This is a genomic window from Paraburkholderia phytofirmans OLGA172 (assembly GCF_001634365.1).
Classification (GTDB): Bacteria; Pseudomonadota; Gammaproteobacteria; order Burkholderiales; family Burkholderiaceae; genus Paraburkholderia.
The window spans coordinates 4,487,137-4,544,807 of record NZ_CP014578.1 but is presented as its reverse complement, the minus strand read 5'-3'; the positions used below and the strand labels follow the sequence as shown (position 1 = coordinate 4,544,807).

29 protein-coding genes, 1 tRNA gene, 2 pseudogenes and 3 riboswitches (1 of these 35 running past the window's edge) are annotated in these 57,671 nt (G+C 58.6%); of the genes and pseudogenes, 14 read left to right on the top strand and 18 right to left on the bottom strand.

Annotated features, from left to right (window positions below; genetic code table 11):
- Together putA and AYM40_RS20010 are read left to right on the top strand one after the other, a co-directional pair.
- A protein-coding gene (putA, locus tag AYM40_RS20015) for a trifunctional transcriptional regulator/proline dehydrogenase/L-glutamate gamma-semialdehyde dehydrogenase (protein WP_063497700.1) crosses the window boundary here: on the top strand, positions 1–3,677 show its 3' portion. The gene continues 268 nt to the left of window position 1, outside the view; the window shows 3,677 of its 3,945 coding nt (coding positions 269–3,945); its start codon lies beyond the left edge, outside the window; the stop codon is at positions 3,675–3,677.
- 89 nt (positions 3,678–3,766) lie between these two features.
- Positions 3,767–4,915 carry a branched-chain amino acid ABC transporter substrate-binding protein gene (locus AYM40_RS20010; RefSeq protein WP_063497699.1) on the top strand — a complete coding sequence of 383 codons (1,149 nt, stop codon included), beginning with the start codon at positions 3,767–3,769 and terminating at the stop codon, positions 4,913–4,915.
- Between the two features lie 96 nt (positions 4,916–5,011).
- Here AYM40_RS20010 and AYM40_RS20005 read toward each other — a convergent pair whose 3' ends face one another.
- Positions 5,012–5,281, bottom strand: a complete 270-nt coding sequence (locus tag AYM40_RS20005) for a PepSY domain-containing protein (protein WP_063497698.1) — start codon at positions 5,279–5,281, stop codon at positions 5,012–5,014.
- A gap of 306 nt (positions 5,282–5,587) precedes the next feature.
- A complete protein-coding gene (locus AYM40_RS20000) occupies positions 5,588–12,157 on the bottom strand; it encodes a cytotoxic necrotizing factor Rho-activating domain-containing protein (RefSeq protein WP_063497697.1) in 6,570 nt (2,189 codons plus the stop codon).
- 600 nt (positions 12,158–12,757) lie between these two features.
- Between AYM40_RS20000 and AYM40_RS41435 the strand changes: the two genes are divergently transcribed.
- A complete protein-coding gene (locus AYM40_RS41435; RefSeq protein WP_063497696.1) occupies positions 12,758–12,937 on the top strand; it encodes a hypothetical protein in 180 nt (59 codons plus the stop codon).
- Between the two features lie 14 nt (positions 12,938–12,951).
- Here AYM40_RS41435 and AYM40_RS19990 read toward each other — a convergent pair whose 3' ends face one another.
- The gene (locus tag AYM40_RS19990; RefSeq protein WP_063497695.1) at positions 12,952–13,440 is read right to left on the bottom strand and encodes a cycle-inhibiting factor; all 489 of its coding nucleotides are present in this window, start codon (positions 13,438–13,440) and stop codon (positions 12,952–12,954) included.
- On the opposite strand from AYM40_RS19990, the gene AYM40_RS19985 reads away from it, so the two are divergent.
- Entirely contained in the window at positions 13,433–14,929 is a 1,497-nt protein-coding gene (locus AYM40_RS19985) for an IS5 family transposase (RefSeq protein WP_063494538.1), read from the top strand. The genes AYM40_RS19990 and AYM40_RS19985 overlap by 8 nt on opposite strands.
- Here AYM40_RS19985 and AYM40_RS19980 read toward each other — a convergent pair.
- Positions 14,874–25,346 carry a cycle-inhibiting factor gene (locus tag AYM40_RS19980; RefSeq protein WP_148662213.1) on the bottom strand — a complete coding sequence of 3,491 codons (10,473 nt, stop codon included), beginning with the start codon at positions 25,344–25,346 and terminating at the stop codon, positions 14,874–14,876. The genes AYM40_RS19985 and AYM40_RS19980 overlap by 56 nt on opposite strands.
- A 169-nt stretch (positions 25,347–25,515) precedes the next feature.
- Here AYM40_RS19980 and AYM40_RS19970 point away from each other — a divergent pair.
- A pseudogene (locus AYM40_RS19970) lies at positions 25,516–25,902 on the top strand (IS5/IS1182 family transposase); the annotation flags it as partial.
- A 24-nt stretch (positions 25,903–25,926) separates the two neighbouring features.
- Here the strand turns inward: AYM40_RS19970 and AYM40_RS19965 are convergent.
- The 8 genes from AYM40_RS19965 to AYM40_RS19930 all read right to left on the bottom strand — a co-directional run bounded on the left by AYM40_RS19965 (position 25,927) and on the right by AYM40_RS19930 (position 37,084).
- Positions 25,927–27,648, bottom strand: a complete 1,722-nt coding sequence (locus AYM40_RS19965; protein ID WP_063497692.1) for a thiamine pyrophosphate-binding protein — start codon at positions 27,646–27,648, stop codon at positions 25,927–25,929.
- Positions 27,649–27,710: 62 nt separating this feature from the next.
- Positions 27,711–29,099, bottom strand: a complete 1,389-nt coding sequence (locus tag AYM40_RS19960) for an L-serine ammonia-lyase (protein WP_063497691.1) — start codon at positions 29,097–29,099, stop codon at positions 27,711–27,713.
- Between the two features lie 28 nt (positions 29,100–29,127).
- The gene (locus AYM40_RS19955) at positions 29,128–30,261 is read right to left on the bottom strand and encodes an alginate lyase family protein (protein WP_063497690.1); all 1,134 of its coding nucleotides are present in this window, start codon (positions 30,259–30,261) and stop codon (positions 29,128–29,130) included.
- 117 nt (positions 30,262–30,378) lie between these two features.
- Complete coding sequence (gcvP, locus tag AYM40_RS19950) at positions 30,379–33,309, bottom strand: aminomethyl-transferring glycine dehydrogenase (RefSeq protein WP_063497689.1); 2,931 nt, start codon at positions 33,307–33,309, stop codon at positions 30,379–30,381.
- 94 nt (positions 33,310–33,403) lie between these two features.
- The gene (gene gcvH / locus AYM40_RS19945; protein ID WP_063497688.1) at positions 33,404–33,784 is read right to left on the bottom strand and encodes a glycine cleavage system protein GcvH; all 381 of its coding nucleotides are present in this window, start codon (positions 33,782–33,784) and stop codon (positions 33,404–33,406) included.
- A 62-nt stretch (positions 33,785–33,846) separates the two neighbouring features.
- On the bottom strand, positions 33,847–34,965 hold the full coding sequence (gene gcvT / locus AYM40_RS19940) for a glycine cleavage system aminomethyltransferase GcvT (protein ID WP_063497687.1): 1,119 nt from the start codon (positions 34,963–34,965) through the stop codon (positions 33,847–33,849).
- An 81-nt stretch (positions 34,966–35,046) separates the two neighbouring features.
- A riboswitch (glycine riboswitch) is annotated at positions 35,047–35,218 on the bottom strand.
- Positions 35,219–35,240: 22 nt separating this feature from the next.
- Positions 35,241–35,342, bottom strand: a riboswitch (glycine riboswitch).
- Positions 35,343–35,484: 142 nt separating this feature from the next.
- Positions 35,485–35,838, bottom strand: coding sequence for a hypothetical protein (locus AYM40_RS19935; RefSeq protein WP_063497686.1), 354 nt, complete (start codon positions 35,836–35,838; stop codon positions 35,485–35,487).
- Between the two features lie 196 nt (positions 35,839–36,034).
- On the bottom strand, positions 36,035–37,084 hold the full coding sequence (locus AYM40_RS19930; protein WP_063497685.1) for an oxidoreductase: 1,050 nt from the start codon (positions 37,082–37,084) through the stop codon (positions 36,035–36,037).
- 431 nt (positions 37,085–37,515) lie between these two features.
- On the opposite strand from AYM40_RS19930, the gene AYM40_RS19925 reads away from it, so the two are divergent.
- Positions 37,516–39,606: a UvrD-helicase domain-containing protein gene (locus AYM40_RS19925; protein WP_063497684.1), complete on the top strand. Its 2,091-nt coding sequence runs from the start codon at positions 37,516–37,518 to the stop codon at positions 39,604–39,606.
- Positions 39,607–39,728: 122 nt separating this feature from the next.
- Here the strand turns inward: AYM40_RS19925 and AYM40_RS19920 are convergent, their stop codons facing one another.
- Positions 39,729–40,607, bottom strand: a complete 879-nt coding sequence (locus tag AYM40_RS19920) for a c-type cytochrome (RefSeq protein ID WP_063497683.1) — start codon at positions 40,605–40,607, stop codon at positions 39,729–39,731.
- Positions 40,608–40,903: 296 nt separating this feature from the next.
- Between AYM40_RS19920 and AYM40_RS19915 the strand changes: the two genes are divergently transcribed.
- Positions 40,904–40,979, top strand: a tRNA-Arg gene (locus tag AYM40_RS19915).
- A gap of 450 nt (positions 40,980–41,429) precedes the next feature.
- Here the strand turns inward: AYM40_RS19915 and AYM40_RS19910 are convergent.
- The 3 genes from AYM40_RS19910 to AYM40_RS19900 all read right to left on the bottom strand — a co-directional run bounded on the left by AYM40_RS19910 (position 41,430) and on the right by AYM40_RS19900 (position 45,091).
- Positions 41,430–42,137: an HNH endonuclease gene (locus tag AYM40_RS19910; protein ID WP_063497682.1), complete on the bottom strand. Its 708-nt coding sequence runs from the start codon at positions 42,135–42,137 to the stop codon at positions 41,430–41,432.
- Positions 42,134–43,483 (bottom strand): AAA family ATPase, encoded by a 1,350-nt coding sequence (locus AYM40_RS19905; RefSeq protein WP_063497681.1) that lies wholly within the window; start codon positions 43,481–43,483, stop codon positions 42,134–42,136. The genes AYM40_RS19910 and AYM40_RS19905 overlap by 4 nt, the downstream gene beginning before the upstream one ends.
- Before the next feature lie 588 nt (positions 43,484–44,071).
- Entirely contained in the window at positions 44,072–45,091 is a 1,020-nt protein-coding gene (locus AYM40_RS19900; RefSeq protein WP_148662212.1) for an NADP-dependent oxidoreductase, read from the bottom strand.
- A gap of 167 nt (positions 45,092–45,258) precedes the next feature.
- A riboswitch (yybP-ykoY riboswitch) is annotated at positions 45,259–45,430 on the top strand.
- Positions 45,431–45,530: 100 nt separating this feature from the next.
- On the opposite strand from AYM40_RS19900, the gene AYM40_RS19895 reads away from it, so the two are divergent.
- Positions 45,531–46,541, top strand: a complete 1,011-nt coding sequence (locus AYM40_RS19895) for a sodium:calcium antiporter (protein ID WP_063497679.1) — start codon at positions 45,531–45,533, stop codon at positions 46,539–46,541.
- Positions 46,542–46,706: 165 nt separating this feature from the next.
- Here the strand turns inward: AYM40_RS19895 and AYM40_RS19890 are convergent, their stop codons facing one another.
- Complete coding sequence (locus tag AYM40_RS19890) at positions 46,707–47,765, bottom strand: HAD family hydrolase (RefSeq protein WP_063497678.1); 1,059 nt, start codon at positions 47,763–47,765, stop codon at positions 46,707–46,709.
- A gap of 624 nt (positions 47,766–48,389) precedes the next feature.
- Here AYM40_RS19890 and AYM40_RS19885 point away from each other — a divergent pair.
- The 6 genes from AYM40_RS19885 (at position 48,390) to AYM40_RS19860 (ending at position 56,934) form a co-directional block, all read left to right on the top strand.
- Complete coding sequence (locus AYM40_RS19885; protein WP_063497677.1) at positions 48,390–49,184, top strand: hypothetical protein; 795 nt, start codon at positions 48,390–48,392, stop codon at positions 49,182–49,184.
- A gap of 49 nt (positions 49,185–49,233) precedes the next feature.
- Positions 49,234–50,658, top strand: a complete 1,425-nt coding sequence (locus tag AYM40_RS19880) for a DUF1254 domain-containing protein (protein WP_236720871.1) — start codon at positions 49,234–49,236, stop codon at positions 50,656–50,658.
- 28 nt (positions 50,659–50,686) lie between these two features.
- Positions 50,687–52,174, top strand: coding sequence for a DUF1254 domain-containing protein (locus AYM40_RS19875; RefSeq protein ID WP_063497676.1), 1,488 nt, complete (start codon positions 50,687–50,689; stop codon positions 52,172–52,174).
- Between the two features lie 95 nt (positions 52,175–52,269).
- Positions 52,270–53,241: a SphA family protein gene (locus AYM40_RS19870; protein ID WP_148662211.1), complete on the top strand. Its 972-nt coding sequence runs from the start codon at positions 52,270–52,272 to the stop codon at positions 53,239–53,241.
- A 15-nt stretch (positions 53,242–53,256) separates the two neighbouring features.
- Entirely contained in the window at positions 53,257–54,435 is a 1,179-nt protein-coding gene (locus AYM40_RS19865) for a BamA/TamA family outer membrane protein (RefSeq protein WP_236720870.1), read from the top strand.
- 126 nt (positions 54,436–54,561) lie between these two features.
- Positions 54,562–56,934 (top strand): hypothetical protein, encoded by a 2,373-nt coding sequence (locus AYM40_RS19860; RefSeq protein WP_063497675.1) that lies wholly within the window; start codon positions 54,562–54,564, stop codon positions 56,932–56,934.
- Positions 56,935–57,192: 258 nt separating this feature from the next.
- Here the strand turns inward: AYM40_RS19860 and AYM40_RS19855 are convergent.
- Positions 57,193–57,375 (bottom strand): annotated as a pseudogene (locus AYM40_RS19855) (IS5/IS1182 family transposase); the annotation flags it as partial.
- Positions 57,376–57,671: the final 296 nt, after the last annotated feature.

The window sequence follows — 57,671 nt, the reverse complement described above, 5'->3', positions numbered from 1 at the left end:
CGGTGCTGCGCGCGGCGATCACCGCTGCGTATCGCCGTCCCGAGCCGGAATGCGTGCCGTTCCTGCTCGGCCAGGCGCGTCTGCCGGCCAATCTCGCGGGCGACGTGCAAGCGATGGCCGGCAAGCTGGTCGAAACGCTGCGCACGAAGAGCAAGGGTGGTGGCGTCGAAGGGCTGATCCACGAATTCTCGCTGTCGAGCCAGGAAGGCGTGGCGCTGATGTGCCTCGCCGAAGCGCTGCTGCGCATTCCCGACCGTGCCACGCGTGACGCGCTGATCCGCGACAAGATCAGCAAGGGCGACTGGAAATCGCACGTTGGCCAGGCGCCGTCGCTGTTCGTCAACGCCGCGACGTGGGGCTTGATGATCACCGGCAAGCTGGTGACGACCAATAGCGAAACGGGTCTCTCCTCGGCGCTCACGCGCCTGATCGGCAAGGGCGGCGAGCCGCTGATCAGGAAGGGCGTGGACATGGCGATGCGCCTGATGGGCGAGCAGTTCGTCACCGGCGAGAACATCTCCGAAGCGCTGGCCAACAGCCGCAAGTACGAAGCACGCGGTTTCCGCTACTCGTACGACATGCTCGGCGAAGCGGCCACCACCGAAGCCGACGCGCAGCGCTACTACGCGTCGTACGAGCAGGCGATCCACGCGATCGGCAAGGCGGCCGGCGGCCGTGGCATTTACGAGGGCCCGGGCATTTCGATCAAGCTGTCGGCGCTGCACGCACGCTATTCGCGTTCGCAGCAGGAACGCGCGATGAGCGAACTGCTGCCGCGCGTGCGCTCGCTGGCGGTCCTCGCGCGCCGCTACGACATTGGCCTGAATATCGACGCTGAAGAAGCCGACCGCCTCGAAATCTCGCTCGATCTGCTCGAAGCGCTATGCTTCGATCCGGAACTGGCCGGCTGGAATGGCATCGGTTTCGTGGTGCAGGCGTATCAGAAGCGCTGCCCGTTCGTGATCGATTACATCGTCGATCTGGCGCGCCGCAGCCGTCACCGCATCATGGTTCGCCTCGTGAAGGGCGCGTACTGGGATACCGAAATCAAGCGCGCGCAAGTGGACGGCCTCGAAGGCTATCCGGTCTACACGCGCAAGATCTACACGGACGTGTCGTACCTCGCCTGCGCCAAGAAGCTGCTCGGCGCGCCGGACGCGGTCTATCCGCAGTTCGCCACGCACAACGCGCATACGTTGTCGGCGATCTATCACCTCGCGGGCAACAACTACTACCCCGGCCAGTACGAGTTCCAGTGCCTGCACGGCATGGGCGAGCCGCTGTATGAGGAAGTCACCGGCCGCGACAAGCTGAACCGTCCGTGCCGCGTGTATGCGCCGGTCGGCACACATGAAACGCTGCTCGCGTACCTCGTGCGCCGTCTGCTGGAAAACGGCGCGAACACGTCGTTCGTGAACCGCATCGCCGACGAAAACGTCGCGATCAAGGACCTGATCGCCGATCCGGTCGACGAAGCCTCGAAGATCGTGCCGCTCGGTGCGCCGCACGCGAAAATTCCGCTGCCGCGCAATCTGTTCGGCGCCGAGCGGCTCAATTCGATGGGCCTCGATCTGTCGAACGAACATCGTCTGGCTTCGCTGTCGTCGGCATTGCTGGCGAGTGCGCATCACCCGTGGCGCGCCGCGCCGATGCTCGAAGACAACGAGATCGCCGTGGGTGCCGCACGTGACGTGCGCAACCCGGCCGATCATCGCGACCTCGTCGGTACGGTCGTCGAAGCGACGTCGGAACATGTGAGCGCCGCGTTGGCACACGCCGTCGCCGCCGCGCCGATCTGGCAAGCGACGCCGGTCGATGCCCGCGCCGATTGCCTCGCGCGTGCCGCCGATCTGCTTGAAGCGCAGATGCACACGCTGATGGGTCTCGTGGTGCGTGAAGCCGGCAAGTCGCTGGCGAACGCGGTCGCGGAAATCCGCGAAGCGATTGATTTCCTGCGCTACTACTCGACGCAGATCCGCAACGAATTCTCCAACGATACGCACCGCCCGCTGGGTCCGGTGGTCTGTATCAGCCCGTGGAACTTCCCGCTGGCGATTTTCATGGGCCAGGTGGCTGCGGCGTTGGCGGCGGGTAATACCGTGCTCGCGAAGCCGGCTGAACAAACGCCGCTGATCGCCGCACAAGCCGTGCGTATCCTGCGCGAAGCCGGCGTGCCGGCGGGCGCGGTGCAATTGTTGCCGGGCGACGGCGAAACGGTCGGCGCCGCTCTGGTGGCCGATCCGCGCACCCGTGCGGTGATGTTCACCGGTTCGACCGAAGTCGCGCGTTTGATCAACAAGACGCTCTCGAATCGCCTCGACCCGGAAGGCAAGCCGATTCCACTGATCGCCGAAACCGGCGGTCAGAACGCGATGATCGTCGATTCGTCGGCGCTTGCTGAACAGGTGGTCGCGGACGTGCTGCAGTCGTCGTTCGATTCCGCCGGTCAACGGTGTTCGGCGTTGCGCGTTCTTTGTCTACAAGAAGATGTGGCGGACCGCACGCTGGAAATGCTGACGGGCGCGATGCGCGAACTGTCAGTGGGCAATCCGGACCGCCTGTCGATCGATGTCGGCCCGGTGATCGACCTCGATGCGAAGCGCGGCATCGACGCGCACGTCGCGGCGATGCGCGAGAAAGGCCGCAAGGTCGAGCAACTGCCGATGCCGGAAGGCGGCGCACAAGGCACGTTTGTTCCGCCGACGCTGATCGAACTCGACAGCATCGACGAATTGAAGCGTGAAGTGTTCGGCCCGGTGCTGCATGTGGTGCGCTACCGCCGCAACCAGTTGGACAAGCTGCTCGAACAGATCCGTACGACCGGTTACGGCCTGACGCTCGGCATCCATACGCGGATCGACGAAACCATCGCCCACGTGATCAGCCGCGCGCATGTCGGCAACATTTATGTGAACCGCAACGTGATCGGCGCGGTGGTGGGGGTCCAGCCGTTCGGCGGCGAAGGTCTGTCGGGCACGGGTCCGAAAGCAGGCGGCGCGCTATATCTGCAACGTCTGCTGGCGACGCGTCCGGCGGGATTGCCGAAGTCGCTGGCCGATGCGTTGATCGTGGATGCGCCGCAAGCGGGCGCAAACGGGGATAATCGCGGCGGTGACAATCCGTCTGCTGCGTTGACCGCTTACCGCGACTGGCTGATCGGCGAACAGCAACCGGTGTTGGCTGCACGCGTCGACGGTTACCTTTCGCATGTGCTGGCGGGCGCAACTGCGGTATTGTCTGGGCCGACCGGCGAGCGCAATACTTACACGCTGGGCGCGCGCGGCACGGTGCTGTGTATCGCCTCGACGGCGAGCGGTGCGCGCGTGCAGTTCGCCGCCGCGCTGGCTACGGGAAATCGCGCGTTGTTCGAGGGCGCGGCGGGTGAACAATTGGTGTCGCAGCTGCCTGCCGCGTTGAAGTCTTACGCAAGCGTGAAGAAGAGCGCCGATACGCCGTTCGACGCGGTGCTGTTCGAAGGCGATAGCGACGAACTGCTGGCGCTGGTGAAGGAAGTGGCGAAACGTGCGGGGCCGATCGTCTCGGTACAGGGCGTCGCGGCTCGCGCGCTGGAAAGCGGCGATGACGACTACGCGCTCGAGCGTCTGTTGACGGAACGCTCGGTCAGCGTGAATACGGCAGCAGCTGGCGGTAATGCGAATTTGATGACGATCGGTTGAGCGAACCTCATCGATTACTTCAATAAAACGGAAGCGGTACGGCGACCCCGAAAAACCGCTCCATCCACACCTGGTACCAAGGAGAAGCTATGCAACACAAGATGAAACAGCTGGCAGGCGCAGCGCTGGTTGCGGCAATGTCGCTGGCGGGGACGGCCAACGCTCAATCGACCGAAGACGTGAAGATCGGCTTTGCCGGTCCGATGACGGGCGCTCAGGCGCACTATGGTAAGGACTTCCAGAACGGCATCACGCTGGCGGTGGAAGATATGAACGCCACCAAGCCGGTGATCGGCGGCAAGCCGGTTCGCTTCGTGCTGGATTCGGCCGACGACCAGGCTGACCCGCGCACCGGCACGACCGTTGCACAAAAGCTGGTGGATGACGGCATCAAGGGCATGCTCGGCCACTTCAACTCGGGCACCACGATTCCGGCTTCGCGCATCTACGCGAATGCGGGCATCCCCGAAATCGCCATGGCGACGGCGCCTGAGTACACGCAACAAGGTTTCAAGACCACGTTCCGCATGATGACGTCCGACACGCAGCAAGGTTCGGTCGCCGGCACGTTCGCGGTGAAGAGCCTGGGCGTGAAGAAGATCGCGATCGTCGACGACCGCACGGCTTACGGCCAAGGTCTGGCCGATCAGTTCGAAAAGGCAGCGAAGGCATCGGGCGCAACCATCGTCGATCGTGAATACACGAACGACAAGGCTGTCGACTTCAAGTCGATCCTGACCAAGCTGAAGTCGGTCCAACCGGACCTGATCTATTACGGCGGCGCGGATTCGCAAGCGGCACCGATGGTCAAGCAGATGAAGGCACTGGGCATCAAGGCGCCGCTGATGGGCGGCGAAATGGTCCACACGCCGACCTTCATCCAGATCGCGGGTGACGCGGCGAACGGCACGGTGGCATCGCTCGCCGGCCTGCCGCTGGACGAAATGCCGGGTGGCAAGGACTACGTCGCGAAGTACAAGAAGCGCTTCAACGAAGACGTGCAAACGTATTCGCCGTACGCTTACGATGGTGCAATGGCGATGTTCGACGCCATGAAGAAGGCTAACTCGACCGATCCGGCCAAGTACCTGCCGCTGCTCGCGAAGACCTCGATGCCGGCCGTGACGTCGGCTAACCTCGCGTATGACGCGAAGGGCGACCTGAAGAACGGCGGCATCACGCTGTACAAGGTTGTCGACGGCAAGTGGACGACGCTGCAAAGCGTGGGCGGGAAGTAAGCAATCCACCGCCAATCGTGCAGCAATGAAAAAGCCCCGCGGTGAATGAACTGGCCGCGGGGCTTTTTTTGCGCCCTTGTTCAGGGCGCTTCGCCGTCATTCCATCTTCTGCCGGATGACAGCAAGCGTCTTGGTGTCGTAGTGCAGTTCGACTTTTCTGCCGTCCTGGTTGTATGCCTCGACCTCGTAGCAATTGTCATCGATCTGGAGCTTCGCGATCTTGTAGCCATGCGCCTCGATCTGTGCGCGAGCGTCGGCTTCGTTGAGCCATTCCGCCGTGGGATGCACGGGACAGGTCACACTGCTGCTGGCTAGCGCAGCACCGGAACAACCAAGCGTAACAATCAGTGCAGTTGTCTTGAGCATTTTCGCCTACCTCTGATGATTGATTGACCACTTTAGCTTTCGCAAGCGGTCGTCACGCGCGGTTAGCAAGGTTTCGTGATTTCGATCAACCAGGAGCATTCGCCCCACTACGTCGTTGCAGTCGCTCTTCGCTACGCTGATGCGCTCGCGAGTTCGTCCCCCGGAGCTTCCTCCCCTGCTCCCGAATCTGTTCTAACGTCGCGCCCGGCGTACTCGCCTCCTGCGTCATCCGAATCTCGATCACGGCCGCACGCTCGGCCTCCATCTATACAGGGGCGCGTACAAGCATCGTGATGCAAGGGGTTGTCACGAAGCCGGCGTCGTCCCTTTGAGGACGAACTGCTTGCCGGGTGTTTTCTGCCTGGCCCCGCGGCCAGGGTGCATCGACGAAGCACCCTCAGCATAAGCTGTTATTTTCAGATCGCCGTCGCATCGAGCCAGCAGCGCATAAGCACGCCCTTTTTCTACCGCCGAGTCTGTTGCCGCCGGCGCGTAGTCGAGCCATTCGATAGGTTTTTCTGCATTCATTTCTCCCGGTGGACTACCCGCCGATTTTCCTGAAAAAGCAAAAAAGCCACTTTCGTATTTTTCCAGAATATCGACTATTCCGCGATTACCTGCTAATTCGTTATGTTCATTGACAAGCGCCATGTCTTCAGAGATTCCCAAACTCGGTATCACTTCTCCGTTTAGGGCGAGATAGGCCTGATAGATGCTTGCTGCGCCTTCCTGATCAGGGCGCCACTTCTGATCGTCAGTTTTCTGCCCCGCGTGGAAAGCATAAAAATATTGTTCATCCACCCCGAAAACAATGGTCGATCCACTCAATTCGCCTCCGGATACGACCACGGGATATCCCTCCTTTACATCTTCCAATTTTATCCGGATTGCAGCGGTTCCAGATTTTCCACTCGTTAACTCGACAATGGATATATCGTCATTAAGCAAGTTATCTTTTCCCCATGTCCCTGACCAAACGTCATCTCTCCCCTGAGACGTAGTGTCGCCGCCCTTCCACGTATCCAGAACATCAGAGAACTTGCTGTCGGCGAGAGAAAACTCTTTTTTCATCTCGATCGTATGCGAATCAAATCTTGTAGCGTCAAAGCCAAGCCGAATCTCACCAGATGATTTTCGATACAACAATCCGTTTCTGGCAAGAGGATTGATATCTCCCTGAACCAGATCGCCAATGTCCGTGTGCGTTAGCTGGATCGGTCCGCCTTTTTTCTGATGATCCTTAAATTGCCATTCAAGCGGCGAGTCTCGATCGATTTTCCATCGACGATAGTCGGTGATGAATCTGTCGTGATCGGAGTGCCGGGTGCGGATATAATCCAGACTCGCGGTCAAATATGCCAAATTGTCCGGATTTTTTAATGTCGCTTTATTGGCTGCCTCAAGGAGGTCGTGTAGTTCCGATGGCGATAGTCCAAATTCCCTCATGATCTCCTGCGCATTTTCTCCCCGCAGTTGTGGCTCCGGTAACGCAACGATATCTGCAATGTCCACGGAATTACCTGAGATTTTCGCGTATTTACAATCGGGCGTGTTGCGCTTCACCGCGTGATAAGCTTCGTGAATTAAAACGGTTGCCAGGTAATTTTTGAACTCGCTTTGGGTAAAACTCTTTCTGAGAGACGCATCGACCACTGCGTCGACGTATATGGTAATGGGCGGTAACTCATTCTTCCAGTCACCGAGTGCGGCAGCCGCTCTCGTGAGCATAAGTATTTTCGGTTGATTCTCGAGATAGCCGGCCTGATAAGAAACGTCGCCCCCGACGTCGAGTTTGCTTAGAAAGGTCTTGATTTTGGCCAACTCTTCTCGAAGCCTTTCTTTCACAACGTCGGTGTGTCTCCCCAGAAAGATGTCCAACGCCTCGTCGACCTTTTGCGCATCTTTTCCATTGGTGAGGGCTTTGAGCGCGTTGTCTAGAGAATTCAACGCGCGTTTGCGCGCACTGGATACAATCTTGTAGATCGGCTCACTCTGGACTCGAGTCAAGTCAATAAGGTGGCTAGCTTTGCCGCCACTGACCGGAGCGCGTCGCAAAGCTTCATTTTCGAAACTATATGAGAATTCGTAATATCGGATGTCATTGTCATTTCGCGCTAACACAATCCCTTGTGCCTTGTTGGAGGTGTTTGCCCCAGGCTTTGACTCGCCACGAATTTCAGGATTTATGGTGTTAATTTTTTCCTTTGCAACTGCCTTCTGAGATATCAATTTGAACCCAGACTTAAACTTGAATTTTCTGGCGAGTCTGAAAACGGAGGTTGAAATGGCCCTGAGCGGCAACGGCTCCCAGAACGCAAATAGCTCATAGCTGGCAATCGCAAAAAGGCGGATTGGAAAAAGTGAAAGATCCCTTGCCGTATCTGCCAAAATTGCCATTAATAGCGCTTTTCCTCTGTGTCCTTTGAGGAGATTATCGAACACTGATATGCGCAAAGCTTTTGCACTTTGCAACGAAAGTTCCGCACCTGGAATTGCGATCGACACTAGAGTGAGAAGATCCAGTGTTACTTCTTCTGCGATTTCCTGGTTCGAGGGATGATAATCCGGATCATTCACGGCGTGATAAGCCATGTCGAACCCAGGGATAAACAAGGTTATATATTGCCACCAGTGCATGTGAAATTCCAGGTCCTCTTTCTGGTCGATTATTCTTTTAAGCATGGCCTTGGCGGCAGCATCCGTGATTTCGATGAGTCGATTTCCGGAAAAATCATTTCTGTCTGGTCTATCTAAAACAAGATAAGCTTCACTGAACATCGTCGCATCGAGACTCGTCGTATTTCGGAGGACCGGATGTATTACTTTTGTGAACAACTGATTTTTCTTCCACAGAAGATTCTTCTTCGGGGAGATTGCAGGTAAAGGCCGAAGGTAGTCTTTTTCAGAGGAAATAGCCGAGAGTATTTTATTTGAGGTCATTTCGGCCGCAGTTACGGACTTGATAATAAACCGTCCGTTGAGTGTGGAGATTACTGTCCAACTCCCTGACGCCATTTCACAAAAGATCAATTCGCCAGCTGTCGAATACCCTGCATCGAATATATTTAAAACAATTTCTCTAAATTTGATCGGCATACTTATCATATCCATAAAAAAGCGCCTTTGCGCGCTTTCTTTCGAAGGTAATGGAGGTGACTCGGTTGCCGGTTTTGTAAATACAATTGTTTTAATTACTTTGATCGGTTTTTCGATGAGCATCCGGTAGGGATGCAAACCATAATCGAAGAGAGCGAAGAGGCTGAGCGCTTCTGCCAGCGGCGAAAGATATTTAGATCGAAATGTTACGAACTGGCCGTAATATTCAGAGTCCGAGCCCGTTTCGGCATTTGGCTTGATATTCTTTATGAATTGCTCGGCTTCGTCGACTATCCCGCTGCGCCGCTTTGTGAATGGAAGATCGCTGAGTTTATTATTAAACTCGATGAGTAATTTAGTGGGATCCAGATTGTATGAGTATAAATCATAAATGCTCGATCCTGTCAATGACTTATAAAATATGGCTTCTGCGAATGAAACGAACGTCGTTACTTCCGGGCTCGATCCGGTGACCAGGGCGAAATTATCCAGGTAGCCCGCCGTCGATAAATTGTGAAGACTGTGGGGTAGGCTTTGATTCTCTCCGAGCATCTGCAGCGTCGCTTTGACGGCCAATGCTCTGGCTTCAAAAACAGTGGCATCTTCCGGGGTTGTTACTGCGGCGGGGAGTTTTGATTTGATCTTGTCCAGGACATTGCGATAATTACGGCATAATGCCATGCGATTTTCTATATAACGGGATGCATACCGGTGTGCAAGAAGTGTCCTGGTTTTGATTTCGAATTCGATATGATCGCGTGGACCCCGAAGGTTATATATTTCCTCCTTTAGTTCGAGGATCTTCGCCTTGATTGTGCATCGAATTGCAGATGTCATTTCCGTGGAGAGGCCGGTCTTTCCAATTGGAACCCTGGATGCGTTGTCGGCCCACAATCGAAGCGCAATACTCACCCCCTCTGCTACGGGGCCAGGTGGCGCAGTTCTGGACCTGTTGCCTAGTTGATCGACAATATAATCATCAAGGCTTTCAATAGCTAACGGAGGCTGGTTGATATCGATTGGCAAATCAAAAACTGATTCCAATTTGGCAATCACTCCTTCCTTACCCTCAGGACGAAGGCCCTGTTGCCTACGAATGATGAAGGTTTCGTAGGCTTTTATTTTTATCAGGATTGACTCGAGACGCCGAAATTTTTGAGACGTACATCCCGTGTCGTCGCTATTATTGATTTCTTTCAAAATCGAATAAAATTCCTGGCCATATCGATTTTCTGAGGAGAGGTAGTACACGGGAGGGTACAACTTATTCGAATAATCGAGAAATGCCTGACGTACGGCCGTTTCGTAGATATTCTCATCTTTCCCGGAAGGGCGGTCTCCATTTTTTATATCAGAAATTGAATCGAGTGCGTTTTCAAAAAACCTATAATCAAATCGAGCTTCGAGGAAGGATCGAACACACTCAAGGTTTTTCCCCTTCAAGTCAATCCATTTTGAATGCGCGGTATGCATGTTCGAATCAACGTCGGGGCATTTTCGGCTTAGTGGTTCGGCGGCAGTCTGTGGCACATCAACTTCGGGGTTGTTTGTCTTTCGTGAATGGAAAATTCCTGATCTTGGGAAACCGGCGGTCAATTCGAAAACGGAGGCTAGGGTCATGGCGGCGAGGAGCGTACCCGTTCGCGATAGCCCTGTGCGCGCAGCAAGTGCGGTCCCGACGGCGACGGTGATGACGGGGTTCGAGGATCCAACCGAGTGTTGAGGGCTAGCTGCGGGATGGGCCTTAGGCACACCTGGAGCCTCACCGGGAGGTGCCGCTGCGCTGCCCCTTGCAGACGCAGAGGCTCTCAACCGAGCCATACGGGATTTCGCGTAGATAAAGCGCGCCTGCCTTTCCTGCTTTTGAGTAGCCTTCTCCCCGTGGCTCAGTCTCATTCGCTCGGCATTGGGGTCGTCATCCACCGGGCAGACAGGTTCAACCACTGTGGCGAGGCTGGCCGTGGGTTTCGCATCGACCACCGTTTGCAGGACTGCATAACTCTGTACCGCCCGCTGCAGATACCCGATCATTCCCGCTATTTTCTCGCCAAGCGAGGTTTCGGGAGGCTGCATATCGTTCTCAAAGAGGAAGCCGTTTGGGGGGTAAACCGCCGGCCCATGGAGAACATTGGAGACGCGTGAGTTGACCGTCTGCCGCTTAACAAAATATCCGTAGTACGAAATGAGTGAGACAACCCCGACAGTCATGTAAATGTTTTCACGCTGACCGCTTAGACATTCGGGAACTACCCCGTCCAGCACATCGTCGACATACCGCTTCGTCTCCTCGGCGACGGCAAATAGAAGTGATTGCGGAGACAGTAGCTGATAAGGAAGCGCCGACAGCGCCTGGATCAGTCCGCCCAGCACATCGCGCTGCTTCAACGCGGTCACCAGGTTATACACAGCGGCGCCAGCAGCGGCGGCGACGCTCGCCGTTGGCGAGACTTTCGCCAGTAGCCAATATCCAAACGTCAATAATTCGCTGTGGGCGATCCATTCGCTGATCCGGGATCCCGCTGAAAAAAGCACCCGCTGGGATTCGGTGTGGCAGGCAAGCGGAATAGGACGGTATTCAACGAGCGGCGTGCTCCATTTAACTCTTGTCGGCGTGCGGAACGATGCGGCTATTTCATCCCGGTCCGAATCGGCCAGCCCCGCATCCTGTGCGGTTGGAGGCATCCAGTCTGCATCGCAGGCAGCATCCTCGAAACCATCGGGGATAAGAACTGGAGACAAGGCTTTCAATACGTCATGGGCGCCCAGAGCGCGAAATATCTCTTGTCGTTCCCCATAGACTGGGCTCATCACGGCTGCGGGGCGGCCTATCTGCTCACTCGTCCGCTTTGCAATATGGGCAGCGGTACGGAAGGCGCTACTTTCGGACGTTTCCCGGTCGGTGCCTGAAGCACCGCGATACTGGTTGGCAAAGGGTGTGAGCCGCCGGACTCGTTTCTGCGGGCGGGACGTTTCGTTAGAGCCGGCCCGTTGTGGCGCTAACGCAGGCTGTTCTCGCCGCTCGGGGTTTGCCAGCCCGTCGGCGGTATCCGATGCGTCAAAGAACTCATCCGCGTCCGTCTCGTCGACATCTCCCTGTAATCCCGAGAGCGTCCTGAGATGTTCAGGTGTTGCGCAAACGCCGTTTCCAGTGGCGGCATCTCGCGCGCTCAGCGATTCGTGCACCGGACCGCAGAGTGCCTTGCGAACCTCGCAGCGGCTCTGCGGCTGACCCCGTAGAGCGCTCGGACGGCCATCGTCACCCAGCAAAATCGCCTCGAGCTCCGGATGACTGAGCGCGTAGTCCTGTATCTCCCGACGGAAATAATCCACTGCCTCCCGTTCGCTTGCAGGCACCTTTCCCCGGAAAATCCGTTTGACCGCATCCACATTCTCAGACGCTTGCAGTGCCTTCCAGATGGCGTTGAAGAAACAGTTTCCATCAGGTCGAACCCAGACTCTTTCACCATTTATAAGCGTCCAGTAGTGGTCGTCCGCTACCTCGATATACACATCGCCAGCGCTGCGCTCTAACTCGCCAAAAGACACATTGGTTGGACCGCTCCTTACGTGAAGCGCCAGCCCGCCCTCCTTCCAGCAAGGAAGTTCAGAAATCAGGTAAGGCATTGAATCCGCCAGTTCAAAATTCCATTCGCCATCGCGCCCGATGCGCTCCACCTGGTCGGCCCACCTCGATTCCACAACATGCGGCTGCTTGACAACTTTATTGTGTCCGCGTCGCTTACTTCCGGTTGCGGAATCTCTCTCTGCGTAGGTGTGCATAAGCCGCCTCGGAATCGGACCACTGACTTTGAGTAGAGCCGTGCGTTAGCCGGTCGTGGCGCGCGTCGCTTCCGGCATGTCGTCGCGATGCGGAGACGCTTGCTGCAAAAGGACGCGGTTCTATCTGGAACAATCTGCACGCGCGATTGCAGGATCGCACCTGGCAACGGCTCGCTGGCGAAGGCGCACCTGTCGGTGCTTCGCATGGGTCGCGCCGAACCTTCGACATCGTCGTAAGGCTGCGGAGATGAATTGAAATATAACGAGCGCCATGTCCATCGACATGATGGCTGCATGACAATTGCGTCATGAAACGGTTCGGTGGTCGCCGTGGGGACGGGATGCGACATCGCGCGCAGCACCGACGCGCTCTCCGAATGCAACCTCGCCAATACGCTTCGTCACGCCGGACAGCGACACCGTTGCCCTCGAGTGACTGCGAAAGTGGATCGCCACTAACCTCCGGTTGTCCGAAGCTTCCTCCCCTGCTCCCGAATCTGTTCCAACGTCGCGCCCGGCGTGCTTGCCTCCTGCGGCACCCGGTTCGTGCCGAAGTCGTTGTTGTTCACGACGATGAGTGAGAGTCGCGTCTACCGGTAGATGCGCGCACAACTGCTGGATCACTTTGCCCACTTGCACGTCACCTGGTCGGTCAATCCGGACCTGATCCATTACGGCAGCGCGGATTCGCAAGCGGCACCGATGGTCAATGCGCGTTCGGGCTCGCCAGTTGGCTACGCAATACCAGGTGCGCCAGTCGACGCTGGTTCGATACGATGAGCCGCGAATTTCCGTCAGCTTTTCAGGTCTTTGACACCACGCACCCGCTCAACGTTACGTTCGAAATTGGCACGATCGTAGCTCTGCATAATGAAAGTGACACCCTTGTCCGTACGGAGACGACTCACGTCGATATTGGCGGGATTTCTCTCTCTATCAAAGATCGAGGCCAGCAATCTGGCTTGCTCAGTCGGAGGTGACTGCGCAAAACCGGGGCGCATCAGCGCGAGAATATCCTCGATGCTTACGCTCTCCATACCGCGGCCTCTAAGCCAATCCCGGATCCTCACTTCCGGAATCACCCCGGGTTCCACATTCGACTGCAGAATATAGGCCATCAGTTCCGGCCCGGCAGGGATGTCGATTAAATAGTCGGCCTTGCAGAAGTTCGTGAAGCCCCGCCTGGCCAAGCGATGCAGTTTGTTGGAGGGTAATAGAACTCCCAGAACGAATATCGATCTGATAAAGATTCTGGGAGTTTCGGAGTGGTCGCCAATGAGCACGCCTGATTTCTTTCGTAGCCGTCTGGACGCGATGATTGATCTACGTCACCCGCTTGCCGTGTTGGCAACGAAGATGTCATGGGCTTCAATCGAAACGACGCTTGCTCCCCTGTTCGAGCGACGTTCACGCGATGGACGGGTGAGCGAAGCGGTTGACCTGTTTGGCTCGAACTCGCTGGAATTTGCCGGTGGCGTCAGTGCGGCTGGACGTCCGCGCTTGCCTATGCGGCTGATGGTGGGTCTGCTGTACCTGAAGCACGCCTACAACGAGAGTGACGAAACGGTGTGCGAGCGCTGGGCACAGGACGTGTACTTTCAGTTCTTCTGCGGCGAGGAGTATTTCCAGCCGCGTCTGCCGTGCGACCCGACCAACCTGGTGCGTTTTCGGCAGGCGCTGGGCGAAGCCGGTGTCGAGGAGCTGCTCGCGGCGACGATCGCGGCTGCGGTGCAGATGAAGGCGGTGACGCCGGTCGAATTCGAGCGCGTGATTGTCGACACCACGGTGCAGGAGAAGGCGATTGCGTATCCGACCGACAGCCGTCTGCTTGAGGTGGCGCGGGCCAGACTCGTTCAGTTGGCGCAACGCGCAGGGTTGGGGCTGAAGCAAACGTACGAGCGCGAAGGCAAGCGACTGCGTCGCCGCGCGGGCGGCTATGCCCATGCGAAGCAGTTCAGGCGCCTGCGTCGTGTACTCAAGCGTCAGCGCACGGTACTGGGACGGTTGCTGCGCGATATCGAACGCAAGCTGTCTGGAGCTTCAGACGAACGGCAGGCACAACTGCGCGTCTGGCTTGAGCGGGCCTGGCGCATTTGCCACCAACGTCCAAAGGACAGGAACAAACTCTACGCACTGCATGCGCCTGAAGTTGAATGCATTGGGAAAGGAAAGGCACGCCAGCCCTACGAGTTCGGCGTCAAGGTGAGCCTCGCGATCACGGAGAAACAAGGGTTGATCGTCGGTGCGCGGGCGTTCCCCGGCAACCCCTATGACGGCCATACGCTGGCCGAGCAACTCGAACAGAGCTCCATTCTGTTGCAGGACCTGCCCGGTACACCACAGCCGAAGACCGTGTTGGTCGATCTCGGGTTTCGCGGCGTCGACGTGGAGGTATCATCAGTACACCTGATTCATCGCGGCAAACACAGGACACTGACCAGCACGCAGCGACGTTGGCTCAAGCGACGCCAGGCGATTGAACCGATCATCGGCCATGTGAAGCACGACCACGGTATGCGTCGCTGCTGGCTCAAAGGACAAACCGGCGATGCGCTGCATGCCGTGCTGTGCGCCACGGGCTACAACCTGCGCTGGCTGTTACGCGCGATTGTTCGCCTGGGTCTGGGGCCCATCTTTTTTGTCCTCGCCTGGCTGCATTCGATCGCCGATGTCCTGTCGCATCCGCTGCTTGCGCACCGGGAACGCTTCCGGCGGGCTAACCGTCCCGCTCCGACAAAATACCCGATCGGCGTCGTGCGTCAAGCAAACTGAATTTTGCAGGGCCGACTAAATAATTATGTCCGAGCCGGTGATCCATAATCAGAAAGACATAGTTTTTCTGATGATCGAGAGTATTCAGCGTTGTGGCGAATTCCGAAAAATCGGCTTGCTGAATTCGGGTTGGATCGACCGCGGAGACATCCTCGACCATCAGCTTGAAGATGTTATTCGCGGAAAGGTCGCCCGGAGGTTCCTTTGGGGCGTAGGGATTGATACCCACCAAGTCTATATATGTCTCAAGGCCACCCATTTCCTTGACCTCGATATCGATATTCTTTCGGATCTCGGCGGTATCCCGGTCAACAATCCGTTTAGCATAATCGCCGTTCCATAATGTGCGATCCACATTGATGTCCGAGAGGTCCTCCGCTAGTTTTCGGAAAGCCGTCTTGCCCGGATAAGCATCGGCGCGTGAGGGCACAGGCTTGGTCTCTGATGCCGTCTTTCTGACAACCCAGCGGCCGTCCACTTTTCTCTCGACGGCAATGGTGCCTGTGGTGGGTTCGGTGCCTCGCCCTGGCTTAAGATTCCAACCTCTTCCAGAACTATCCAACACCACCTGGTATGTGTGACCGTCCGATCGAATATAATAATCTTTCCGCCGAAATGGCATGCGCTTCTCGTAAACACCCTTGAAGATATCTTCGGCCCTGCCAAAATACAGTCCCTTTGTATCAGTATTGACACTCCACTCCGGATTTAAACCCATCTCAACCGCATAGGCATCTCCCTTTTGGCCAAGATGAACTGTCGCCGAAAAGGTGGTCGTGTCCTGCGAAGTGTAGGGATACATGGGGTAATCTACCTTACGCAAACGCCACTGGGGAACACGTAACGGCGTCATCGATCCGACCGCGCTATTGCTATCGGAAATGGCGCCGGAAAACACTGTGTCGATATTCGCAACAGAATCGAAATCCTTGTATGCGACAAATGATCGAGGATACACGTCTCTAAATTTTTTCGCCCACGCTTCCTCAGTACCGTAAAAAGGCAGTCCCATCGCGGGGTATCTCCCAGCGGTAATATCGACAGCCACTGCGGTATCACCGGTATCGTCGATGACGAGGTAATGCATCTCGGGCTCGATACTGTTTGGCAAACGCCAGATCATCACAAGGCGACACTTCACCGCTCGACCGAGTCCATTCATAAATGACATGACCTCCTTCGCGGAGGCGGCTTCGGCGGTACGAGGATCGTTAAAAAAGGGCCTGAGTTTATCGTCACTCTCGAGCTTCGTTCGCAGCTCGGCAATGGTGCGCGAGGTCTCGACCGACGGCCGTATTGCTGACGGTGAAAAATAGCGCTCTATATCATTGGCTGCCGTAACCTTCACTTTCTTTACTGATGTCTGGCCTAGTGAACCAACCTCCACAAATCCTTCAACCTGGACATCGCCTTTACTGTCTTTCAAGATCAGGAGTTGACTATTCCCAACGGAAAATCGACCCTCGTCGCCCTTATAGCTATATGCCCAGTGGGTGCTATCCTGTCTTTCAATCCGGGTTGGAGAGGTGCTTTCCAAGGGGCGAGAGGACATGATATAGGTGTTGTCAAAGTAACCGTATAATCCTGTCAAATCGGCGCTAGTAGGCTCGTCCGGCAAAACCAATGATGATTTCTGCCCGGTCAGAACACCGTGAACATGAGCGATATGTTTTACGCCGTCAGCTTGAGTTTGCCATTTGGTGTCCGGAGAGTGCTTGCCAGCGTGGTATATATATATTGAATTTTCTGATTTCTTTATACATATGATTTGAGTGCATCCAGATAGCGCGCCCGAAGAAATAAGGAGCGGGCGCCCGGGTATAAGCTCGTCAAGCGATATTTTTATTCCGTTAGCACCATCGTTCCCGTTCGGAACCAGAATGACATCGAGTTTTTGCAGCTCGTCATTTTCTCCGCTCCAGAAATCACCATAGGAAACTCTCGAGGATTGTGAGTAGGATACAATATCGGAACCCTGCCCCAGTTGAATATCATATGGCGACGTGGTGCCTAGTTCCGTGGAGGGCTGAGGCGAATCATGTGTGATCTGGGAATCACTTCTGGCGAAAACGAAATTCCAGGGGAAACTTCTAACCGCCCGGTTTGGCGCGGGGTAGATGGCACCCTTGCCGATTGCAGCGGCGATATTTCCCGATAGTAACTTTTTAAGTTCTGCATTTTCGGTTACAGGTGGACTAACTACCCCGGGTACAGAGCCGCTCCGCGGGATCGCCGGGGGTCGAACCACGGCACCCCTCTTGGGGCTATTCAAAACAGAACGTAGATTATTAAAGGTTGCGCGGGAAAAAACTGCGCGATACCTGGCCAATTCATCCACTCTTCTCATTCCGAAGCTGGTCGCGATAGTCTCCGAGCGCGGATTTATTGCCAACGCGGCGATTTTTTGAACCCCGCTCATGTGAAACACTGCGTATTTCACAGTATGGTAGCTCAAAAAACGGCCAATACCTTCGAGATTATATTTTTGCAGCTCAGCCATGCTCCAGGACGGGCTATGACGATGACGGAACACGTAGCCTATGAATTTCTCGTCATTTCGAATTTGGGAAAATGGGTGAGCAATTATGCCACTCACCGCCACGGTATAAACATCTGCTGTTGACTCATCGTGAATGGCGGAAAGCCCGAAAACGGTCGCTGATGATTTTCCCTTTTCAGCTTTGTCAACTATTCCAAAAATTCTTGTGGCGGACGAGGAATAATATTGCAGCAATTCGTCAACGACGGTTGACCCGGCTCTGGCATTTTCGGCTATGTCGAGTGCGCGCAGGCCGCCACCTCCATTTGCGTAATCCGTCGCTAAATATGCCATCTCATCATATAGTCTCTGATAGTGCTTAAGAATGGTCCGCACGTCTTCAATTTTTATCAGATATTCAATGTTGCCCAGCAGAACGAGTTCAAACCGCGAGCTCGGGATGTATCGCTGTTTGTCAAAATCATAAGCCCGTATTTTCAATCTTTCCTGAATAAAAGGGTATGTGATCGACATCCGTGCCACGAGATCGACCTTGTTTCCCAGCATGCTATTGCAGCTATAAAGCAGACCTCGGCAGACGGGTCTTTTACTATGCAATTTTGAAACACGACCTTTCAGATCGGTCAAACGCCCCAATAGTCCACGGAGTGCCACATACTTTGAAATATCCTTAACTATTTGTTCCTGCCCGATAAGCTCAGTGCGGATCGTCAGTATTGCATCGCTATCATCCTTGTCCACGGTGTTGCGCAGCCTTTCAAGCTTCTCGCGCTCAAGGGAAAAATCGCGATCCGGATTATCGATACCCATTTCCTGCATTTCGGTTTCGACATTTCCTATCAGGGTATCAAGCTCCCGTAGGTAAGAAGAATCAAATGACAGGATTTCATAGGGTTGATTCGATTCATCGAAAAAATCCGCAGAGCCAAATGAGTATTTGTTTTCCTGTGGATCGGGTAATTCCCCCACCATTGAAGCGGAGCCATATTTTTTTCCGAGCAATATTCCTCTGGATCTATGGCCAAGCCACTCATCCCATGAAAATAACGCTGTGTCTTTTCCTTTCCTTCGTGCAGATGGATCAATTATGGATACAATTTTATTGTTATGATGAACCGCCACTGCCAGATTCACTGTCGGGAGATCGTCTGTTATTTTAAAATAAGTGAGCGTCAGATAAATTTTGGTGCGGATGCCATGTGATTTTGTAATTTTTTCGATATTATCGATAGCCTTGATATCACCGGCTCCCGCAATTGCCGCGTTGAACTCGTCATCCTGAATTACGTCTAGCCACCGTTGAGCAAACCACCGTGTGGCAACCGCTTCAGGGTTCTTATTTACTGGCGCGGTAGGAGACGGATCCAGTACCGCAGAAGAAATTTCGACCGTCCGGTCGGTATCCATCGCATCCACAAGCATATGATTGGATCGAGAGAGCATCCACGCGGGCCGGTTGATGACTGTCCAAGAGGAATCATTGGCATCGTCAAAAGGCGTAGCGGATCCGAGGCCTGCCCTGAAACGGTCTTCAAAGAGATTGAAGGTAGAGAAATCCTGGAAAACGCAGAGCTTGTCACCAAGATATTTTTGATATGTTTGTCGCCAATTTTTGTCGGATTCGATGATTGGAGATTCAATCCACTGGTTTAGAAGTCTGGCCGAGGAAATGTCAACTGAATATTTGGAATTATTCTTTTGAACAGTAAGCAAAAAATGAAACTGTGCATCTGGCCGGTTTGCTGATGACCATATTTTCATCAAACGGAAATTTGTGGTGTATCCTGCTTCCGAAAATATTTCCGCGAGACCGGGCAAGTGGCTGATCTCGAACTCTTCCGGGGATCGCGCAAATTTATTGTACGATGCTTTCTGTATCAGTAGATGGACAATTTCCAAAACGGCCGATTCACTGTCTGTTTGAAGGACATTATCAAGTGTTTTTGCTTCGAGTCTTTCGTCAAATATACCTTCAATTTCCGAACGCCCTCTGATATTCAATTGATCGGCGGGAGTCCGGGACAGAAGGTAGTGGGTATGGCTTTCCAATTTAGAGAATTTGACGTTACCGTCAAGTAAGCCATAGTTAAGAATCCATAGGTCTTCAGTGGAAACCGCATGGCGGGACAAATTCTTAATCGCCGACTTCTTTGAGATGGGCGAACCCGGTGCGACGACATCAAACCCCGTCGCTCCTGACGGGTCGGAATATACAATATTCGCGTAATCAAACAGTCGAGCCAGCAGCTGTATGTCGCCCATGGCTACATCCTCGGGGAGAGCCATCCGCATACTGGAACTGGTCATTAGACTATTGTGAACTTCTAATAGCCTCTCGATCGTAGAATCACGCCGTGCGGACGCGACCGAATCCACAGAGGGCTTGCTGATGTGATAGAAAAGAACGCAGCCCTCCTGCTTGCTGACTCCCATCATAAAGATGCTGTCCGACAATGCGCCCGGACTTACTAGAAGAGGGCGAACTTTGTCGATGTCCTCGAAGTTGAGTCGAATTCCAATCGCGCCTCCCTCAGGTGCGGGAACCATAAGGACTTCGACGTTTTCATTGGAGGAGGATGATCCGGAGATAAAGCCGATTTTCTCGTCAAAACTAGAAAAAACTATGTCGTCAACTTGTCCAAGCTGAAACAGTTCAAAGCCGCTCTGAGGTACGGGATGTGTTGACTGAACCGGGTCCAGCGAGAGAAATTGATTATCGTTTCTGGCGAACTGAAAAGGTGTGTTAATTTTGACGGTATGACGCGTCGCGTCGAGCGATATTGCTCCCCTATCTTCAAGCGCGCGAAAGTCTCCTTTCCACGTGAATCCGTTAGCATCGCCCGGTTGCTCGCCGGTGCCGCTCGGGCCGGGCTGTGGCTCGTTATCTGCGCCGAGGAGAGTTTCTGAGGTCTCAGTGTATGAGAATTCATAGACTTTGACATCGCGCATGGATTCCGTTCTAAATATCTGCGGGAGCGGCTTTATTTCGGGCGATTTAGGATTTTTGGATTTTGCGCCAGGGGAGGGCGCTCCTTCCGATTTGCCGATCACCACGTTGGCAGGCCTTGGTTTAAATAGCAATTTGCCGCGCATTAGCCTGCGGCCTCCCTTGTACAAGGCCGTCCCGATTAACTCCAGAGGAACCGGCTCCCACGGGGAAATGAAATAGGATACTGTCATAGTCGATGCGCGCAGCGATGCGAGTGCCAGATCGGAGCCGGCCTGCTCAATAACACGCGTCACCAGAGCCAATCCTCTGAAGCCTTTATGGGCATTGAGTAAAATGGCGCTGCGAAGCAGATTTGACTCCGCATAAAGAATTTCACCGAGGGGGACGCCGAAGAAAGCGATGGCCATTCCTGCATTTATTACTTCCCACGTGATCTCTCCATACGATGGTGCATATTCGACGTCATGATAACGGCGGTAGGCGATATCGAAACCGGGTATCATCGGTGTGAAATACTGCCACCACCTCCTTTTGTAATGTGCGGCTTCAGACTGTTCGGCGGCGTCTTTAACTAAAGATCCTGCCACCTGCTGGACGACTTGAAGCAACGAAGCGCCAGTGCCGTCTGGCCGCTCGACCAGCGACTCCGCCGTCGAAAACCCCAGGAAGGCAGTCTCGTAGGATATTTTATCCAGCGGACTTTTAGTTCCAAAGATAGGGGTAAGGATAAGGCTGGATAGCCGCTCGCCATGCCACTTATCCTTCTCGCTCGGATAGTCACAGTGCGAGGTAATTGGAGGCGGGGTAGAGCTTGTTCTTATTTTACAAAGAGCTGCATTTGAGCACATTGTTGAGTCTGAAATCGTTTTTAAAAATAGCTGGCCACCGATAGTTGATATAATTATCCAATCACTCGACTCAAGTTGGCAGAAGGCCAGATCTCCTGCATGTATCATTGTGGAAAGGACTGGCAGGGAACCATGTAGTTCAATAGCCCGTGGTATATACAACGTCAATTCCATTCGCGCACAACGAATTACCCGCGAGGCTACAATGTCATACGGATGGACGCCAAATTGTGTCAACTTATCAATGGCGATTAATTTTGCGACATCGGATAAATATTCATTTTTGAAAACAGAAAATTGATTGTAGTATTCGGTATCGCTTTTTGTCTCAGTGTTGCTCTCCACACTCTGCAAATACGATAACCCGGCTATGCCATTACGGTGGGCCCTCTGCGAAAACGGGAGCTGCTGCATCAGCGAATTGAAATGGCGAACGACTCGGGACGGATCGGCGACCTCGCGATACAGTTGTTCGACAGTCGATCCCGTTTTCACCATCATAAAGATCGCTTCCGCGAAAGAGACAAAATAAAAAATCTCCTCGTTCGACGCGATTAATGCAGGATAGTTATTGAGGAGTTCCTTGGCGGAAAGTTGTTCGAAATTTGGTCGGGATTCCTTGGTCGAGAATTTTCGAAGCGCCTCACGGACGGCGAAAGCACGGCTATCGAGCAACAGAACATTGGTATCCGCACGGTAGGCGTTCGGCAATCGAGTTTTGAGGTCAGTTAAAATATCAAGATATTCCTGAGACCTCTTTACAAGTATAGAGAGATACATGGCTGCGTATCTACACTGCAAGAGTTCGGCCCTCTTTTTGTCGCATGCAGAGCCATAAGTTGGTCCTCTGTAATTGTATAAAAAATTCTGGCACTCGTTTGCTGTCGAAGAAATGATATTGCTGGTATATATGGAACTTGTGGAAATGTCGGCAGCATTCAAGTTTCCATTTCGTTTTGCCATCTCAGTTTGTAATGAATCCTTGTATATATTCAATGCTGTCTCGCAACCCTTTCTACAATTCTCGTCGAGTTCAAAAAACATTCCCGGCCTGAGTTCGGACCGAATAAATTTCTGCAATTCCACTTCGGACGCGCGAGCCTCGCGTGGGGTGACGGGTAAGGAGAAAAGCGATTCCAATTCAACGGCCGATGAAATGGAACCTTCCGCGGGATGACCAAAAAGGTCGCGCCAGCGACAGGTTTCATATGTTTTTAATTTTACCAAAATGGGAATGACACTATGGGCTTTCGGCGAGGAGCCCTGGCTGACAGTCAAATTGGCGAGTTGATATAGTTCAGCGCCGTATCGATCCTCCGAGGATAGGCGTCGTGCGTCCGTATTGTTTTTATCCGTTTGATAGTCGTCAAAAGCTGCTTTCGCAGCGTTGAAATATATGGTCGACTCGTGCGAAGAATTAGTTGATTTCTTGCGTAGCCACAAATCTATCATTGTTTTTTCGAATAACCCATTATCGAAACTACTCGTAATAAATTCGCCCAGCCACTCCATTTTCAACCAAAAATTATAAATCCACTTGTGGTAAGTATTGTCGTGTGAGCCGGTCTGAACCAGGCTTTGCGTCGCTAGGCGCGATAAATCTTCAGCAGAATCGGGACGGTTGGAATGCGCGCTCAGCCATCCGGCGCGCGCCTTGATAACTGCCCAGATCGTCAGAGCGAGCGGGACCCCGACGGCCACGGCGATCCCCGTTCGCTTTATCGAGAGTGTGCCGGCCATGCCCGCCAATGCGTCTCTCCCTGCCGCCGCGAGGCCATCTGGACCCTGCAACAGGCCCGCCGCACCGATGCCGGCTGCTGCGGTCACAGCCAACAAAGGCGAATTGGCGGCCGCCGGCGACGTTGCCGCAGGCTCGGGCCGAAACGCGTGGATCTGCGCTTCTTCATCCGGTAAAGGAAGATTTGATCCGTAGGCTGCGTCGCTTATCGCAGCATCAATGTGCCCGACGAAAGCGTTATTGGGGAATGCCGCAAAATTGACAGCCTCCACAGGCGTCGAAGCTCCGCCTGACCTGGTTGCGCAGACGTCGTTTTCGGCTGGCTCCGTGACCCAATCGTCCAGCCACGGCGAATAGAGGCTGGCGGGCGGCGGCTCGGCACTGAAGGCTTCCCATACGGCTTCATCGCGGCTGTTCAACTCTGCTGCGTAAAGTCGAACAGCTTCACAAGTCGTCATGAGATCGAGGGTGTCCGCCGGAATCCAGCTATCACGAGACCATAGTTGTTTGTCTATCCCTCGCTTTGAATATAAATCGTCACATCGGGACAGCGTGTACGCGAGTAAGCCGGTGCCATGTGCGGCATTGGTATCAACTTCGTATTGCCGCATTTGCGTGCAAAAATCCGCCACTTCTTCGTTGGATAGAGGTAGTCGCAATCCCGCAAAGAAGACATTGTCATGTCGATTTTCGGAGAACAAATTGCGGCAGACAAAATTGTTGAACCCCTGATAAACTGGCCCAGCTTCTGACGCGACGACGTTTTCCATTTCAACGCGAAGGCGACTAAGGGACGTTAAATAGTCGACGAAATAGGCGAGCTTCTTCTTTTCACCGTCCGCAGATTTTGTCATCTTATCGGCGAGCAGTAACTGGTAGGCGGCGGCGCTTGAAAGGAGGGCCGCCGCCGTGCAAGGGTCGTCTGTCATTAACCGCTCTTCCAGCTCAAAAACCCATCGGATGTGTGCGAGAAATCCGAGATTATTGTCTAGCGACGCGAGCAATTCGCCAACATACTGGCTAGCGATAGGAAGGTGCAGCGCATGAATTGTCGCTAGCAGCGCAGTCAACCCGCGATCTCTCCAATTATTATCGTCTGCGATTAAGGTATGCAGCGTGGACAGCAGGCGCGTAATTGCGGCGTACGGTGTCAGTGCAGGATAGAAAACCGGTAATATCGTTGCAGCGATCAGCAAGAGCATTCGCACGCGCTTCCTGGTATCGGCTGTACGATACAGGGACATTGCAAGCGGAGGCATTGTTGCAATGGGGAGATAATTCCGCAGATGCGGTAGATACGCGATCGTTGCGGATGGAATGGCCCTACGCGATAGCGATTCACCGACAAATTGCGCAGCAGCCTTCGATATTTCCTTTAACGCGAACGGAATTTTCTGCGCAACGACATGCAAATTTTCGACAACAGGAGGGAGGATCGAATTGAACGCAGCCGAATCGCAAATAAAACTTTCATCGAGAAGATCAGGCCAGTCTTCATCAGTGCCGCGAGTCAACTCCGCTGTGCTATTGCACGTGGTATCGACGCCGGTGGGTACGTCATTTTCTTCAGCCTCATCAATCAGGAAATCGGCAAATTCGGCTGGATTTTTACGTAAATAGGCGATTACCTGTTCTCTTAGATAGGCGGCCCCTTCTTCTTTATTATTGGGAATCCTGCCTCGGTATATTATATTTCTTGTTTCGCGATCGGTGGTCTGATCGAGCGCGTGCCAGACTGAGTAAAACAGACACTTGCCGTGGCCCCCCTGATCCTCTATTTTTCCCCGCCCTACAGGGTAATAATGGTTATCGTTAACTCTCTCCACATCAATAATTCTGTTTGTCGGACTTCCGCGTTCCTCATTTGAATTTCCGCCAAATTCGCTTGTATAGCTGTCAGGTCGGGGATTATCGGCGGTGGATGGCGGTCTGACGCTGATTCGTAGAACAATCGAGGCATTTACGAAACCCGGGAGACGGGAAATTATCATGGGTACCAGATCGGCGCCGTCAAACATAAAGGGGTAGGTTGGTACCCAGTGTCCATTTTCGAAGATCCAGTCATCTGGCTGCTCAAGGCGCCGCGCAAGTGCTTCAATTTTGCGTGCGTCACGCCGATCTTCGCAATCGGCATTGGCACCTCTCGCGCGGACTGTCGCAATGGGATCGATGCTGAATGCCGGTACAGTATCGTCAAAATCTTCATTTGCAGTGACATATTCGGAGTCGAGGTCTACCCATTCGGAAGAATCGTTCTCGCCAGAAGCGCGCTTTTTACGCGGCTTTCTGTATTTATTTTCGGATCTTTTCGGCGCTTCGCCGACGTATGCCGCAGAGTAAGGCATCTTCACTCTCACAGTTTCTGTATCAGTGATCTTCACGGCACCTGAAAACAAGTGCCTCCGCTGAGGCGAGCCCGAGCCTGACTCACGGCAATACGGCTTAATCGGTACGATGGCGTACGACCATAAAGCCGCTTAAGCGCTAAGGAAAGTGACAAGTTGAGGCAGCTCGCCTGGCGGCGCTATGCAGGCGGAGCTGAATAATCCGGAAAGCCTTGCAGGGTGGGGCTTTCTGAGTGAAGTTAAACCAGACGTCGCCATCGTGGATCGGGGATGCAAGGGCGTCGCGATCGACACCGTGAAGATCTGCCATCCGGGCTTGCAATGCGGCATCACGCGCACACTGCGCGCGATCATCAGGTGGCGCAGTGCAATCGAGCCAGCGATCGGCCACATGAAGGCAGATGGAAAACTTGAGCGGAACTGGCTCAAGGGTGCGCTGGGCGATGCGATCAACGCCGTTCTATGCGGCGCCGGTCACAATCTGCGGATGAACCTGAGGAAACGGCGGCTTATTTATACCTTCTTTCTCACCGTTCCGCTCAATCGCACCATCGCCACAACGTCGGTGCCCGCGAGGCTGGGCACTGCGTAAAACGAATTGTTCAGGTCCGACTATCTAGCGAAGCTGAACGCTCGCGCGCAGCTTCCTCCCCTGCTCCCGAATCTGCTCCAGCGTCGCACCTGGCGTGCTCGCTTCCTGCGGCATGCGGATTTCGATCACTGCCGCACGCTTCGCTTCCATCGAGCGCTGCAATGCAGGCAGAAAGTCTTCCGTCCGCTCGACTGTTTCTCCGTGCGCGCCGAACGATCTCGCGAACGCGGCAAAGTCCGGATTAGTGAGACCTGTGCCGTGCACGCGATCCGGGTAGTGCCGTTCCTGATGCATCCGGATCGTGCCGAAGTGGCCGTTGTTTACGACGATGAAAATCACATGCAGGTCGTACTGCATCGCCGTTGCCAGTTCCTGCGCGGACATCATGAAGCAGCCGTCGCCGGCTAATGCGACGACTGCGCGTTGCGGATACAACGACTTCGCCGCAATCGCCGCCGGTACGCCGTAGCCCATCGCGCCACTGGTCGGCGCGAGCTGTGAGCGGAAATGCCGGTACGAGAAATGCCGATGCAGCCACGTCGCGTAGTTGCCCGCACCGTTTGTGAGGATCGCGTCTTCCGGTAGATGCGCGCGCAACTGCTGGATCACTTCGCCCATTTGCACGTCGCCTGGAATCGGGCGTGGTTTGCGCCAGTCGAGATAAGCGCGATGCGCTTCTTCCGCGGCGCCGGTCCATGCGAGCTTGTCGGAAGACGGCCTTAACTCGGCAAGCAGCGCTGCCAGTTCCGGCATACCAGAGACGATCGGCAGATCCGCTGCATACACGCGCCCGAGTTCTTCCGCGCCTTGATGCACGTGAACCAGCGTTTGTATGGTCTTCGGTATGTCGAGCAGCGTGTAGCCGTTCGTCGTTGCTTCGCCCAGCCGTGGGCCGAGCGTGAGTAGCAGGTCCGCATCGCGGATACGTTGAGCAAGCGCCGGATTGATGCCGAGGCCGATATCACCCGCATAGTTCGGATGCTCGTTGTCGAGTGTGTCCTGGAAGCGGAAGGCAAGGCCGATCGGCAATTGCCAATTCTCGACGAAGCGTTGCAGGTCGGCACATGCGGCAGGCGTCCAGCCGCTGCCGCCGGCAATGACCATCGGCCGTTGCGCGCCTTCCAGCAATCGGCGCAACGCCTCCATCTGCGCCGCGGACGGTGACGCCGCCACTCGCTTATATCTCGGCGCGCCGGCGACGGCTTCGCATGCATCGCTCAACACGTCTTCCGGCAACGACAGCACAACCGGCCCTGGCCGGCCCGACGTCGCCGTGTGGAACGCATGGCTCAAATATTCGGGAATACGCTTCGGATCGTCGATTTGCGCGACCCACTTGGCCATCTGGCCGAACATGCGCCGATAGTCGATTTCCTGGAAGGCCTCGCGGTCGAGATGTTCGCGCGCGCATTGGCCGATCAGCAGGATCATCGGCGTGGAGTCCTGAAACGCGGTGTGCACGCCAATCGATGCATGCGTCGCGCCCGGTCCGCGCGTAACAATGGCGACGCCCGGACGGCCGGTCAATTTGCCGACCGCTTCGGCCATGTTGGCGGCCGCCGCTTCGTGCCGGCAGACGATGGTCTGAATGCGGTCCGTTTCGTCGTGCAGCGAATCGAGCACGGCGAGAAAGCTCTCGCCGGGAACACAAAATACACGTTCGACACCGTGCGTCAGCAAGGCGTCAACGACGAGACGCGCGCCGGTGGTTTGGGCAGTGAAAGACGATTCAGAAGCGAGCGGCATTGCGATGAAGCCTCCAGGCGTTGTGATGGGTGCGATCGGTGCGGTCGGGTCGCGTTGTGTTCTCAACACTCCACAATATTCACCGCCAACCCGCCGCGCGACGTTTCCTTGTACTTCGTCTTCATGTCGGCGCCGGTCTGCATCATCGTTTTGATCACGGAGTCCAGCGACACGTAATGTGTGCCGTCACCGCGTAGCGCCATGCGCGCAGCATTCACGGCTTTCACCGAGCCCATCGCATTGCGCTCGATACACGGAATCTGCACCATCCCGCCGACCGGATCGCACGTCAGCCCGAGGTTATGCTCCATGCCGATCTCGGCAGCATTCTCGACTTGCTCGGGCGTGCCGCCCATCACCGCCGCGAGCGCACCCGCGGCCATCGAACAGGCCACGCCCACTTCGCCCTGGCACCCCACTTCCGCGCCTGAAATCGACGCGTTCAGCTTGTACAGAATGCCGATTGCCGCCGCCGTCATCAGGAAGTCGATGACACCTTGCTCGTTCGAGCCCGGCATGAAGCGCGTGTAGTAGTGCAGCACTGCCGGAATGATGCCCGCCGCGCCATTGGTCGGCGCCGTGACCACGCGCCCGCCAGCAGCGTTTTCTTCGTTGACGGCGATCGCGTACAGGTTGATCCAGTCGACCATCGACAGCGGATCGCGCAGCGCCAGTTCAGGATTGCTCGACAGCGCACGATACAACTGCGGCGCCCGGCGCTTGACCTGGAACGGACCGGGCAAGTTACCGTCTGCATCCGGATTGTTGATGCCGCAACCGCGTGCCACGCACGACTGCATCACGTTCCAGATCTTCAGCAAGCCCGTGCGCGTCTCTTCTTCCGTATGCCAGACGCGTTCGTTTTCCCACATCAATTGCGCGATGCTCTTGCCGGTCGATTTGCACAGCGCGAGCAATTCGTTGCCGCTGCGGAACGAATGCGGTAATTGTTCGACGGCGCTCAGCACCTTCGTGTTCGGCGCGCCGGCCGTCACCACGAAACCGCCGCCCACCGATAGATAGGTCGACTCGCGCAGCGTCTCTCCCTGCGCATCGAACGCACGCAGCTTCAGGCCGTTCGGATGCTCCGATAGTGCCTGGCGATAAAACGAAATGTGATCTTTTTGCACGAACGGCACGTCGTGCGTGCCGAGCAAGGCGAGCTTGCGCGACGCCTTCACCGCTTCCAGCCGTTGCGCGATTGTGTCCGGATCGACCGTGTCGGGCGCATCGCCCATCAAGCCGAGCATCACGCCGCGATCGGTGCCGTGCCCTTTGCCGGTCGCGCCGAGCGAACCATACAGATCCACTTTCACCGATGCCGTTGCCGCAAGCAGCCCGTCGCGTTCGAGCCCTTGCGCGAACATCAGTGCAGCGCGCATCGGCCCGACCGTATGCGAACTGGACGGACCAATGCCGATTTTGAAGAGGTCGAACACGCTGACTGCCATTTACTGCTCCCTGCTGATAAGAGTTAGTTTAACGCGCCGGCAGCGGCAAGCACACGGCGAGCCACGCGGGCGGCGTCGGTGCGAGCTGCAGCGCGATCGGCGTATAGCGTCCGTCGAGACGCGCCGCCAGGTGAAACAGTTCCGTCGCGTTTTTCGGATCCCATTGACCCGAATAGCCGGGCAAACCGGCCTCGCGACGTTTGGCATCGAACGGAACGTTCGAATGCACGAATTCTTCATGCGTTTTGCTGCCGTCCGCGTACGGCGTGAGCCAGTCCAGCGCGGCCGCCAGCGACGCGCCATTTGCCCCTTTTTCCGGCAACCAGTTGCGGCTGTGGCGGCGCGCGGCGAGCGCGGCGGTCACAAGCGGTTGCAGGTCGTAGGTGACGTAATGCAGCGCGTCGCGCTCGCCGAAGTCGAACGTCGAGCCGTCCGCCGCGATGTTGTCGCCGATATGCTCGTCGAACAGGCGCTGCGCCGCGTTGATCATCTTGCGGTTATCCAGCGTGAACGCGGCCATCGAGATCAGCTTGATCCGGTGGCTCTGCCAGTTGTTCTTGAACGTACCCGTGAGCGGCCGCGGCTGCGCGTCGATCTGCGCGATATAGCCGTTCGCGAACTTCGTCAGGAACGCCATCGATGCATTGCGCGTCTTGACCGGCAACGCGCTCGCGGTCATGTCGTAGGCGAGGATCAGGCCTTCGAAATGGGTTTCGTCGATTGGATTGAAACTGGGTTGATAAGTCGTGACCCACGCGTACAGCAAGCGGTCGACCAGCTTCAGATAGCGGTCCTCGCTGGTCGCGCGCCAGGCGAGCGCGGCGTCGCGCAGCAGATCGAGATCCCTCTCTGCCTCGACGCTTTGATCGTAGATACCCTCGTGCGGCAGCGTGCCTTCGGTATGCAGTTTCGCCAGCGCATGCGGCGGGTCGTTCAGATGCGCCTGCACATTGCTCACCAGTGCCTTGACGCCTGGATCGGCATTCGTGCGCTCGCTGGTTTGCAGCGCGGGCGCCGCGCAAAAATTCATCGCGGCTTGCGCCTGCCGCAGCGGCAGCAGCAGTACCGCCGCGCCCGCCAACAGCAATGTGCAAGCCTGCTGCCACGTCTGGGCTCGCCTTGCTTCGGTCTGGCTTTGCATCAATCGCACCTTTCGCGCCATGCGAAACTCCTCGTTAGGCTGATTCGGTGTGTGATGTTAGCCGTTTGCGGACACAAGCGACAGAACCGTGCAACGCCTGCTTACAACCTTCAGACGCTGCGCGGTTTGCGGCCACGCTTACTCGTAGTCGGCGATCGGCACGCAGGAGCAGAACAGATTGCGGTCGCCGTACACGTTGTCCGCGCGGCCGACCGGCGGCCAGTACTTCTTGGCGATCAGCGTGGGCAGCGGATACGCGGCGGTTTCGCGCGCATACGCATGCTTCCAGTCGTTCGCGATGACTACCGCCGCCGTGTGCGGCGCGTGCTTCAGCGGATTGTCTTCACGGTCCGAGCGGCCTTCTTCGACGGCGCGAATTTCCTCGCGGATCGCGATCATCGCTTCGATGAAGCGGTCGAGCTCTTCCTTCGACTCCGATTCGGTCGGCTCGACCATCAGCGTGCCCGGCACCGGGAAGCTCATGGTTGGTGCGTGGAAGCCGTAGTCGGCGAGACGCTTGGCGACGTCGTCGACGGAGATGCCGCTGGTTTCCTTGAGCGGGCGCAGATCGAGAATGCACTCGTGCGCGACCAGTCCGCCCGGACCCGAATACAGCACCGGATAATGCGGCGCGAGTTTGTTCGCCACGTAGTTGGCGTTGAGGATCGCGGTTTCGGTGGCAGCGGTGAGGTTCTTCGCACCCATCATCGCGATGTACATCCACGAAATCGGCAGGATCGAAGCGGAACCGTACGGCGCGCCCGACACAGCGCCGATACCGTTCGGCGCACGCTCGTAGCCCGACGAAATCTGATTCGGCAGGAATTGCGCGAGATGCGCGCCGACCGCGACCGGACCGACGCCCGGTCCGCCGCCGCCGTGCGGAATACAGAAGGTCTTGTGCAGATTCAGGTGCGAGACGTCGCCACCGAACTGACCCGGCGCACAGAGGCCGACCATGGCGTTCATGTTCGCGCCGTCCACGTAGACCTGGCCGCCGTGCGCATGCACGATCTCGCAGATTTCGCGGACGTTTGATTCGAACACGCCGTGTGTGGACGGGTACGTGATCATGATCGCCGCGAGCTTGTCGGCGTGCTGATCAGCCTTCTTCTTCAGGTCTTCGATATCGACGTTGCCTTGCGCGTCGCAAGCCACCACGACCACCTGCATGCCGGCCATTTGCGCCGACGCCGGGTTCGTGCCGTGCGCCGAAGCGGGAATCAGGCAGACATTGCGATGTGCTTCGCCGCGCGACGCGTGGTAAGCGTGAATGATCAACAGACCCGCGTATTCGCCTTGCGAGCCGGCATTCGGCTGCAGCGACACGGCTGCGTAGCCGGTGGCCGCGACCAGCATCTGTTCCAGCTGATCGATCATTTCGCGGTAGCCGACCGTTTGCTCAGCCGGGGCGAACGGGTGAATCTGACCGAATTCCGGCCACGTGACCGGCAGCATTTCGGAGGTCGCGTTCAGCTTCATCGTGCAGGAGCCCAGCGGGATCATCGAGCGGTCGAGCGCGAGGTCCTTGTCCGACAGGCTGCGCAGATAGCGCAGCATTTCCGTTTCAGAATGATGACGGTTGAACACGTGGTGCGTGAGGTACGCGCTGGTGCGTTCAAGCGCGGCGGGCACCGTGTTCTCTGCGGGGAGTTCTGCGTCGAGGGCGTCGATTTGCGGGACTTCCTCGACAAATGCCGCCTGCGCGAACGCTGCGAGCAGATCGGCCAGATCGCTGCGCGTGGTGGTTTCGTCGATCGAGATGCCGACGCGCGTGTCGCTCACGTGGCGCAGATTGATGCGCTTGGCCGTTGCCGCATCATGCAGTGCCTGGGTGCGTGCGCCGGTTTCGAACGTGAGCGTGTCGAAGAACGTGTCGTTGACGAGCGTGTAGCCGAGTTTCTTCGCGCCGGCTGCCAGCAATGCAGCGATGCGGTTCACACGCAGCGCGATCGTCTTCAGACCGTGCGGGCCGTGATAGACGGCGTACATGCTGGCCATGATCGCGAGCAGCGCTTGCGCGGTACACACGTTCGAGGTCGCTTTCTCGCGGCGGATATGTTGTTCGCGCGTTTGCAGCGCGAGACGCAGCGCGGGGTTGCCTTGCGCGTCGACGGTCACGCCGACGAGACGGCCCGGCATCTGACGCTTGAATTCGTCGCGCACGGCGAGGTAAGCCGCGTGCGGGCCGCCGAAACCGACCGGCACGCCGAAACGCTGCGTGTTGCCGACGGCCACGTCCGCGCCCCATTCGCCCGGCGGCGTCAACACGGTCAGCGCGAGCAGATCGGCGGCGACTACCACGTGGCCGCCTGCTGCATGGATCGCTTCAGCGAGTGCGCGGTAGTCGCGCACATCGCCGTTCACGCCTGGGTATTGCAGCAGCACGCCGAACGCATTCGCGTTCGCCGCTTCCGCAGCCGGGCCCACTTTCACTTCAATGCCGACCGGCGTGGCGCGCGTCTTCACCACTTCGATGGTTTGCGGCAGCACGTCGTCGGCGACGTAAAACACGTTCGACTTCGGCTTGCCGACGCGTTGCAGCAGCGTCATTGCTTCGGCGGCGGCGGTGGCTTCGTCGAGCAGCGAGGCGTTCGAGATCGCCAGACCGGTGAGGTCGACGATCATCTGCTGGAAGTTCAGCAGCGCTTCCAGACGGCCCTGCGAGATTTCCGGCTGATACGGCGTGTACGCGGTGTACCACGCCGGATTTTCGAGCACGTTACGCAGGATCACCGTCGGCGTGTGCGCGTTGTAATAGCCCTGCCCGATGTACGAGCGGAACACCTGGTTCTTGTCCGCCAGCTCACGCAGCGCGGCGAGCGCTTCCGCTTCGCTCTTCGGCTGCGCGAAGGGGCCGAGCGGCAGTGTTTCGCTGCGGCGGATCGTCTTCGGAATGACGGCGTCGATCAGCGCGGCGCGCGACGCAAAGCCGAGGGCTTCGAGCATCGCGTGCTGGTCGGCCGAATCGGGGCCGATGTGCCGTTCGGCGAAGGCGTCATGCACTTCGAGCGCGGCGAGCGAGAGAGGAGTGCGGTTCATCAGACGATCCGGGTGTTCGAGCTTCATGAGGTGTTCCTGGCGGTGCGGGCGTCCGTTCGACTGTCGAATCGGACGCGCCGCGCCTGTCGGGTTTAAACGTAATGGTGCAACTTGCGGTGAATCAGGCGCCGACGGACTTTGCGTACGCGTCTGCATCGATCAGGCGATCCTGCGATGCGTCCGCAGCCGGCTTGATCTTGAAGAGCCAGTTCTCGTACGGCGCGCTGTTGACGCCATCCGGCGTGTCGGCGACGGCCGGGTTCGCTTCGATGATTTCGCCCGAGACCGGCGCGTAGATATCGGAAGCGGCTTTCACCGATTCGATCACGGCGACGGTGTCGCCAGCGTTGACGGTCTTGCCCAGTTCCTGGACTTCGAAGAAGACGATGTCGCCGAGCGCTTCCTGCGCGTGGTCGGTGATGCCGACCGTCAGCGTGCCGTCCGCTTCGGTGCGGACCCACTCGTGCGATTCGGTGTATTTCAGATCGGCCGGGATGCTCATCGGATGCTCCTATGCGGTGTTATTCGGTAGTGTTTCAAAAAGGGGACGCACGCGCCGGCTGCTTAAACTGCCAGCACTTTGCCGTTGCGTACGAACGGCAGTTTTACCACGCTTGCGGGAACGTTTTTGTCACGAATCTGGACGTGAACGGTGTCGCCCGGCTGCACGCCTTTCGGCACACGCGCAAAGGCGATCGATTCCTGCATCGTGGGTGAAAAAGTACCGCTGGTGATCTCGCCTTCGCCCTGCGGCGTGACGACTTTCTGGTGAGCGCGCAGCACGCCTGCCGCCTTGCCGTTTTCCTTCAGCAGGATCAGACCGACGAATGCAGCCTGCGAGCCGTTGGCTTCGAGCTTGCCCTTGCCGACGAAGTCGCGCGGCGAGGTCAGATCGACGGTCCAGGCGAGGCCGGCGTCGAGCGGCGAGACGTTGTCGTCCATATCCTGGCCGTACAGGTTCATGCCGGCTTCGAGACGCAGCGTGTCGCGCGCGCCAAGACCTGCCGGGCGCACGCCTTGGGCCTGCAGTGCGTTCCACAGCGCTTCGACGTGATCCGCCGGGACGATGATTTCGAAGCCGTCTTCGCCGGTGTAGCCGGTGCGGGCGACGGTGAGTTCGCCGAACGGCGTGTCTTCGATGCGCGCGGCGTTGAATGGCTTCAATGCTTCAGTGGCGGCGCGCGCAGCCGGCACGGTTTGCCAGACTTTTTCGCGGGCGTTCGGACCTTGCACGGCGACGATCGCGTAATCGCGGCGCGGCGTGATGGTGAGGCCGAAGCTGCCTTCGGCGTTGAGCTGGCCGAACCAGGCGATGTCTTTATCGGCGGTGCCGGCGTTGACGACCACGCGAAAGTGATTTTCGCCGAAGTAATAGACGATCAGATCGTCGATCACACCGCCATTCGGGTTCAGCAGACAGGAGTAAAGCGCGCGGCCCGGCGTTTGCAGCTTGGCGACGTTGTTGGCGAGCGCGTACTCGAAGAAGGCGCGCACGCGCTCGCCGGTGAAATCGACGACGCACATGTGCGAGACGTCGAACATGCCGGCGTCGGTGCGCACGGCGCGGTGTTCGTCGATCTGCGAGCCGTAGTTGACGGGCATGTCCCAGCCGCCGAAATCGACCATGCGGGCGTTGAGCGCACGATGGGTGGCGTTGAGCGGGGTGTGTTTGAGTTCGGTCATGGGGCCTCGGGCGTCTCGCGAAACAAAAAAGGCCATGCGGCACGACGCCTCGCGGCCTGCCGGCTGCGAGCGATTGCGTTGCATGACCCCTCTGTCCTCGATACCTGAGAGATTGCGCTGCCGTACGATGTTGAAGCCACCATCGCTACGGTTAAGCGCGCGCCCCTTCGGTGGGCAGCTTGCCAGAATCTGCTCGATGTATACGGCGCATACACGACGCAGACGGCTACTGCCGCTCTCCAGAGTGCGAAAAACCTCTGCCATGAGGCGGGTTTTTCGACGCGGCCGGTCCTTTTGCCTGAGAGTTTGCGGGTGTGCCCCTTCGGCGGCGCGGCCTGCGATTTTCTGCGGCCAGCACGCTCTCCCGACGCGTGCGGCGAATGTACGCGAGGGCCGGGGGCTTGTCAAATAAAGGCTCGCAAGGGGCACGGCGGTTGGCGTTGCGGGTTCGCAAATATCGAAAAAAAGCGCGGGACGTGATGCCCGCGCTGCTTTGCTGCAGTGCCGGAACCCGCGCGATTATTCGCCGATGGCGTGCGCCGCGTTGTCCAGTTCCTGGTTCAGCACGCGCTGTTCGTCGCCGGACAGGCCGCCGCCGTGTTGAGCGGCCATGTCGTGGGCTTCCTGGCGGATCACGTCCAGACGGTGATGCAGGGCGCCGCCTTGCGGGGGCGGGTAGTACCCTTGGTTGACGTGAGCGTCGATGCGGCGGCTCAGGTTGTCGATCCGGCCATTGACCTGGTTGAGGCGCTGATCCGCGATCTGCTGCGGATTAGGGCGCGGCGCCGGCGCGGGTTGCTGGGGCGCCACCACGCAGGCGGCGAGGGAGCTGAGCAATGCGCATGCTGCTACTGCGCGGACGATACGGGGCATGGACTCTCCGGAAGTCGTTGTCGTTTTGTGGTGCTACTGGGGTAGCAACGGATTGCTGGGGATTCGCGCTGACCGCGGAGGCGGGGTTATTTGTAACGTTATGTTCCTTTCGGGGCTGTCAGGCTCTTTGCCTTTGGCGGCGGCATGGTTCGCATGCCACCGCCGGATAGCCAGAAAGCGCCCCTTAGGCAAAAAGTCAGCGAAGACGCTCAAACGGCAGCCGGACGCCTTCTTCCGAACTCCGGGCGGCAAGCTCGATGATCGTCATCACGTCGACCGCATCCTGAGCGCTGACCGGGAATTTCACGCCGTTCTGAATGGCATCCGCCAAGGCAATATAAAAGCCGACGTATTCCCCATTGCGCGTAGGCACCGCCCGCTCCACTTCCTGATCGCCTTCGAGCGCGCGCAGCACCCCCGCCGCATTGCCGGCGCCGAATCCCTCGTCGCCGGGCCGCAAGCCGGCTTTCAACTGATCTTCCTGCGTATCGAGCCCGTATTTCACATAGCTCCCCTGCGTGCCGTGAATCGCAAACCTTGGCGCGACTAGCGCAGTCAGTGCGCTTGCATGCAACACCACTTCGAACTCGCCGTAGCCAAGCTGAATATGCACGTAGTCCGGCGCGCTGGCCTGGTCGCGATGGGTCCGAACCGTCGCGGACACGGTTTGCGGTGCGCCGAACAACGCCAATGCCTGATCGATCAGGTGCGGCCCAAGATCGAATAGCAAACCGCCGCCGCGCGAGGCTTCCTCGCGCCAACGCTGCCGAACCTCCGGCCGGAAACGGTCGAAATGCGATTCGTAGTGCGTGATGCGCCCCAACTCTCTGCCGGCCAGCAGATCCCGCACGGTCAGAAAATCACCGTCCCAGCGGCGGTTGTGAAAGGGCACGAACCGCTTGCCCCGGGCGAGCGCGATGTTCGCGAGCGTGTGGGCGTCGGCGGCGGTCAGCGTGACCGGCTTGTCGACCACCACGTGCTTGCCCGCCTCCAGCGTGCGGCGCGCCAGGTCGAAGTGCGTGTCATTGGGCGTCGCGATCACGACGCAGTCGATTTCCTCGAGCGCCAGCAGGGCGTCGAGATCGGCCACCACCTTCGCGTGCGGGTAATCGGCCAGCGCGTGCTCGGGCTGACTCGTCGCGATGGCCGCGATGCTCGCTCGCCCGCAGTGCTCGATCACCGGCGCATGAAAGGTCGCGCCAGCAAAACCGTAACCCATCAATCCAATCTTCAGCGATGCGGACATGCGTGTCTTCCTGCAAAAACGGCGCGCCGTTTTGCCACCGCGGCGACGGCGCGCAACAGCGTAATTGTGGCATGTCCCGAAGGCGGGCTGTCAGCGTTGGCGAGGGCGGTTGTCGGCGGTGCCTGTCCGGCGGCGCTCGGGCGGCAGTTGCAGCCGCGTTCGGGGCAGCCCGGTTGAGCGTCCGTTTTTTGTCGTCGGGCGAGCTGCCATTGCGGCCCCCTTTCCTGGCCGTTCGACAGCGCGTCTGTCGCGGCATCAGCATCGGGCATCCGTGTTAACATCGCTCCTCTCGCGCGGATCGCAGCGAGCCGGAACGCCCCTCACACCGAGGCGCGCGAGCCAGCCGCCCGTACCGCGCAGCATGCCCCCGGGCCTTCGGTCTCGCGATTCCGCACCCAAGCGCCCTCAACCGCATTAGCCATCCACCGACGATGTCCGCAGGCCTGAACCCCGCTCAAAATGAAGCGGTCCGTTATCTTGACGGTCCGTGTCTCGTGCTCGCCGGCGCAGGCAGCGGCAAGACGCGCGTGATCACGCAGAAAATCGCCCACCTGATCGAGGCCAAAGGCTTCGAGCCGCGCCACATTGCCGCCGTCACGTTCACGAACAAGGCCGCGTTGGAAATGCGCGAGCGCGTGGGCAAGCTGCTCGAAGGCAAGACGCTCACCACGCCCGGCAAGGAAGGCCGTAAGGTGCCCGTCAACCAGTTGACGGTCTGCACCTTCCACTCGCTCGGCGTGCAGATTCTGCGGCAGGAAGCGGAACACGTCGGTTTGAAGCCGCAGTTCTCGATCATGGATTCGGACGACTGCTTCGGCATGATCCAGGAGCAGGTCGGCTCGACGGACAAGGGTTTCATCCGCAAGATCCAGTCGATCATCTCGCTGTGGAAGAACGGCATGGTCATGCCCGAGCAGGCGATCGCGATTGCCGCGAACGAGGACGAGCATCAGGCCGCGATCGTCTATCGCAACTACGTGGCGACGCTGCATGCCTATCAGGCGGTCGATTTCGACGACCTGATCCGTCTGCCTGCTGAACTCTTCGAGAAGAACGAGCAGGTGCGTGACCGCTGGCAGAACAAGCTGCGCTATCTGCTGATCGACGAGTATCAGGACACCAACGCGTGCCAGTACGAGTTGGTGAAACTGCTGGCCGGCAAGCGCGCGGCGTTCACGGCGGTCGGCGACGACGATCAGGCAATCTACGGCTGGCGCGGCGCAACGCTCGAAAATCTTGGGCAGCTCAGCAAGGATTTTCCGAAGCTGCATCTGATCAAGCTCGAACAGAACTACCGTTCGACAGTGCGCATCCTCACCGCCGCGAACAACGTGATCGCGAACAACCCGAAGCTGTTCGAAAAGAAGCTGTGGTCCGAACACGGCATGGGCGACACGATCACCGTCACGCCTTGCAACGACGAAGAGCACGAGGCCGAGTCCGTCGTGTTCCGCCTGTCTGCGCACAAGTTCGAGCGGCGTGCGAATTTCCGCGATTACGCGATCCTGTATCGCGGCAATTTTCAGGCGCGCATCTTTGAACAGGTGCTGCGTCGCGAGCGGATTCCGTATGTGCTTTCGGGCGGGCAGTCGTTCTTCGACAAAGCCGAGATCAAGGATATCTGCGCGTATCTTCGGCTGATCGCGAACGCCAACGACGATCCCGCGTTCATCCGCGCGATCACCACGCCGCGCCGTGGCGTTGGCAATACGACGCTCGAAGCGCTCGGCTCGTTTGCGGGCCAGGCGAAGGTGTCGCTATTCGAAGCGGTGTACATGGGCGGCATCGAGGCACGCTTGTCGCCGCGTCAGATCGAGCCGATGCGCGTGTTCTGCGACTTTATGCAGCGTCTCACCGATCGCGCCGAGAAGGATGCCGCCGGCACGCTGCTCGACGAACTGATGGACGCGATTCACTATGAAGCGTATCTGTACGACGCGTTCGACGAACGTCAGGCGCAGTCCAAGTGGCAGAACGTGCTCGAGTTCATGGAATGGTTGAAGCGCAAAGGCACCAAGGCTGAGGCCGAAGGTTCGGAGAAGAGTGAGGCAACTGGCTACGACACCGCCGACGGCCTTGGCGACACTGGCAAGAATCTGCTCGGCCTGATCCAGACCGTGGCGCTGATGTCGATGCTCGAGGGCCGCGAAGAAGATCCGGATGCGGTACGGCTCTCGACCGTGCATGCGTCGAAGGGGCTGGAGTATCCGCACGTGTTTCTGGTGGGCGTTGAAGAAGGGATCATGCCGCACCGTGGCGGCCCCGACGACGAGCCGATCGACGACGCGCGCATCGAGGAGGAGCGCCGTCTGATGTACGTTGCGATCACGCGGGCGCAGCGCAGCCTGCATCTGAACTGGTGCAAGAAGCGCAAGCGCGCGCGGGAAACTGTGGTGTGCGAGCCGTCGCGCTTTATCCCCGAGATGCTGCTCGACGACGCTCCGCCGCCGACGCCCGAAGAAGCGCCGATGTCGCCGAAAGACCGGCTCGCGAGTTTGAAGGCACTGTTGCAGAAGCCTTGAACGTTGGCGCGAACGTGAGCGCATGCGCGGTTTCCGTTCGCTCGCTCACACATAAAAAATCCCTGCCCGTGTCGCCACGGTGCAGGGATTTTTTTTGTTCTGCGACAACCGCAGAAAGCGCCTTATTTCGCCGCGCTGATCATGTAGTCGACGGCGGCCTTCACGTCCGCATCGGAAGCAGTCGAGCCGCCTTTGGGCGGCATCGCGCCCTTGCCGTGCAGTGCGTAGTTGTAGACCGTGTCGATCGGGTCTTTCAGGCGCGGCGCCCACGCTTCCTTGTCGCCGAACTTCGGTGCGTTCAGCACGCCGGCCGCGTGACACGCCTGGCAAACCTGCTGATACAACGCCTTGCCAGCTTGCGAGGCGTCCGCGCTTTGTGTCCCGCCTGCTGCCGGCGCGGCCGCTTGCGGCACGCTTGCAATGGCTGCCATCGCGGCAGCGGCTTGTGCGGCGCCTGCGTCCGAAGCACCCGCTGGCGCCGCGGCGGTCGCACCCGCTGCCGGCTGCGCCGGTTCAGGGAAGCTTGCACCGGAATTGTTCGCCATATAAGTCACTGCGCGGGCGATTTCGAAGTCGCTGTAGTCGTCCGGACTGGTGCCGCCACGCGGGGGCATCGCGCCCTTGCCGGCGAGCGCCGTGTGCCACAGCGTGTCGAAGCCCTGCGCAATGCGCGGCGCCCAGTCGGCGGTATTGGTGAATTTCGGCGCGCCTGCCGCACCCGACGCGTGACACGCGGAGCAAACGGCCTTGTAGACCTCTTCGCCGCTCTTGTAGACGCGCGGCGCATTGGCGTCGCGGATGTCGACCTGGGCGAGGGGCTTGATACGGGCGCTGACTTCGGCTTCGGAAAGACTGTCGGTGCCGGCGCCAGTGCGGGTCGAATTATCGACGTAGATCACTAGCAGAACGATGATGACGATCGGTACCGCAAAACTGGCAATGATCGCGGCAATGAGCTGCCCGGGGGTTTTGATTGGGGCTCCGTGTGGTGCTTCGCTCATGCTTGTCTCGTCTCCGTGGGTATGTGAGCGGTACAGCGTGACGGCAACTTCTTGTTCTTTAATCAGGCACGGAAGATTATAGACGCAACATTTCGGCGGCGGCGAGGGGCGCGGCGAGGTGTTCAGGAGGCGTTTACCCGCATCGTGGGGCGCGGCCGGTATCGGCCGGATGACGGGCAGGAGGCGCACAATCCCGTCATATAGGCCGCCCGGTGGACGGTTTGGCCGAAACCGGGTATCCTTTCGGTCTCGCTTTGGCGTCGCTCCTGCTCAGGTTGCCGCGCTTTCGTGTTGAAGCGCCCGTAGCTCAATGGATAGAGTACTGCCCTCCGAAGGCAGGGGTTGCTGGTTCGATCCCAGCCGGGCGCACCATCTGGTTTTCCGCAGAAATCCCCCGAAATCCTGAAAACCTCCGCCAGATAAGGCGTTGTGGGAAATTTGCGTCCGGGGAAAGCCAAGCAGATCCTGGAAAACCCGGCGGTTGCATGTGCCCGGCTGTGTACCCCAAAATGGTTCTTCCTCGACGACGAAAATGCGGCGAATTTTCAAACTTGCTCGATCTCGAACTGATGTTCGCATGAGGTTGGGCTGCGGGTGCAGTGGTCTGTTGGATGGTCGCTGCACAGGCGAAAAAGAAGGAGCGGTAACTGCCTTCGGCATTCCTCGGATGCCACTCCGTTGAAGTTGCATTGCCCGTTTTGTGGCAAACCGACCGCTTCGTGCCATTCTCCGCCCCTCAATCACCCGCAGATCGGCGATGAACCGACAAAAATTCGTGCTGCTTCGTGCCAACGGGCAACAACTCTACCTAACGGCGGCTTACTACGGCAGCACGCGGGGCACAGCCCGATACCCGTTGGCAGCGTCGAAGCAGTGTTTCGCTGTGCCTGGAATGCGGTCCAGGATGCGCTCAAGCATATCTGGGTCGTCATGGAAGACCGTCATCCAAATGGACCAGTAACCCTGTATTTGCAACACAATCTGGGCGCGCATTTGCGGATAATCAAATTGGGCTAAATTCAGTTTCGATAGCTCGGCGATGTCCCAGGCCTCTCGCCGGTTGTTCCATCGACGGTCGGATGCCTCTGTTTCCTGCTCGTGATCAGTAGGAACCTTGTCCAGTCCGACTAGCTCGACGATGTTTTGGGCCCGAGTATGTTCGGTGCCAGGCGCGGCCTCGACAAGTCCTCCCTGCTTGTAGATCAAGGCAAGAAAGGTGTTGTCCCGATCCGGCCAAAGGTGGTCGTCGAGGTCGATATCGTGGTTACTTTTTGTGCTGTTGCAGTTCGTGCATGCGAGCAGGAAGTTTTCCCAGTTGAACTCGCGAGTCGGGTCGTTGGTAACAGCGCCTGGTGGTTTTTTGGGCTGGACATGCTCCACGGCCAGGCTGGAATCGAGATGCTGCTCGCAATACGAGCAGCATTCTCCGAGTCGCTTGATGAGCTCACCGCGCGCCATTGAGTATGTACTGAACGCAACCTGATTTCCCTCGTCGTCAGTGGGCCAGGCTCCGCGCACCACCGGCCTCATGCGTCTTTCCTCGTGGAACTCGTCTCAGGAGCACCATCGATTCCAGAAGCCATGCGCTGCATCTCCAGGAAGGCGTGGTAGGCCACGTTGTCACTGAATGGGCCAGATAGCTGATCGAGTCGCTGCTTGACCTGCGCCTTCAGCTCCTCACTTACGTCCTTGGGAGTCTCTTTGAGTAGACGAAAATACTCCAGCGCAGCGTCATACATTTTCTGGTAGCGCTCTCCACGCTGAGGCACCGGGACTTTCATCACATCTTCAACGATGTCTTCGATGGACCGATTGACGTACTTTGCGTCCGAAGCGGGCGCGGCAATACCATCTGGGATCGACTTCGCCTGAGCAGGCTTCAGGCCGCGCCCCAGGTCAATGACTTCTCCGGGTTCCAGCGATTGCAAGATGAACGGAGAATGCGTGGAGACAATAAACTGCAGCTCGGGAAACGCGTGCTTCAGATCCGCGACGACGCGGCGTTGCCATTTGGGATGCAGGTGCAGATCGATCTCGTCGATTAGAACGATGCCTTGTGTCTTTAGCGCGGCTTCAGCGCCGAAGTGCGGGTTCAAACGTGAGGCGCGATGGGCAATGTCGGCAATGATCCCGATCATGTTTCGATAACCATCGCTCAAATCGTCGAATGGGATCAGACCTTCGTGGTCTAGCTTGACCATCAGGTGGTCGTATCCAATGTCGAAAAAGAAACCATGTGCCCCCGGGATACACGCCGTCACCGCGTTGGTGACGGCGTCCAGCGCCGGTATCTCAACTCGCTTCTGTAGTCTTGAGAGGGACAGACGTTTGAACCATTTCTCAAAGGCCTTGTGATCCGATTTCGGGTCAAGGCAATACCGGTAGCCCATGAGGCGGGACGCCGGCTGATCCGTCTCGATATCGTCGTGTTTGTCCCAGAGGCGGCCTGCGCCATAATACAGAAGCAGTGGCAGATCGACGTCCGACTGCTTGGTCACGCGATCACGCGCCTCCTTGCCCTTTCTGACAAGAGTCTTTGCTTTGCCGCCACGGTCGCCGAGATCCCGCCGCCATTGAGTGCGCTCGTTGCCCACTGCGGCCGTAGCCTCCAGCCAGACGTCGGTGGTAGGCTCGTAGAAGACTTGGCCTTCGATCTCCTTGTAGACGGCATGCGCATCGGTATTCTTGATTGTGCCTCCGCCGGTCGTGAGTTTGCCGCCTTGAAAGTAGGTATTGAGCAGCATCGCCAGTGCGTCGAGTACCGTCGTCTTGCCCTTCCCGTTATTGCCAATCAGGACATTGAACTGGGGGTTGAACTGAAAGAAGGCCTCCTCGTACCTGCGAAAGTTGTGCAGCACCAGTTCGGAGATTTTCATTGCCTATTGCCTTGGTAATCGCGGACTTGAGAACTCGCTTGGGCTTATGGCGCACTCGTGCGGAAGCGCGGCTAATCTACATCGACTGACGGCGAGAGCCTGGATCGCCGCCAACAGTTGGCGAAATCGTGCCGTCTTCGCTCCTGGCTGATCAGGCATCCCCTCGGCTGAGGGTGTAACGAATTCTACCCACTTTAGATATTCGATTTGCGAAGCTCCGAGTTCTCAGCAGGTTATCGCCACACATCGACCCAAATAGCCGAAGCACGGCTGCGAACGAACGGATACTCGCTGCCAAACCAGGCTAGAACTGCGAGGCTCTGAAAATGCACGATACGACATACGCGGAATATTGCTTGGGGACAGTTGCCCCGCTTGCTTGCGGACTGAGCGCAGTGCTGCTACCAAGGGTCGTCAGCTAGATATCGGCACTGCGAGTTGCGTCGCGTACGAGCGTGTCCGTGGACTGCAGGGCGGCCTGCGCGGGCAGACCGCAGATCTTCCAGGCGCCATTACAGGCGTCGGAACCGTCGGCTTTTCCGGCCCACCGTCGTCACGACGGTCTGCCATCCGCTTCATCTCGCCCGATCACACCCTCACCAGCAGCTTCCCAAGATTCTTCCCTTCGAACAGACTGTTCAGCGCATTCGGCAACGCGTCAAACCCATCGACATATGTCTCCTGATAAACGATCTCCCCGTTCTTCACCCACGGCGCGACCGTCTGCAGCATCTCGTCCATCCGATGCGTGAAGTCGCGCGCCAGAATCCCCTGAATCGTCGCGCGCTGAAACAGCATGTGCTGCAGGAAGCGCGGTGCAAGATCCGGTGTGTCCAGCCCGCCGTCGTATTGAGCGATCGCCCCGCAGATCACGATCCGCGCGCGGCGCTTGATGAGCGGAATCACCGCATCGGTGACCATGCCGCCCACGTTGTCGAAATAGACATCGACGCCGCCGGTCGCCGCTTGCAGCGCTGACTGCAAGCCTTCGAGCGTGGGATGCGCCCGATAGTCGACTGCGCCGTCGAGCTTCAGCGTGTCGGTCAGAAACGCGCACTTGTCCGGGCCGCCCGCGATCCCGATCACGCGGCACCCTGCACGCTTGCCGAACTGCGCGACCAGCGAGCCGACCGCGCCCGCCGCACCAGACACGACCAGCGTATCGCCCGGACGCGGCTTACCCGCTTCCATCAAACCGAACCATGCGGTGCGTCCCGGCATGCCGAGCACGCCGAGCGCGGTCGAAACCGGCGCCGCGTTGGGGTCCAGTTTGGTCAGTTCGCTGTGATGGCACTTGGCGTACAACTGCCAGCCGCTATAGGCCGACACCCAGTCGCCCTGCTTGAACAGAGGGCTCGCCGACGCCACCACTTCCCCCACCACACCCGCCCGCTGCACGATGCCGAGTGGATGCGGCACATCGTAAGTATTACGTTCGTGTTGCTGGATTCGAATGTACGGATCGACGCTAATGATGCGCGCCCGAATGAGCACCTCGTTGGATGACAACGTGTCGTCGAGTTCGCTTTCGCGCAACTCGTAATGCTCATCGCTCACTCGTCCTTCGGGACGCTTGACGTAAAACCACTGACGATTTTGATAATTCATTTGAAGACTCACTGCTGTCATGGACGGTGAGCGATCTTACCAGTGGGACCGTCGCACCCTCGCGCGCCCGACGCCGCATCACGGACGCACGCAAGCAAAGAAGCCGACAGGCGCCCGAGCATGCACCAGATCCCAAGCTTGTTGAAAGCTGCGCATCCCGTTAGAATTCCCCGGTCACTGGGGAGTAGCCTTCCTTCATCCATTGAAGGAGAGCGCGTCAACATACTTGGCCTGCGGGTCATGGCGCGTTCGACCGGGTCGGTTTGGCGAGACCATTGGCGCACTGCTTCGTTCTGGTCGGACGGGTCGCGGTGCGTCATTGGTTCGTCACTTACGTCCGACCGCGGAGTTGCCCTGTGAAATATCGTTGTGCCCTGCCAGTCTCGCCGCTTACCCGGCCGTTGTGCCGCTTCCCCCTTGCATCTGCAAGGAGCCGCACATGACCGGCCTCCTGTTCCAACTCGCCATCATGCTGGTCGTCATTCTGGTGGCGGCTGAGCTCTTCACCAACGCACTCGAACATCTAGGCGAGCGCCTGAAAATCTCCGAGGGCGTGACGGGTTCGCTGTTCGCGGCGGTCGGGACCGCCTTGCCCGAAACTCTCGTCCCGCTGCTTGCAATTGCGGGCGGCACGGCCGATAGCGCGGTCAATCAGGAAATCGGCGTCGGCGCGATTCTCGGCGCGCCGCTCATGCTCTCAACGTTGTCCACCTTCCTGATGACGCTCGCGATTCTCGGCTCGCGCGGCGCCGGCGGTTGGGTCACGCCGGAACGCACGGGTTTCACGCGCGATCTGAACTTCTTCCTGTGCGCTTTCGTGCTGGCGGCCGCGGCGATGTACGTGCCGCACGAACACATGGTCGTGCGGGCGCTGTTCAGCGTGGCTCTGGTCGGCGTGTACATCACCTATGTGGTGATGACGTTCCGCGCATCGACCAAACTGGTCGACGCCGGCCACGGCACCGAAGCGCCGGGCAAGATGCTGCTGTCGCGTCTGAGCTTGCCCACCAACCTCGCGACCATCGCGGTGCAGCTGGCGCTGGCGGTTGCATTGCTGGTGTGGGGCGCGGAAGGTTTCATCCACGGGGTGCGGGGCGTGTCGCAGGCGCTCGGTGTCTCGCCGCTGCTGCTGTCGCTGCTGATCATTCCGATCGCAACAGAGTTGCCAGAGAAGGTCAACAGCATCCTGTGGATTCGCCGTGGCAAGGACACGCTGGCGTTCGGCAATATCACCGGCGCTATGGTGTTTCAGGGCACCTTGCTGCCCGCAATCGGAATTCTGCTGACGCCGTGGACGCCGCGCGTCGAAGTGGTGACCGGCATCGTGATTACACTCGCCGCAGCCGCGTGGCTGAGGATCAACGTGCGCGCGCGCGGCGTGCCGGTGTGGGCGTTGCTGGTGTGCGGCGTGCTGTACGCCAGCTATCTGGTGATCACGCTGACCCGCTAAGCGAGTGATGAAAGGCAGGAAGACTGCGGCAAAAGCCACCTTGGCGCGGCCTTCCTGACAAGCTGATTAAATTGGACCGCGCCGAAGCCGAAGCCGAAGCCGCAGCGAAAACCTTGGCAAAAGCCGCCGCGATGACTAAAGCGAGGGCCGAGCCAAACGCCACCCTTAATTGGACGATACCGCAACCGTTGCCGTGCTATCCGGCTTGAACACGGTCTTCCAGTCGTCCTTCATATCGACGACGAGCCAGCCTTTCTCACCGGCTTCGTCCAGTCCCCTGTCGAGCTTGCCACTTTTCGCCGTGCGGTCGTACGCATACTCCCGTTCGCCGTCGGTGTGATGCAGCAGCGCCGCGAAGCGCGGGCCGTCGCCGGCCGAGGTCCATTCGAGCATCGGCACGTCGCTGTCCGCGTTGCCGAACGCAATCACTGGACGCCTGCCAATCACGCGGTCGATGGCGAGCGGTTTGGCCGCTCCATCGACGAGATTGTCGACTTGCGCAAGTCGGGTCAACGCAACGGCACCGTTCGTCTGGCTGTACTTGTATCTGACAGTGCTGCCGATCACCTGCTCGGGCGGAATGCCGTACACGCGCTGCGCCATGTCGCGGACGAACTCGACATCGTCGCCCGTCACCAGATAGGTCCTGAAGCCGTTTGCGCGCAGATAGCCGAGCAACTCGAGCATCGGCTGATAAGCGAGGTCGGCATACGGGCGGTTAAAGTGCGGGTCGCTCGCGGAATCGAACCATTCGTGCACAAGCGCAGCGAATTGATCGCTAGTCATGCCGGCATGCGCCGCCGCCAGCAGTCTCATCGAGCCAGCGTCGCCGCTCGCCGCGGCACGCTTCAGATTGCCTCTCAAAATTGAGCGGAACGGTTCCTGCCGTCTCCATTCCGGATGCCGGCCGGCCACTGTCTTCGCCCGTTGCAGCGCGAACACCAGTTGCACCGAGGCGGGTTGCTCCGGCCACAACGTGCCGTCGTTGTCGAACACGGCGATCCGGTCTGCGCGTGCGACGAAATTTTTCGACTCGGGCGTGGTGACCAGCGTGACGAAATCGACAATCGAGCGTTTGGTCGCGGTGTCGTTCCATGACGCGAGGGCTGCGGCGCTCGATGCGCCGGCCGGCGACCCGCTCGCGTCGTAACGAGGCGTAGCGGTGCAAGCTGAAAGAACCACAACGGTGAAAGCAACGCAGTACCGGTGCATTGTGCGAATCATGAATGCCTCATCAAAAGCGGTGGGTCGAATCTAAAGCGAGCGCAAGTCTAATAGGACGCGGTGGTTGTTGCAGCCCATTCTGTGGATTTTTTCAGCGGCGGCGTCAATGCCGTAATTTGCAATGCCATATGCCGCTATGCGAATTTCCACAATTATGCAGAACAAATGCTCAAAACTATGGCAGAAGTGTGGAATAAGAATGGCGACCAAAATATAACTCGATCGGAAATGACGTAATTTTTCCCGTGTTACAAATTTATCTCTGTAATCTGCTGAAACGTTTGCTACCATTCCGCCACAACAGTCCTTGGCTGTGCACTTTTTACTCCCGCATGCGTCGTTTTGTGCGGCGTCTCTTGAGTCTGAAAAGGAGCGTCCATGCAAGCCCTGTATCCGACCGTACCGTCTTTCCGGCTCGCTCGAGAGACTTAGCGCGATTTAATTGCGCGCCTCATCTGTTTTGCATATTTTCCCGGCTGCACATATGCCGCCGGGTGCGGTGGACTTACGCCCGCGATTAGTTTGACTTAATTCGAAAATACGAATGCCGTTTCTTTGGTTTTATTTGCGCCGGGCAAAGAAGTGTGTTCGCCAATAAGAAATGCCCATAGACGAGGTACGGGAATGGATTGGAAATGCATGGTTGGGGCGGCAGTGTTATACGCTGTCTCGGTGATGTGGTCGCCTGCGTTCGCTCAGGCATCAGCCGACGAAGCCAATAAAAGTAATAACCCACTCAACCTGGCAGCCTCATTCAATATCCAGAATTACTACACGCCCAGCGTGTTCGGCGCGAGCGCGCACACCAACGATCTGCTCTTGCGGCCCACCGTGCCGATCGGCCCGAATAGCCTGATCGGCGTGCCGGAAATTTTCCGCGCCACGGTGCCGGTCAGCACGCGTCCCGATCCAGGCGGCGGCTATAACACCGGTCTCGGCGACCTGAACCTGTTCGACATCTTCCTGCTCTCGCAGGGCGACGTGCAGATTGGCGTCGGCCCGCTAGTGACCATGCCGACCGCCACCGACCCGAGCCTCGGCACTGGCAAATGGCAGGCCGGTCTGGCTGCGGTCGCGGTGAGCGCAACCAAGGCGCGACTGCTGGGCGCCTTGGTGCAGTGGCAACACTCGTTCGCCGGGCAGAGCAGCCGTCCCACCACGCAATCGCTCACCGCGCAGCCGTTCGGCATCTTCAACCTGCCGGGTGGCTGGTACATCCGCTCGACTGGCACCTGGACTTTCGACCTGCAGCATGGCAGCTACTACATCCCGGTGGGTCTGGGCGCGGGCAAAGCGTGGAAAGGCGGCTCGACTATCTACAACGCGTTTATCGAACCGCAATACTCGGTAGCGCATTCCGGCGCCGGCGTGCCGAAGTTCACCATCTTCGCCGGGCTGAACATGACGTTCGGCAAGTAAGCGCAATAACTGAGCACAAAAACTGAACACAGAAACCGAAGGCTTAACCATGACCTTATTCAAACGTCTGCCTATCTGCGCAATCATCGCTGCCCTGTCACTGACCATGTTGCCGCACACGCAAGCCACCGCTCAAGCGAGCGCACCCAATGCGGCGACAGCGGCCGTCACTGCCTCGCCTGAAGAAGCGCGCGCGATCGCCAAAGACGCGTTCCTCTACGCCTATCCAATGCTGTTCGACTACAAGACGCTTTATGAGCAGGCGGTCGATTCCAGCTCGAAATCCTATGTGGGCGGCTTCGGCACATTCCGCAACTACTCTCATCCCTACGGCCCTGAGAACAAGGAAATCGTTACGCCGAACAACGACACGCCGTACTCGTGGGCGTGGCTCGATCTGCGTCGCGAACCGTGGGTGCTGAGCGTGCCTGCGGTACCGAAAGACCGCTACTACGTGTTCCAATGGATCGACCTGTTTACCTACAACTTCGCGTACGTCGGTTCGCGCACCACGGGCAACGGCGCCGGTCACTATCTGTTCGCCGGACCTAACTGGCACGGCGATACGCCCAAAGGCATCGACAAGGTGTTCCGCTCCGAGACGGACTTGATCCTGACACTCGGCCGCACGGCGCTCAACGGCGCGAGCGACGTCAAAAACGTCGAGGCGATCCAGAAGCAATACAAGCTTCAGCCGCTGTCCGCCTTCGAGCATACGGCTGCGCCGCCACCCGTCGCGAAGCCCGATTTTCCGAAGTGGGATGAAGCGAAGGCGACCTCGGTCGACTTCATCGCCTATCTGAACTTCCTGCTGCAGTTCGCGCAACCGTGCGCGCCGTCCGAGAAGGAATTGATGGAGCGCTTCGCGAAGATTGGCATCGCGCCGGGCGCGCCGTTCGATCCCGCCGCTTTGCCGCCGGAAACCCGCGCTGCGCTCGAAGCCGGTGTCGCCGACGGCAAAGCCGCGTTGGCCGATGCGGAAAAACGCACCACCAGGTCGTTCAACCTGTTCGGCAGCCGTGATGATCTGAAGGGCGACTACACCACGCGCGCCGTCGCGGCGGCGATGGGGATTTACGGCAACACCAAGGAAGAAGCGGTGTACGTGGGCACGCGCGTGAACGGCGAGCACCAGCAACTGCTCGGCTCTGAGCCCTACGTACTGCACTTCGACAAGAAGGACCTGCCGCCCGCGAAGTTCTTCTGGTCGATGACGCTGTATGACCTGCCCGCGCGTCATCTGGTCGCGAATCCGATCAGCCGCTACTCGATCGGTGATCGCACCAAAGGCCTGAAGTACGGCGCTGACGGCTCGCTGGATATCTACGTGCAGAAAACGTCGCCGGGTGCGGACAAGGTGTCGAACTGGCTGCCGGCGCCCACCGGTGCTTACACCCTCATCATGCGGATCTATGGCCCGGATGAGGCCGTGCTCGACGGCGCCTGGAAATTCCCCGTGCCGCAAAAGCGCTAAGCCGCGCACGGACGAACGGGACAACAACATGAATAAGAAAACAGCGACATGGGTCACGGTAGCGGTACTGGCATCGGTCGGCGCCCCCATTCTGGCGAAGACGCAGCAGGACCCGCCGGCCCATGCGACGGCGTCCACGACGACCGTATCGGGCCCGGTGGCCGGCTACGTAGTCGCTGAAGAATACGCACGGCTGGTGGCGCGCCAGACCTACTTCTGGGCGTGGCCAATGGTGAACGTCTATGGCCGCCTGCTGGCGATGAAGCAGGTGCCGCAGCCGGGGCTGAACGGCGGCATCGTGCCGGTCGCGCCGCCCAATCACCTCTCGATGCTGCGCGACTACATTCAGCCGCAGGAGCGATTTGTCGCGTGTCCGAACCAGGACGTGGTCTACGGCTCCGCGATCCTCGATCTGAATCAGACGCCGGTGGTCGTGCAGGTGCCCGATTTCGGCAAACGCTTCTGGGTCTATCAGGCCGTCGATCTGCGTACCGACGGTTTCGCGAGTCTCGGCAAGATGTACGGCACGCGTCCGGGCTTCTATCTGTTGGCGGGTCCCGACTGGCACGGCCAGGTGCCGAAGGGCATCCGCCAGGTGTTCCGTTCGTCGACCGGGGGCGGCAGTTTCATTCCGCGCGTTTTCATGGACGACACGCCTGAAGATCGCGTGGCCGTGCAGTCGGTGATTGCGAAGGTTGGCCTGTATCCGCTCGCCGAGTACGACGGCAAGGTCAAGGAGACCGACTGGTCGAAGTTGCCGAGCTTCGGTCTGGCCGGTGGTGCCGCGGGCGGCAGCGCCGAAGAGATCAAGTGGGTCGACCCGAACCGCTTCTGGGATCTGCTGCCCACGGTGCTCGACGAGACGCCGCCGCAAAGCGGTGAAGAAGCCCTCTACGCGCAGGCGCGCGCGCTGATCGCGGCGGCGCAGAAAGATCCGGCGATCAAGGCCGCTATTGTCGACGAAGGGGCCAAGGCCGAGACGGATCTGGTCACGCCGCTGTTCAACTTCAACACCTTTGGCAAGCGGCTGCCGGCCAACTGGAACACCATCAGCAACGGCGCCGCGTTCGGCACGGACTACTTCACGCGGACGGCGGTGGCGAAGTCGAACATCTTCGTCAACAAGCCGAATGAGACCAAGTATTTCTACGCCGATGCTGACGCATCCGGTCAGCGCCTCGACGGCAACGCGCACTATGCGGTGACGTTTGCCAAAGATAGTCTGCCGCCTGTCAAAGGGTTCTGGTCGCTGACGCTGTACAACTCGCATCACTTCTTTTCGCCGAATGCGCAGCGCCGCTATTCGCTCGGTACCAAGAACAAGGACCTGAAGTTCAATGCCGACGGCTCGTTGACGCTCTACGTGCAGAACACCAGCCCCGGCGACGACAAGCTCGCCAACTGGCTGCCGGCGCCGGCCAACGAGACTTTCTCGCTGTATGTACGCGCCTATTGGCCGCAGCAGGCGGCGCTCGACGGCAGCTGGACGCCGCCGCCGGTTGTGCGCCAACCGTGAGAAACACGCCGTTGTGATGCGGCTTGCCGCCGCAACTCGTCAACAACTGCTTCCGCAGAGTGAGAATGCGAAAGACCAATTTCATGAGGATGACTATGAGTCGCCCAAACCGTTTGTCCGCAAGCCGGTCGCTCGCCAGGTTGTGCACGGGTGCGCTTCTTACCACCGCCGGTGTGGGTCTCTCGCCGCAAGGGTGGGCCACGGAGACCGGCATCGGCAGGCCGATCACCGGCATGCAGATTTCGCCGTATGCAGGCGTGGTGCCGCCCACCAGCGACTGGATCGTGTCGGCCAATACGATTTATTACGAAGGCTCGCTCGGTGCGAGCAAGACGATCCCGATCGCCGGGACTGTCACTGCCGGGCTCGACTATTCGATCGTGTACACGCTCGTCAACGCGGTCAAGACCTGGGGCATTACCGCGGGCGGCTGGAACTTCGCGTCTTCGTTCGGCGTACCGATCCAGTACACCGACGTGTCGTCGTTTCATAGCCGCTTGCCGAACGATCATGGCACACAGTTCGCCGACCTCTTCTTCACGCCGGTGGTGGCCGGCTATCACCTGACCAGAACTGACCATATCGCGTTGAGCCTGCAGATTTATGCACCGACCGGCGCATACACCTCGAGCCGCCTCGCCAATGCCGGGCAGAACACGTGGACCTTCACGCCGACGGTCTCGTACACGAAACTGTTCCCGAAAGAAGAGATCGAGTTGTCGCTGAACTACGGCGTCGAGTTCTACACGCCGAACAACGACACCCACTACCACAACGCACCGGTCAGCGTGCTCGACCTGCTCGCGCTCAAGCGCTTTGGCGGCGGTTGGGGCGTGGGCGTGGTGGGCGGCTATATCCAGCAGATCGGTCATGACAGCGGCGGGCTGGCCGATGCCACCGGTGGCAATCAGGGGCATTCGGTGGGTATCGGGCCGATGGTCACATGGTCGGGCAAGGTTGAGAAAACGCCGGTGTCGGCATCGCTGCGTTGGGTCAACGAGTTCAACGTCAGCAACCGGCCGAAGGGGAATGCCGTGGAGCTGTCGGTGAGTGCGACTTTCCAGTAACGGAGCACGCCCCCGTTGATCTGCCTTTTCCTGTATGCGCCGTTTCCGTTGGCGAGGCCTGACAGCGACGCGCGCGTGCCAAGCGGCCGCGCGCTGCGTGCCTCGGTTGCGGCCGTGGCGCTGATGTTTTTGTCGATCCACGGTCATGCCGAGTCGAAATTCACCGATCCCGAAGACGGTGCGTTCGACCTGAGCAATTTTCTGCTGACGCATCGCGGCGTCTTGCCGGTGCCGACGCTGATCACCGAGCCGGCGGTCGGTTATGGCTTGGGCCTCGGTCTGCTTTATTTTTCAATGCCGAAGAAAAGCACCGACGCGCCGGACGATTCGAAGACGCCGCCGAACATCACCGGCTTCGGCGGCTTCGTGACCGGCACGCATAGCTGGGGCGCGGGGCTGATGCACTTCCACACATGGGACGACGACCACATCCGCTATCTCGGCGTAATCGGCAAGGTGGGGCTGCATCTGAATTACTACGGCATCCAGAATCAGTCACGCGCGTACCAGCTCGACGGTATCGCACTCGTGCAACAGATCCTGTTCAGGGTCGGCAATAGTCACTGGTATGTCGGTCCACGCTATACCTTCTTCGACGCGAGCACGCGCTTCGATTCGGCCATTCCGGCAGGGATCCGTCAGTTCGAGCGGGACCAACGCGTCGCCAAGGGCGGCGTGGTGGCCGACTTCGACACACGCGACAACATGTTCTATCCGTCGAGCGGCACCTATGCGGAACTCGAAGCGGACCTCGCGCGCGGCGGCCTCGGCAGTTCCACCAACTTTCAGGAACAGACAGGGCGTGCCTACCAGTGGATTCCGCTGTCGAAGCGCTGGGTGCTCGGCCTGCGTGCCGACACCGGCTTTTCGCAGGGAAACATTCCGTTTTTTGCGCAGCCGTATGTGTCGCTGCGCGGCGTGTCCGATGCGAAGTTCCAGGACAGCAACCAGCTTACCGCCGAAGCCGAAATCCGCTGGAACGTCACGCCGCGCTGGTCGCTGCTCGGTTTCGGCGGCGTCGGCAAAGCCTATGGACATCTGCATTCGTTTTCGGATGCGCCGACCGCCTTCGGTTTCGGTACCGGCTTTCGTTATCTGATTGCCTGCAAGCTCGGCGTGACGATGGGGCTCGATGTCGCGCATGGGCCAGGGCAGAACGCTTTCTATGTGCAGGTGGGCAGCGCCTGGCGGTGACGAGAGTCAATCAGTTCAGTCGAGTTCGCTAAAGGGCGCGGCAACCGGTTGCATGCACGGTGCGAGCGCCGGCCGCCATCTACCTGTTTCCGCATACCGATGTCCATGTTGAAGGAATCAAGCGCCATGAAAACCACGATGAAGCGATCCTTGTTGTTGCTGGCCGGCGTCTGCACGTCACTGGCGGTGACGCTCGCCACGCCCGCGCAGGCGCTCGCCGCCGCCGCGGTGCAGCCCGCATTGCAGCCACTGCCGACGGCCTGGCCGCGCGACTTCGATAGCGCGCAGCAGCGCATCGAGCTGTATCAGCCGCAGGTGGAAGTGTGGCAAGGCAACCGGATCGAAGGACGCGCAGCTTTCGCGGTGGGGGCGAAGAACACCACTCCGAACTACGGCGTCGCCCACTTCACGGCGCGTGCTGACGTCGACAAGGCGAGTTCGACTGTACAACTGCTCGACATCGTGATCGACCAGGTCGACATGCCGGCTACGCCGTCCGCTGCCGCCGGCGTCAAAACAGCCTTGCAGGCACGGATTCCGAAAGACGGCCTGACCACGTCGCTCGAACAACTGCAGGCCAGTTATGCCAGCACTCACCAAGGCAGCGAACCCGGCCTCGCGGTGCAGAACAACGTGCCTCACATCCTTTTTGCCGAACGCCCCACGCTGCTCGTGCTGGTTGATGGCGACGCGAACTGGCGTGCGCTTGGCGACGCGCACTATCAACGCCTGATCAACACGCGGGCGATGCTGCTCAAGGACGGCAGCGGCACGCTGCATCTGAACGCGGCGGGCTACTGGTACGAGGCGACGACGCTTGACGGTCCGTGGCATCTGAACGCAGCCCCGCCGCGTGAGCTGGTCGCCGCGGCGAACAAAGCGCAAACCAATCTGAAAGCGGATCCGATGTTGCCCGCCGACAGTAAGAAGCCGGCGCAGGCTCCGGACGTGATCGTCGCCGCGCAACCGGCCGAACTGGTGGTGACGAACGGCAAGCCCGCGCTGCAACCGGTGAAGGGGGTGAACCTGCTTTCCGTCGCCAACGCGGACCACGCGCTGTTCGTCGAACCGCGCGACAACCATTACTATCTGCTGCTGTCGGGCCGGTGGTTCACTGCAGCCGGCCTGAACGGACCCTGGACCTTTGTCGACGGCAAGAGCCTGCCCGCCGACTTCGCGAAGATCGCCACCGACGACCCGCATGCGAACGCGCTCGTCTCCGTGCCCGGCACGCCGCAGGCGAAGGAGGCGGCGATCGCCGCCGCCATCCCGCAGACGGCGACTGTGTCGCGCAAGTCCACTACATTGAAGGTGGTCTACGACGGCGCGCCGAAGTTCGTCGGCATCGCGGGCACGTCGCTGTCTTATGCGGTGAACACGGCGACGCCGGTGATCCGGACCGGGCCTGCGCAATTCTTCGCGGTCGCCAACGGGATCTGGTTCACTGCGAACGCGACGAGTGGCCCATGGCATGTCGCCGATACCGTGCCGGCCGCGATCTATACGATTCCGGCGGCGTCGCCCGTGCATTACGTGACGTACGTTCACGTTTATGCGGCGACGCCGGATACGGTGGTGGTCGGCTATACGCCGGGCTACATGGGCGTGGTTGTCAATGCGGACGGCACCGTCGTGTACGGCACTGGCTATGTCTACGCGCCGTATGTCGGAGATGTCTACTACGGCTACCCGGCCACCTATGGCTACGGCGCGGGCTTCGCGCTCGGCACGACGGTGGGCTTCGCCTTCGGCTTTGCAATCGGCGCCACGTGGGGCGCGCCATCGCCATACTGGGGACCGTATTGGGGTGGCGGCCCGGCGAGCTGGCAGTACGCAAACGTCAATCAGGCGAATATTTACGGCCGCTGGGGAGGGCAGGCCACCGTGACCCACGCGAGCGGCTGGAACGGCTGGACCGGCAACAGTTGGGCGGGCACGGCGGCATCCGGTTTCAATCCGTACACCGGCGGTCACTTCCAGGCGAGCCGCGGGGCCGTCGAGAATGCGTACAACGGCAACTTCGCGGCCGGGCGGCAAGGCTCGTTCAGCAATCCGTCGACGGGACGCAGCGGGGCGGCGCGCGGCGGCGTGGTCGGCAATGAAGGCACGGGCGACTATGCGGCGGGCAGGCAGCGCGCCGGCTACAACGCGCAGACCGGGCGTTATGGTGCGGCTGAAGCGGGCGTGACCGGGAACGCGTATTCAGGCGATCACCAGGCGGGCACGAAAGGCATCGTGGGTAACAAGGACACGGGGCGCGCTGTCGCGTGGAATAACGGCAATGTCTATGCGGGCAGCGACGGCAACGTCTACCGGCATGATCAGGGCGGCGGCTGGGAGCAGCACGGCGCCAACGGCTGGCAGCCGGTTCAGCCGAATGCCAGTCAGACCCAGCGGCTCGACTCGCTCAAGCAAGGGCATGATCTTGGGAATGCGCGGGCGAGTGGGCAGTTTCAGCCGGGGCGGTTTGGGGGTGGGAGCGGGCGGTTTAGGCGGTGAGGAGGTGTTGGCGCAGCCGTAGTGCAAACTTCTCGGCTGCGCAGCCGCTTCGCTCACGCCCGTCGCGTGAGCGTCGCTCGAACAAGGGAGCAAACGACCTTTCGATCGAAGCCCACGACATCTTCGTTGCCAACACGGCAAGCGAGTGAAGCAGCGCAGACGGACGCCAGGCTGGTTGCGCCGCTCTTCGTCGATCTTCCAGGGAACCGTGGTCATCTCCGCGGACGCGTAGTGGACCATCCACTGCGACGAGATTTAACGCCCTTGCGCTACGCGCAGTATCGAGCGCACGTCGCTCAACATCGCTTCGAAGCATCCGGCCTCCAGCCAGCGTTGCGTCTGCTGGTACACCGCTTCCTTATTCATCGACATCAGATAAGGAACAACGAAGCTCCGTTCTTCGTCCGACATGTCATTCGGGCATGGCTTGCGTTTCGTCATCCCGCCAGGATAGACCATCACACGAAAAGTGCATAACAGGCTCTAACTATGAGCAAGGGGCCTGAGCGAGAGCCCCAACATCACGAATGACCGTTGGTTTGCGATGGGGTACGGAACCAGCTCGAAGGTGATCAGATCCGTGGCTTGAAGACCGCGCCGGACTAAAACTGGGGGTACGTCAACCTCGGCGAAGATGTGTCCGTCTAGCCCTGTCGGGATGGCGCGAAGAGAGGTTAGGGGTTCCTAAGCGTAGCCGAGCCAGTCGCGACTACGCTTGCAATGATAGCTTCGCTTCA

Coding starts and splice junctions, on each gene's coding strand:
- AYM40_RS20010 (WP_063497699.1), top strand. CDS start 3,767: ATGCAACACAAGATGAAACAGCTGGCAGGCGCAGCGCTGGTTGCGGCA.
- AYM40_RS20005 (WP_063497698.1), bottom strand. CDS start 5,281: ATGCTCAAGACAACTGCACTGATTGTTACGCTTGGTTGTTCCGGTGCT.
- AYM40_RS20000 (WP_063497697.1), bottom strand. CDS start 12,157: ATGCACACCTACGCAGAGAGAGATTCCGCAACCGGAAGTAAGCGACGC.
- AYM40_RS41435 (WP_063497696.1), top strand. CDS start 12,758: ATGCGCGCACAACTGCTGGATCACTTTGCCCACTTGCACGTCACCTGG.
- AYM40_RS19985 (WP_063494538.1), top strand. CDS start 13,433: ATGAGCACGCCTGATTTCTTTCGTAGCCGTCTGGACGCGATGATTGAT.
- AYM40_RS19965 (WP_063497692.1), bottom strand. CDS start 27,648: ATGCCGCTCGCTTCTGAATCGTCTTTCACTGCCCAAACCACCGGCGCG.
- AYM40_RS19960 (WP_063497691.1), bottom strand. CDS start 29,099: ATGGCAGTCAGCGTGTTCGACCTCTTCAAAATCGGCATTGGTCCGTCC.
- AYM40_RS19955 (WP_063497690.1), bottom strand. CDS start 30,261: ATGGCGCGAAAGGTGCGATTGATGCAAAGCCAGACCGAAGCAAGGCGA.
- gcvP (WP_063497689.1), bottom strand. CDS start 33,309: ATGAAGCTCGAACACCCGGATCGTCTGATGAACCGCACTCCTCTCTCG.
- gcvH (WP_063497688.1), bottom strand. CDS start 33,784: ATGAGCATCCCGGCCGATCTGAAATACACCGAATCGCACGAGTGGGTC.
- gcvT (WP_063497687.1), bottom strand. CDS start 34,965: ATGACCGAACTCAAACACACCCCGCTCAACGCCACCCATCGTGCGCTC.
- AYM40_RS19935 (WP_063497686.1), bottom strand. CDS start 35,838: ATGCCCCGTATCGTCCGCGCAGTAGCAGCATGCGCATTGCTCAGCTCC.
- AYM40_RS19930 (WP_063497685.1), bottom strand. CDS start 37,084: ATGTCCGCATCGCTGAAGATTGGATTGATGGGTTACGGTTTTGCTGGC.
- AYM40_RS19925 (WP_063497684.1), top strand. CDS start 37,516: ATGTCCGCAGGCCTGAACCCCGCTCAAAATGAAGCGGTCCGTTATCTT.
- AYM40_RS19920 (WP_063497683.1), bottom strand. CDS start 40,607: ATGAGCGAAGCACCACACGGAGCCCCAATCAAAACCCCCGGGCAGCTC.
- AYM40_RS19910 (WP_063497682.1), bottom strand. CDS start 42,137: ATGAGGCCGGTGGTGCGCGGAGCCTGGCCCACTGACGACGAGGGAAAT.
- AYM40_RS19905 (WP_063497681.1), bottom strand. CDS start 43,483: ATGAAAATCTCCGAACTGGTGCTGCACAACTTTCGCAGGTACGAGGAG.
- AYM40_RS19900 (WP_148662212.1), bottom strand. CDS start 45,091: ATGAATTATCAAAATCGTCAGTGGTTTTACGTCAAGCGTCCCGAAGGA.
- AYM40_RS19895 (WP_063497679.1), top strand. CDS start 45,531: ATGACCGGCCTCCTGTTCCAACTCGCCATCATGCTGGTCGTCATTCTG.
- AYM40_RS19890 (WP_063497678.1), bottom strand. CDS start 47,765: ATGATTCGCACAATGCACCGGTACTGCGTTGCTTTCACCGTTGTGGTT.
- AYM40_RS19885 (WP_063497677.1), top strand. CDS start 48,390: ATGGATTGGAAATGCATGGTTGGGGCGGCAGTGTTATACGCTGTCTCG.
- AYM40_RS19880 (WP_236720871.1), top strand. CDS start 49,234: ATGACCTTATTCAAACGTCTGCCTATCTGCGCAATCATCGCTGCCCTG.
- AYM40_RS19875 (WP_063497676.1), top strand. CDS start 50,687: ATGAATAAGAAAACAGCGACATGGGTCACGGTAGCGGTACTGGCATCG.
- AYM40_RS19870 (WP_148662211.1), top strand. CDS start 52,270: ATGAGTCGCCCAAACCGTTTGTCCGCAAGCCGGTCGCTCGCCAGGTTG.
- AYM40_RS19860 (WP_063497675.1), top strand. CDS start 54,562: ATGAAAACCACGATGAAGCGATCCTTGTTGTTGCTGGCCGGCGTCTGC.